This window comes from Acinetobacter sp. F-1, assembly GCF_022869025.1.
Lineage (GTDB): Bacteria > Pseudomonadota > Gammaproteobacteria > Pseudomonadales > Moraxellaceae > Acinetobacter > Acinetobacter pseudolwoffii.
Genome location: NZ_JAJKFX010000011.1, coordinates 57672 through 99074, shown reverse-complemented (window position 1 = coordinate 99074; position 41403 = coordinate 57672). Strand labels below are relative to the sequence as shown.

Sequence of the window (41403 nt, the reverse complement as noted above, 5' to 3'; positions counted from 1 at the left end):
TCTCTAAACCGTTAAACACGCTGTATGTCGATAAGAACTTAAAATACCATGGTCTGATCCAAGCATTCTCTCGCACCAACCGTGTCTACAATGATAAAAAACCATTTGGCAATATCATCTGTTTCCGTAACCTGAAACGTGCCACGGATGAAGCTCTAGCTCTGTTTTCCAATAAAGAAGCTCAAAAAGTGGTATTAGTACCAAGCTATGAGGAAATTAAACAGGATTATGAGTCCGCTGTTCAGAAGTTGCTCAAGATCACGCCTGATTATCAAAGTGTAGATGATCTCATTACGGAAGATCAGCAGCTGGAGTTTATTAAAGCCTTCCGTGAAGTGATGCGTTACAACGCCCAACTACAGACCTTTATTGAATACGACCAGAATCAGACCGTACTGGATAAACAGCACTTTGCCAATTTTGCTTCCAAGTATGCCGACCTGTGCCGTGATGTACGTAAGACCAATAAAAAAGAAAAAGTGTCGGTGCTGGATGATGTCGATTTCCAGCTGGACTTGCTGCACAGTGACCGCATTAATGTCGGCTATATCATCAACTTGCTTCAACTGGCTATTAACAGTGATGATGAAGGTAAACGTAAAAAGTACGAAGCACAGGTGCATGATCTGATCGGTAATGAAGTTACCCTGCATGACAAGCAAGAGCTGATTCAGAAGTTCATTGAAGAAAACATGCCGAAGATGATTAACGGGCAGAGCGTGCAAACGGCCTTTGCCGCATTCTGGGATGCTGAGAAAGAACAGGCCTATCAGCACCTCTGCGCCGAGGAAAACCTGAAACCTGAGGTGATGCAGAAGGTACTGGAACACTATCAGTTCACCCAGCGTTTGCCGCGTAAGGAAGAGCTGAAAGACCTGCCAAACTATAAGGTTAAGCTGTTTGAGCGGGAGAGCATTTTTAGCAATTTGATGATCAAGACACGGAAGCTGATTGAGAAATTTTACGTGGGTTTCTAATCAAAATCAGTAGAAAAACATTCTCATGTAAACGAAAAACTGCATGTGAATAAAGCTAATAAATTTTGAAGACTCTCTTTAGATCCTATTACTTTGAACTACATATATAATTAACAACTGATTCTACAGCTTTAATTTTTGCAATTAATTCTATAATTTGCCTTGATTTTATGCATATTACCTCTTCAATTTTTCTCTTAATTGAAGGATATGAATCTTTTAAAGCTTCTAACGCTTTGACCTCACTCATCAATCCTTCATATTTCACTTCAAGTTCAGCTTTTTTATTTAATAAATCCTGAACCGTTGTATCAATTTCATTAATGCCTGTATTGCGAATATATTTTAATTTTTCTGTTCCAGAAAATGTTCGTGAAGAACCCTGACTTTTATCTGAATCGAATGTTAAATATCCATCTTTAACTAGGCGAAATATTAAACGCCCAAACTTGTGACAATCAATGCTCGCATCTGTTCCATTAATTTCATTAATATGAAACATGAAATCCGATATTGTCCAAGATTGTATTTCATAGTGGTCAAAAACCTTTAAAAGCTCATTAAACAGGGGGTACTTATCAAGCTTCATAAAATTAACTCAAATAATGAGGATTATAATCCGTGGATTAATAATCATCAATTCAAGATAGTTCTCGTATTTATGGTAATTTACTATGAATGTCGAGTTAGCAAAATTTTTAGGATCAAATATAAAAGAAGTACGAAAAGCAAAGACAATAAGTCAGGAACAATTAGCACTTTTAACCTCAATTGATCGAAGTTATATCGGAAGAATAGAAAGAGGCGAAGTCAGTATTACCGTCGAAAAGCTTTATGACATAGCAAAAACACTTGAAGTAAAACCACAAAGCTTATTACCGTAATCTTTTAAAGAATTAATGCTATTTATTTAAAATAGAAGTCCTTTATATTTGACACTTGCAAGGCTTTGTTGCACAAGCCTACCACTGAAGGCTTCTTCAGCAATATAATTATCTAATGAAAAAGCTTACACCCAAAATCTATCGTACAATCAATTGGTCCACCTACAATAAAGCCTTGATCAATCGAGGAAACATATCAATTTGGTTTGATTTAGCTACCTAATGAGCGAATTGATTCTGTTCATACTGATGGAGCGTATGACATGAAATGCTGTAGACAATTGATTTTAGATCGTCAAGCAGATGCAGTCATTCCTCCAAGAAAAAATGCAAACCCCTGGAAAGATCAAAAAACAGGGTCTTTAGAGAGAAATGAATTATTAAAAACAGTAAAACGTCTAGGCAGAGCCGTTTGGAAAAAGTGATCTGGTTATCATCGGCGAAGCTTGGTGGAAACCAAGATGCACTGCATCAAACTATTAGGCGATAAATTAACGGCAAGGTGCTTGCCTTGTTAGGTGAATGAAATTCATGCACGCTTAGCAGTGTTAAATAAATTCACGGAATTAGGACGACATCATACCTAAATTGTCACTTGAGTTTGAGTAACTTAGGGAAGATCTATGTCTGATGCCTTTATGCAACAAAGCACACTAACAAGCGGCACTCTTACTCACGTTCCAAATATTTTTTAAGCAAATGTGGAGCTAAAAGATGATCTACTTTTAGGTTTGTTCTTAACTTAACTTCATCAATAATACTCATAAGAGTATTAGTATTTTGGTCTAGTTGGTCCTCCAATACACCAATTTGCTCTCGTAAATAAGTATTAGTATTAATCAAAGCCTGTCTTGTTTTTCTATTAACAAAATTTTGTTTATCTTTTTCACGAAGATTTAACTCTTCAATTTGTTTTGAAGTATAAATGTTGATTAATCTTTTACGATTAATACTGCTTAATGTACTTAAACCTCCTGAAATATAACCTTTTCTAATGAGGCGGTCATGCAATGCTTTTGGAGAGATTGGAGATTTATCAAAACCCTCTATCAACATTAATTGTAACTCTTTTTCTATTTCATCATCTAATTGCTTGCCACGTAACATACTAGTGTTCCTTTGATTCTAATTTCTTTTGCTCGATTGCAAATAATTCACTTAATGTAGTTGGCAGTTTATTTAAATGATTGCCATAGTCAAAAACCGGAACTGGAATGAGCTTGCTTTTTCTATATAGAGCTTTATCTTTAAGCTTAGTGAAATAGTCAATTTTTTTTCTTAAGTCTATTAACATTTCTTTATAGGTATCATCATCGATAACCAGTTTTTCTATTTTTTGGAATTGATCTAAAAAACGACCTAGCGTTTGCTGAATTGCGTCAAGTTCACCTTGACGGTCAGTTAAAGCAAAATTACCACATTGATCTCCAGATTGGCACGCTAATCGTTTAGGGCAGTCATGAACTGCTATTTCCCGCATACATGCCCCAAAAGGTAAGGGGTGCAAATAGGCATGACGTTGTACTAATTGATTTGCTTGAGTGACATCATCTTTAATAAGCTCATTAAAAGATTGAGCAATATCTTGAAAATATTCATCAAAGAAGGAATTTTTAATGTAATTTGAGACTTCACCCTTATTATCAAAGGTCTGTAAATTCTTTTTTAAATTATGCTCAAGATCTAAGTTTTTAGAAAAAAACATTAATCCATCATTCTTTATTGACTGTAAAGGAATAGGTACTGAAGGAATATCTTTTTCTTTATAAAAAACTAATTCATTCTTTTCAAATAAACTAGCCGCTTTTCTATATTGTTTTAATGCTAAATGTTGGTAATACTGATTTTGATTAATATCTACTCGTCCCATTAATATTGCTTGTAAATGTTCTGATAAACCACTTAAAGCAAGAAAAGTATTTATATTATGACGTGGGATATGTGATGAAATTTTAGAAAGCTCTTTAGTATCCTCATAAAGCATATATTTTTTAAAAACGGACACTTTGGAGGAATTTCCAAAAAAAGCATTAAATAAATTTATGTTAAATAAAATTATAATTGGTTGAATTATAAAAGATCCAAATAGATTTGTAGAGTTAAACTGGTGCAAAAATAAAATTTCTTCATATGGAATATCCTCAACACCTCCCATATAATTAAATTTATGATTTATTTTATAATTTTCAGCTTTATAACTAAGATATTTTTCAATATCTGACTTTAAATAATATCGTTTAATAATACCAGACTCTTTGACTGTTCTTTTTGGCTCAACTATATTGCTTAGTGTAGTGTAGATTTTATCTCTCTGATATCCATGGCCTTTTTTGCTTTCTTTAACAGAAAATATAGTTCCTATCAGATCATCTATTTCAACATAATCACTTTGAATTTCATCGAGTGATCGAGGTAAAATATTTATACACTGCTTTGATCTTATGTAGCGAAGATGTTCTCTATATTCCTTGGTCAAATCTAATACATTTTTAAAAATAAGCTCAACTAAATTCGCAGTTGATGGTTCTACCCAATGTATTCTATAGCCAGATCCTTTAGCCCCATGATATTGAATACCTAATGAGTATTGTTTAACACCATCTAAAGTTATATGTTCTTTGGTGAATGGGTCTAAAATAGGGCGCTTAATCAATGCATCTGTTTTTAATAAAAATGCTTCCGTTGAACGTAAACCTGTTATTATCAATAATAGCATAAGATTTAACATTAACTTTTCACCAGTAGCCTGACATAAGTTAATTAAAGAAACTATATTGATAAATGTTCTAATTGTAATTAGTTTTTCTTTATCTAAATCTTCCTCATTAAGCTCAAATTGATCAATTAAATCTTTTGTTTTTTTTGCATTTGGCGTTCTATTTTGACGATTAATATATAAAAATTTTTGTGAAAATTCTAAGGGCTTAGTTGTAAAGCCATAATGATTTAACATTTCTTGTAATCTTAAATATGTTCCAGCATGATCAGGTAAATTAGCCTTACTAGAGTTTTCTTCTAATATTTTAAAAGAACAATTTAGAATATTAGTATCTAGCATACATGGATGAACATTTTCCTTATCTTGATCTAATAAAGAACTATACCAGCGCTTCAAAACAAGCAACTCCGCATATAATTTTTGCGGAGATGATTTCATATTGGCTTTTCGATAACTTAGGATTAATACTGCTTTCATAAAATATTGAAATTCATTATCAATATTTAAATTTCTTATTCCTTTTACCCGATTAATACTGCTGAATGCGAAGCTAGTATTTGCACTTCTAGAAAGAAGCCATCCAGAACCACGTGTACCACCTTGCCATGTAGGATCATGCCAACTATTCTTAAAAGTAGGAGAAATATATTCATCAAAAAAAGCTTTCTGCTCATTAATAAAAGAAGTATAAAGCTCAATATTCATAGTTATCTTCCTTATACATCTTGCATCGCATGATTACAGACTCGATCTCAAACTTTGTTGATTCATGTACTCTAATTAGTGGATTTCTAGATATACCAATACCATCAGATAATTTAATTAAATCATTAATCTCTTCTTGGATACTGTTTAATACATTTGCATGATCAGCATCAACAAAAGGGTGAAAGTAAATACAACCGTAGCAATTGCGCACTGGCTGAAATAAACATTTTTCTTTATATGAACACCCACCAATATCATAATGAATATTGGCACCAATATTTCCTAAAACTCTCTTATTTCGCCAATTTTTTTTATAAACTAGACGGCCTGTAAGTAACATAGCTATCATTTGCTTATATAATGAATTTCTACCAAGTGCTTGAGCTCTAATCTGTGCCATTTCAGGTGTAGAAAATATGTAATGTCTAGCTGTTACTAGTGAAGAATGGCCTAAAACGTAAGCTATTTCTTCTGCAGTAGATCCAGCTATAGCTAGACTATATCCAACATGATGTCTGAAGTCTGAATAAGAATATTTTTGCTGAATCATTTCACCACAGAGAACAGCAGTTTTGTATGCTGCTGGAGCAAAATCGAATAATTGAGTGTTAATTGCAAATTGACAAAAATTAGCAGCGTTATCACCCATATTAAATAATTTTTCATCAGAACATAGCTTATATCTTCCGATATAAGCTAAAACAATATTAGCTAATTCTTCTGGTAGTTTTACTGCTATTTTTTCATGCACATAACGTGCTTGTTTAGCATAAGGAATTAAAATGCTATAACGATGAAAATTATCAAGATCTCTAGTCGTATCTTGTTTTATATCATTCACGCTCAATTTTGATAACTGAACAGGCCTAAGTCCAGATATATAGACTAAGCCAAGCATAGAAGCATATAGAAGGGTATGGTCTTTAACAGATTGAGGCTTAGTAACCAAATCATAGCCTAATGTAGTAAACCCTTGCTGAATCATCGTTATAAGAGGATAATCTATTCTATCTTCATATTCTTGATAATATAAATTAGAATTAAAGGATTTAGGGCGTTCAATAAATTCAAGTTCATATTCTTGATCAACATCAAATTCATAAAAATTTTCTATAGCTAACAATCTAACTAAAAATTTTAAATCATAATAATAACCACTATTATTTCTCTTGGCTAAGTCAATTAATATTCTTTTAAAGTTATTATGTGAAAACTTTAATTTTTTATCTTTTAGATATTTGATGGAAAATTTAAAAGCATTAAACTTAACATCTAATTTTGATGGTGTATTAATTTGGATATAATTAACTAGAAAAAACTTCAATAATTTAACTTCGTAATGGTCTAATTCATTGAAATCTAGAAATACTCTTCTACCAGAATACTTAAAATCCCATGTAGAACTTTCTATTTTAATAAATTTATCATCGAATTTATCAGCCTGATGAAATCGAGTTATTCTAGGTAAAGATAATGCATCTATCGTAATTAAGTCTTGGCTATAAAAAATATTAAAATCATCAATATATTCATGATTATCTTCCAAATCTAAGCCTAACTGTGGTGTTGTTTTTTTATTCAACATTTATACTCGCATTAATAATTCTACTTAAGTTTGAATGGTTAGCCCGTTCAACAATGAATCTTTTACCATAGTAGCTCGGCATTTCACTTGTTGGAGACCATCCTCCCATGCTACGCAAGTCTTCCTTTGCCTTATCTAAAGCCCCATGTATAACGTCATGTGAAGGATTTCTGAGTCTCACATCAGTTTCATATTTTTTAAAGGAATAACTTAACATCATATATGCCCAAGTATGACGACATACATGAGGAGTTAATTTCTCAATTGAATCATAAGCTCTGTCATCAAAATATTCTGGTACAGCGATTCTTAATGCTTCATTAATTTTATCAAAAAGCTTATTAATACTAGAGTAACTTAAAGCAGAGTAGGGTGCCTTTAAGGAAGTAAATAAAATTTCTGATGGATTATTTTTTCTAATCTGGGTCATATAAATATTCAAAAATTGATAGTCTCTCTCCTGTAATTCAAGGACTCGATAAGAATAATCATTTTTAATATTAGGTTTTCTTTGTCTATTATCAAACTCATCTTCTGTGTTCGCAATAATAAGACTATAAGACTTTCCCTGAATTGATTTTTTAATTGAATTAACTGTTAACAACATTAATTCACCAACTCTCAACCCATAGTTAAGCATTAAATGGACTATTAGGAAATTTCTAAACTGAGCATCATGTAGTTTAAATGGGTTTAAAGGATTAATAAGTCTTGAATTACTTGGAGCTATGATTTTGTATAAATCTTCGAGCATTTCAGTTGTTAAACTCTTAAAAAGATAGTTAATCTCATTTTTAATCGTTTTATTTCTTCTAGAAAAGCGATTAACTGTTTTTTTCTTATAATTTATATATTTATCTAAATTTTCTTTAATTCGATTAATTTCACTTCTTTTAAGATTTGGCTGTGAATGTAATGTTAAATATTCATCAATCAAGAACATATAAAATTTTAATAGGGATCTGACACGAATAGCCAGTGTGTCATAATTAATATCATTGTTACTTCTCAATCGAAGAACATTATAAAATTGATTATTATTCTCCAAATAAATTATAAAGTTATCAATTTCATTTTGAATAATTTCGAAATTATAAGCTGAAGAAAAGAAAGACTCACAGAACGATGTTGAATATTTGCTGAACCAATAACTGTACCAGAGTTTTAATGCGGTCAGATCTGCAGACTGTGTGGATAAACTTTGAAAGCGTAAAACTTTCATTGAGAATAACAATGGGTATAAGCAAGGGCAGTACGAGTCTAGGTCAAACAATAATATTAATTGTTTTTTAGTTGAACTATTTTTTGTCAAACGGATTGTTTTTAGTTCAAACATGATGAAGTTTATGAATTAAAATTTTGTTCAACATATCATATTTTAATAAAAACAAATAGTTCTTTAAGTTATTGAATTAAGATGAGAGTAAGACACTTATGAAGTTATTGTATGGTAAACGGTATTTAACATAATATACATTATACGAAATCAATCTGTAAGCCACAAATAGATATGTTGCTCAAGCAACCTAAGCTTTAAAGCACTTCAAATTCAATCCTGCGATTTTTCTTACGACCTTCAGCTGTTAAATTATCAGCTATAGGTTGAGTTGATCCTAAACCATCAACACTTAAATTTTCAGCTGCTATATTTTTACTGATTAAATAATTCTTTACGGCTTCTGCGCGCTGTTGACTCAGTACTATATTTTTGTTGGCATCACCGGAACTATCAGTATGTCCAATAATCCGTACCTTCTTTCCGCTCACCTTATTTAAAGCTATGACCATTTCATCCAGAATCTTTGCACCGGACGCTGCCAGTACCGCACTACCAGATTCAAACTCAACAATGCGATTCTTTAATACCGCATCAATAATCTGCTGTTCTGCCTGATTTACAGTGAGCTGTGCATTTAAATGATAATTTGCTGGTATTAAACCTTGAAACTTTTTAGTAGTGATATCCATTTCATGAAGATTCAAAACCTTACCAATCAACTGAATATTAGACCCTTTGACCGTTAATTTACCTTGTTTTACCTTTTTAAGATCATCATTAATCACCTTATTTACCGCATTCGACCATCCAATTGGTGCTGTCACTTGACGGATCTGAATGCGATTTATCACATTTTTCTGGCCATAAGTTGCATAGAGTTTATTCAAAATTTCCTGTTGTGTGCTGTCATTCGGTACAACACCTTCAACAATAATGGATTGGGCCTGTACGCCGCCGCCTAAACATATAGATAATAAAATTATGATTTTATTTATATAATTCAATTTTAAGCAGGTTTTTTTTATTTTCATTTCAGGTTTCTACCCCATGTGTTTTTTATAGTTTAATATCGTGAGTTAAGCTCATCTGACATTTATTTATTTATTTATTTATTTTGGATTAAAAAGATCATGGCGTCGTCGCTCCTGTTTTTCCTACCGGAAGCATAGATGTTTGATTTATTTGTTCAGACACCGCAGTACGCTGTGCAGCGACCACACGTACCGATTTATTCGAGACGATCTGATCTACCAGTTGCAAATTGCTATAATTTGGCTGACCTCCGATAGAACTTGAATTATTACCACTCACCAGTCGGAAATGGGTCTTCACAAATAGTTCAGGATAATCTTTGCTGCGCCACACCATTTCAAAAATATTGCCTTTTTGAGTACGTTGTGCATTATCAATCATGCGGTTGATGCCATATTCACCTGGTTCATCAAATATGGTATGGGTCTTCCCTTCCAGATCGATTACTGTGATTCGCGCGCCCGGAATGGTGCCAGGATTTGGCCAGATAAAATTCACCCATTGTTGAACACCATTTTCAAATAGCATTCTTTGTCCATCAATATCAATGGTATACGCTAGTAAGTGAGACTGTTCTAAGGGATAAAACTGAAAATTAGATTGATTGAGGTTCACGGTTTTTGAATTGGTATGGTTTAACTCTCCAGTCGCCAGACCATGTACCGGTGCGACATAATTCTGAAAACTTGCAATAAAGGCAGGATTTAGACTAATGCCTAAATCTTGCCAGGTTTTTGAAGTCAGACTATAGCCGCGACGGATCACCAGAGGATCCAGATGCTCTTTGACAAAACGTGCAATACTGCCATTTTCACCAAAAATCTGATTAATTTCCTGAGAGCTTGCCTGTAAACTGGCCTGACTGCTAAACGGATATTTTTGTGCCAAATTTCCACTAAATGGTTGATAGGCCTGTATCTGCCATAATTTATTCATTTCAGCCTGGGCCGGAATCATCAGGCTTTCAAAGGAACGTGTCAGCGGCACACTCAATAATTTTTTAATCAGCTGTTGATCCAGCTCATTGCTTCCCACCGACATTTTTTCATCGACAAATTTCTGTGTGATATTAAAGATAGAGTTCTGCTCATCAATGGTTTGTTTGACTAAGATCATGCTGGCAGGACCAATATCGCCAGAACTTTTTAAATCATTGAAACGGCTTCGAACTTTGGCCATGGACTGCATATACTCATCTAGCAGCGACCGGTTCTGCAGATCGTCTCGCGAGCGTACAATCTGATAAAACAACTGAAAATCTTTAGAAATCACGCCATGAGATAAATGTGATGCAGAATTCTGTGCCAGTTTCACATCATCACGTTGCAATACTTTACGTTTAAACCAGGCAATAAAACCTTTTTGTGGAACTGCCAATTCAGCTTGCACCACAGGATTATCCCAGCTGGTTTCTTGTGCTACACGTTGAATGACCTTGCGGATGGGTGAGTTTTCTGGCTCACCCAGAATATCAATCTGACGGGTATGCTGATTAAAATCGGTTGTCTTGGCATAATGAATTGCATTTAAAAATTTACGCCATTCACTGATATATTCTTTTTTATACATTTCAGTCAGCTGGCGTCGAATTTGTTCCGGACTCCCACTGAAACTCAGGTCATCTGATTGGATGGTATTCAATACCCAGTCTTTGCTTTCGGTTGAGCTTTGAGCTGCCGTATCTATGGCATGTTGTACATAATCATTCCAGGCTTGATAGCTATAAAAACCGGGTAAGGCATAACTTCCCAACATTATTGTTTGAGCACTTTCCCCTACCATCTGCTTGATGGTTAAGGCTGGAAAACGTACCGAAGCCCGCATTTTAATTTCGTTATACACACGGTCACGTGCGGATACGCCTGTCGTCAGTGCTGACAAAACCTGACGGGTCTGTTCCACCAGAACAGTATCAGGATTAAGCAGAGGAAATGAACTTGAACCTGTCAAAGTCATGGCATAGCTGAGTAATTGTTCGGCCTTTTGCAACATTTCGGTACGTGGCTGTTGCCCCTGATGCTGATCAAGCCAGTTTCGCCAGAACCGTGTCAGCTGGTCACTCAAATGACTTGAATCTATATATTGGCGGTTGCTCAACATCAAATAAGTCTTAAGCGCATTATAGGCATCTTGTGGATTTTGGTCTGATGGCGCTAAGGCCAGTTGTTGAACTTGTGCAACCGGCTGAACTTGTACATTGATATGATTTTCTTTTAAAGTCGCCGAATGCTGTTTTACCCGTTGTAGATATTCCGCAATACTCTGCTGGGTAGGCTGCAAGATTAATTGCTCAATTCCTTTCAAATATTCAGCTTGCAGTTTTTCCCGGATCTGATGCCCTTGATACAGACCAAAACGATACTTGAATGGAAGCCTTTGATCAAATTGATCCAACTGTTGTAAATGCGCTTGCAGGATTAATAATGCATCCGTTTGTGTGGCCAGTTCAGTTCCTGACTGTTGCTGCATCAGCACCACCTTATTCAGGTCAGCCTGAACCTCAGCCATTAACTGCTGGTTATTCCGATAAGACCATATCCACATACTCAGTACAATTGATACTGTGAGTAAAGCCCCGGTAAAAGCCATAAAGCGCTGACGTTTTCGTGCCGGATTAATATGCTGCTTTACCAGATGCTTATCTTTAAGGATGACCTCAGAAAATAGGCTTTTCAGGAAATAACCTTGATTCTGGGATGTTGATGGAGTGGATAGCGCAATTTCATCATCACTGCGAATCAGATGAAAATCCTTAGCAATCTGTTTTGTCATTGGACTTTCAATCTGGCCTTCCTGTAAGGCACTGGTAAAATAAAAGCCACGAAAAACCGGTTTAAATTGGTAAGGATTTTCCTGAAACAAGGTTGCAATAAAGGTCTTGAATACTGGTTTAAGACTCTTAAATTCCAAAGGAAAGGTCATCACGCTGGGTGATATCTGCTGCGAATGACGACGGGTTAAGTGGGTCGTACTTACATTTTTGAGTCCGTCATATAAAATACTGAAATGCTTTTCAAACAACTGAACAGCATTTTCACTGGAAGCTGGTTCATAGGCCAAGGTGGCACCCCAAACCTGATCAAATTCCTGCTCATGATAACAATCAAAAAACTCCGTGAATCCGGCAATCAGATCCATCTTGGAAAATACCAGATAAACCGGAGCAAATACCTCTAGACGTTCAGTCAGATCCTGTATACGCGCCCGCAGACTTTTGGCCAGTTGCATAGACTTCTCCGGACTTTGGTTGACCAGTTCGGCCACACTGACCATCACAATCAATCCATTCACTGGGGCTTTAGCACGATTTTTCTTGAGAATATTCAAAAATCCCAGCCATTCCGGATGGTCTTCAGGATAGACCGAATACCGCCCAGCGGTATCCAGCAACACACCCTGTGTTGAAAAAAACCAGTTACAGTTTCGAGTTCCATTGAGCCCGGCAGATCGCATTTTCTGATGGGTTGCTTCAAATGGAAAGCGTAGACCTGAATGATAAATGGCAGAACTTTTCCCTGCTTCAGGATGACCAATCACCATATACCAAGGCAGTTCATAGAGTGCAGCATTAGCCTTGCAATCGCCCAGTTTAGATTTACGAATCAGCTGGATGGACTCTTTGACCTGTTGACTGATTAACTGAAGTTCTGCTTTATTATTCTTGCTTTCAGCCTCGGTATTTTGAGCTAAGGCCGTTGCAATTTTTTCGTCCTGTTTAGCAGACCGATAACGCTGGATAAATGCATAAATCCCCCAACCTATTAAAATAGCAGCATAGACCAACAGTAAAATCCAGAAGACTCGATCAGCGACCGTATTCTTCATGGAAATAATGACCACTAAAAAAGATAAGGCCATCATCGCTTTAGGATTACCAATGTACTGCCAGACATAGCCCAAGACGGTATAAAATAGTGTATTCACGGTTATCTCTTATTTTAATTTTTATAAATAATTAAGCGACTAATGTGCTTTGATTGAGTTGATCATTTTTTGTATTGGTAAAATATAAATAGGTAGATTCTTGTTGTAGGCCATAGGTTATTGTAATGACATTGTCTACTAGATGTGCTGACAACATCGCGGCAAAAACGGTGGCTAAATGCTGCGTATGCCCTAAATAAATTTTAGGATAAACAACATGATCTGGTTCGAAGTCAATATTTTCGAAACTTTTTTGTATTTTCTTCATCTTTTTGGAATGCGTGGCTTCATCCAATAAAACTAAAAAAGGTTGAGGCCATTCTAGCTGAGTAGAGAGATCAACTTGATGCTGAGCCAGATATTCCTGCAAATGCGTGACATGCTTAGCTACTTGCAGGGCTTGCAACGGGATCATTCCTTCAATTTCTAACTCAGGCGCAGCTAGACACCAGCTGGCAGCATATTCTGACGCAATATAGTGTTCATTTTGCCAAAGTTGATCATTGAGATAGTCCTGATCAATTTCAGAATCTGCCACGATGATAAGACTGGCCTCATGGGATTGCCCTGCGCTCTCTTGTATTAAATTCAACCAGTTGGAATAAGCACGATCAGCTGGCAAGAAATGCAACTGGAGATGAATCTGAGCAGGAATTATTGAATATTGCTGCTCAATCTGGCTTAAGAGTTGTTTCTGATATATTTCATTCCAATCATCAATCAAATGATCGGCTAACAAAATATGAAGATTCAGTCGATTTAAGCGAACGACTGGTACGGTAATAAGAGGTGTAATATGACTCTCATCTTCTTGGTAATTTTCCTGTGTCCATCCCGGATGCATTCGATATTGATAAGCCAGCTCCTGATCATAAAATAATGCAGAATGTTTTAACTGTCTGGATATTAAGCTCAGGCTTTCCTGATGCTGCTCCAGTTGATTTTGAATGAGGTGTTGAATCCGCCGTCCACCTAAGCTTGTCATTATTCCTTGCTCAGTCTGGTCTTTTTCGAGCAATGAATCTATGGCATGAATACGATATGCCAATAGCGGCAGACCAAAATAATTCAGCAATTTGGGGTCTAATTCTGGACTACTAAACTGCATCATTTTCTCTAAAATTTCTGTATTTTTACCAAAACTGTGCCAGGCTACAGCTGAAAAAATATTAAGGGGGTAATCTTCAATCGGCTTTAAGGGTTCTTTTGTATTTTCAGAATCTTGCTGACGTATTTGAGCCAATGAATTTGCTTGATCCTGCTGCTTTTGTTTTCTTTGCTGATACTTTTTTAGCGCTTTATAGATCAAATAAGGTGTAAATAACAGCAGGCAAAGTAGTAAAGGTAAAATACCGAAATACAGGGTCAACTCTATATTGGATGGATCGTACTGAATATCTCTCCAGTAATAAATGACAAGACCACTTGTAAGAACAAATAAGCCTACAAAAGTCTGAATGACAGGCTTGATCATGACAGGCTTCCTATCAGGCTATAACAAGTTTGCGTATTATGTGTGGCCTGATTGGCCAGCAATACCGCCCCTTTTGCCAAACCAATAGGATTCGCTTGTCCGAGCTGGACTGAGCATAATTCATCTTTTTCTAGAATCAGCCGAAGATCTACCAATAAGGTTGGGCTACACCAGATTTGAAGAATCTTTTTTAATTTGACACTATGGATCCCTTCAGATAAAAAATTCAGATAGTCTTCACGTTTTAATGGGCCGATTTCAATTTCAATTTTTTCATCAATTTGCTGAAGGCTTTCGCCACAAAAACTATTGATTCCCAGCCGAACCGGTCGTGATTCTCCCAAACAGCTTCTTTGCTGTTCATTAAGCTGAAAGGTTTCTGGAATGAACTCATTGATCTGAAAGTTAAACTTAAAAATACAGGACAGGATGCTGTTTAAGGCATAATGTGTATTATTTTGACCCTGCATCAAACCTGAAAATTCAGCAAAATAATCATCTATATTCTGCTGTTCATGCTGCTGACTCATATAACCACTCAAAGCATGTAGCAGGTTCAGATAATGATTTTCCTGCTCAATTTCATAGCGTAAGGCTAAGTGATAATTCAGACAGGCATCGACATATTGTGCAGTAAGCTTATGATTGAATAATCCCAGAAAATGCAAGCTTTCTTCTCGTTGTGTCCGTGTGCCCTGTTTAATTTTATCCGTATAGATATAAGGCAACTCTCCCAAGATACCAGTTAGCCCAACAATTAAATTGGTCATCTGCACTTTCTTATCTTGAGTTTGTAGTGATTCAATTTCAGAGACTGGAAAATTAAGATTCAGTGAACTGATAAATTGAAAGGCTTTACTCCATTCCTGCTCGTTTTTCTGTTCAGGCGCATGCCTTAATAATCGCGTGGCTTGAATAAATTCAAAGCTGGTCGGTTGTTGATAAAGCCGGTCAACTACAGAAGCCTTTTGCCACCAATCTGCTGTACGCATTGGTATAACTCCTGTTTTGATTTTGAATCAATAACGTGCATGTCTACATAACTATTCATCTGAACCTTTAAATTAAAGAGATGATTTAAAACCTGCACAAATATATAGAGACTAGCTCCCCGAAATATTTCGGTATCAATCTGAATTTCAACTTTGACACCACGTACAAATAGTGGAAACGGTTTATGCTCACGCAGTTTCTGCGTCAGGGAAAATTGCACAGCCTGAATTGAATTAATGATGAGGCGATTTTCTTTGGATTGTGGCAAATTATAAAGTTCAAGTAATTCTTTAATATAGCTGACCGTATCCCCTTGCATTAAAGATAGATTATTTAATGATAAGTGCGAAATAATCCGCCACTGTTCCTGCTGCTTTTGATCAAAATAATAGGGTAAATTAGGTCTTTTGACTAAGATCGCCTTACGTATCAAGCTACTGTCATTTAAAGATAAGGTGTTTTGATCTTTATGGTAACTTTCATAAGGCAGATCCCGATTACAGCATAGTAACTGGATACTGACAAAGTCAGATGAAATTTGATGCGGTTCTAAAGATTTTGAAATAATGGAATATTTTAGTCCTGTACTATTATTATTCTCGGGGAATAGATGATAATAAAACTGCCCATCTGCCTGATGATAATGACTCATAGCAAAAAAAGGTAAGACTGAAAAAATCATCTGATTTTTTTCATTTTTTTCTCGTAATATATTCATCTCAGTGATTGCATAGACCTGAAAATATTCAGGATGATGGATATCACTTATGAGTGAATATTCAAGGCGTTGATGATCAATTTTCTGTGGTTCAGCCTGTTTAGGGAACAAATTCACTATGGGAGTTGCAAATAATTTGAAATTGGCACTATTTAATTCTGAATAGTTTCGGATCATTGCCTGATCATTCAGATTCATTTTAAAGTGAATCTTTAATTCAAATTCTGTAGTTTCTATATTCAGGTTTTTTAGAAAATTCAGATTCAAATCAAGAAAATTAAATTTCTCTGGAAAGCAAAAATACTCAATTAATAAACGATAAGCATGGTGAGTATGCTGATCGATTGGTAATACACTTTCTGTCTCAGTAAAACCCTGCAACTCAAATGGATTTTCAATATCAATCTTTTGGGTCTGTGTGTTTATAGAAAAACGGGTCTCGGGTTTAAAAATACAATCCAGTACTTGCAAGGGGAGATTGGAAATTGCATCAAGATAAATCGGCAGTTTTTGTTGGTCTAGCAGTCGTTGCTGCTGGTTAAAAATCTCGAAACCAAAGATTAGAGTTGCGTTCTGATTTAAATGAATATGTGCCGAAGCATGTGTTTTAAAACTGAGCGATTTTAATCCGATGGGTAATAGTTCAACCTGTTTTACCGTACGATATTCGCATTGTACTCCACGGGTACTTTTTGATTTTAGTACAGTTTTTTTAGGAATCTGCTGGCTACTTTTAAGCTGTCGGATTTTATTGCAATCCTCAAAACTGACCACTGAACATGCTGGAAAAGGTTTCAGATACTGCGGAAACATCACCTCAAAAATAGAGCGAGTGAATACCTCGTAGCTGTCATGTAACTTTTTATCAATGCGGGCGGAAATGAGTGAAAATGCCTGAATCAATCGTTCAATATGCGGGTCATCAATTTGCTCCTGATTGAGAGCAAGACGTTGAGCAATTTTCGGATATTTTTTGGCAAATTCTCTTGATTGTTGTCCAAATTCCTGTAATTGTTTTTCATAATACGGTAATAATTCTTCAATCACAGCACACCTGCTGATGTTCTAGGCAAAATCACGTATTGTTGTGTTGTGGGGTTGAGAAAAGCATCAAAAATCACCGGCTCATAGAGTGGATAAATATTTAAATAAGCTTGGATACTCAAACACAAGCTCCCCATATTCTGCTCATCGACCAGCATCTCTACATTAACTTGTTTTAAACGTAGTTCATGAACATGAATAGACTGCTCAATAGAACGGCAGATTTTGTCCCGATCCAGTGGATTCGCCGTTGAAAGACCGACAAAATCTATAATGCCAAATTGAAGAATGGAACCTTTGACCTGATCATAGCGATCAACCCTGCCCTCCAGATTAGCCATGCGGCTATTTAATAGATCTTCCAGATCAGTAGCGACTGATTCTCTTAAGGCCTGCAAAGAAAGCCCTTGTACACTCATTAGGTTCTGAGGCAAGAGACGGTCAAATAATGTTGTTCTAAATCCGTAAGGATGGAGCTGATCCAAATTCATATTGTTATTTTCTAATTTTATTTATTATTTTAAATATTCTGAGAGAGGCTGATCAGGATCAGCCTCTAAAGGAGCAAATTATGCTGCATAAGATGCAGTGTTATTTGCCAATGACCATTTCTTGGTCACTGCACCTTTTTGCGTGCCATTAATATCCTGTTGATTATAAGTCCATTCAACTGCTGCATATTTCAGACCAAAAGCTTCTGTTGGAACACCTTCTTGATTCACTACCGGAGTCACTTGTGAAACCAACACATGTTTTAATTTAATTTGTAGATATTTAATGCGTTTATCGCCATTCGCTCGATAAAAATCGATTTGTACTTCATCAAAGGTATAACCTGCTGAACATGCTTCCCAAAGTTTTGGGCTGGTTGCATCCAGATCTTTCATAAAAATCATGTCAGAATGTTCAACCCGTTCTGCAGTATGACCACCTACACTGGAAGAGGTTGCCGATTTTGGCTGGCGAATATTGTGAGACCAAGAGTTCACTTCTAACCAGCTTTTATGTTCTGAATCACGAGATTCACCATCGACTTTATATTTGCCTCGAAATTGGACGTAAATATCTTTCATTTTTAATAATTTTCCTATTGTTATAAACGTTATTATAATTTTGCCAACAGCTTTAATTGCTTGACTGCGGCAGCTCAGTGACCAGTCGCAAAGAGACAGACAACTCGTCTAGCTGAAAGTGTGGTCTCAAAAAGACCACAGACTTGTAGTGTCCAGGTTTTGCCGGATTTTCTACAACTTTGATAGAAGCCTCACGTAGTGGATACTGTGCTTTGGCTTCCTGTGAAGCGCCGTCATCCAAGAGTACATATTGAGACAGCCAATCATTTAGAAATGCTTCGACATTTCCTGCTGATGCAAAGCTTCCCACCTTGTCACGCATCATGGCTTTTAAATAATGGGCGATACGTGAAACTGCCATAATATATTGAATTTGACTTGATAATGCAGAATTGGCATTGGCCAGGTCATTTGCATATTTCTTTGGTTTTTGTGTAGATTGAGCGCCGAAAAAGGCAGCATAATCCGTATTTTTACAATGTACCAACGAAATAAATCCAAGATCACTGAGTTCTTTTTCACGACGATCTGTAATGGCAATTTCCGTCGGACATTTAAAAATGACTTCCCCATCATTGGTTTTAAATGTATGTACTGGTAGACCTTCGACCAGACCGCCACCTTCAACACCACGAATTGCCGCACACCAGCCATGCATGTCAAAGGCATTGGTTAACCGTGTACCCAGGGCATAAGCAGCATTCATCCAGAGGTATTCATTGTGATTTTTACCGGAAACATCTTCCACGTAGTTAAAGCCTGCTGTCGCAGTACCTTCTTTCGGATGATAAGGTAAACGGCCTAATACTCGCGGAATGGTCAATGCCATATAACGGGCATCGTCACTTTCTCTGAATGAACGCCATTGTACATATTCAGCTGTTTCAAAGATTTTGGACACATCGCGTGGACGATCGATGTCGGTAAAAGCTTCCAGTCCAAACATTGAAGGACTTGCCGCAGAGATAAATGGTGCATGTGCGGCGGCTGCCACATGTGAAATCTGCTCTAGCAGATACAGGTCTGACGGTGTGCGATCAAATTCAAAATCGCCAATTAAAGTGGCATAAGGCGCTCCACCAAAAGAACCATATTCTTCTTCATATATTTTTTTAAATAATGTACTTTGATCAAAGTCAGTTGCACTCTGAAAATCTTTAACCAGTTCTTTTTTAGTGGTATTCAGCATGCGAATCTTGATTAAAGAATGTGATGGCGTTTCCTGACAAAAATAGTATAGTCCACGCCAAGTAGATTCGATTTTTTGAAACTGTTCGTGATGCATAACCTTACTGAGCTGAGTCGAAATTAAGGCATCAATTTCTGCAATACGTTTATCTAAAGCCAGTGTCATATTTTCAGAGACTATAATCGTACCGGCCATAACCTCCTTGGCCAATTCACCAATCAGGCTTTTAGCACGTTCATGTTCCTCTTCGGTACGGGCAATTCGACTACGTTCAACGATAGAATCCAGAACCGAGTATTCCTGAATAGATACATCTGGGACAATTGCAGCATTAGAATGATTCACTGTCTGCCTCCACACTCATTTTCTGAATTTGGTCAGTATTTTTTAAAACTTCATCCAGCAAATCTTCCAGGCGTTCATTATTGGAAATCTTATTGCGCAAATCAGTTAAACGTTCTCTTGCTTCAACCAGTTTTCGCAAAGGTTCAACCTGTTGTACTACCTGTTCCGGCAGGAAATCATCCATAGCATGGAACATCAGATCTACCGAAATTTTTCCGCCCTCTTCGGTCAAACTATTGTCCACCTGAAAACTGGCACGGGGTGCTAAGGACTGCATTACCTCATCAATATTTTCGAGGTCTACATTGATAAATTTTTTATCTTTAAGCTTGCTGCTTTTCAGTTCAGAGACTGCTGAAAAGTCTCCCAACACCCCGACCACAAATGGCAACTCTTTGACTTCACGGCCATCCCCGACTTCGACATCGTAGGTCAATTGCACACGCGGCGGCCGAATGCGTTGTAATTTTTTTTGTACACTTTCACGCTTAGCCATCATGATTTTCCTTGTTAATTATTTTTTAATGATCCAAATGGATTGGTAGTGAGGCCATGGGTTTGAGTGCTTATATTTTCTGGTTTCTTATTGTTCATGGCTGCTGTATTCACTTTCGTATTATTACTCGATGTTTTATTTTTCTTTAGATTAACATTTTGTTTTAGCGTAGTATTTGCCTTGGTTTTTATCTGTTTTGATTTCGAATTCAACGCTGTATGGGATGAAGATTCAGAAAATTTCGGTGCGGGTTGTGCCAGATAAATATGTTCAGTCAGTGATTTGGCTTGCGGATAGGTAAATTCGTTTAAAGTACGAACTTCTGTACTACGCATCTGCTCTAAACTTCCGGCAGAGATTCCAATACCAGCCAAAAAACCAAGATCAGTCAAATCCTGATGATGGTAATTCTGCTGATGTAATTTCTCGATTAAATTCAATGCCTTCAGGTTATATCCTAGTTCGACATAGCGCTTGGCGATTTGGGTATTGAGTTGATGCTGTAGCGGAATATTTTTCTTCGCCGATTTGTCGCACAGCTGCTGATATAAACCGATCAGTGCTAAATCAGTAGCATCCTTTGCCTGTGGATAGGCCTTGATACATGATCGATTTAATTCTGCAGCGTGGGTTTGAGCAAAACATAGCTGTGCCATTCCTGAGATGAGCAATACGATAAAACTTAAATTGTTTTTCAAAGTGAGCCTCATTTTTTGTTGTTTTTTATTTTTGAATATTAAAAAATGATTTTTCTATTCTTATAATTTTAAAATCGTGATGTGGATTTAACAAAAAATGATCACAAAAAGTCAATACGAAAATGAGTTTTAGTTAAAAATTTTATGTAATTTGCTAAAATTGCTAAATTCCGATCAATGAATGCAGACTTTTTATTGGATTTGAGTAGAATATGCCAAAAATAGTGCGTCAAAATATTTTGACAGCCTATAGATAAACTTAAACAAATAAAAATTAAACTTAATAATAAGAATCATATAGCTATAAATTCCAAAATATCAGGCTATATATTGAAAAGAGAAAAATATGAGTAATTTAAAAATTTTGATTACAAAATTATCCGGACATGCGCGCCTCTGCCTTGAAAAATCGGCGAACTCCTGCATTAAAAATCAAAATTATGAAATCGAAATTGAGCATTTTTTCTTAGAATTGCTACAACAAAATGAATTAAATGATATAAAGTTCTTGCTGAAAAAATATAAAATTGATGAAGATAATCTGATTAATGAGCTTCGTCTGAGTATTCAACAACTGAATAAAGGGAATTCTCGCACTCCTATCTTTGCTAAATCAATTATTCGTGTATTAGAACAAGCCTGGCTTTTGGCTTCAGCAGAAAAAAATCCGATGATCCGGAGTGGACATTTACTGGTTGCTTTGCTTACTGCACCGCATCTATATCAAGTTGCGATTCGTGCCTCTGCATTATTTGAGCTATTTCCAATTGATAGCATGAAGTACCAATTTTTAGAGCACTGTAAGCAAAGTATTGAAAGCCCAGATCATATTCATTGCAGCAACATACAAGAAAATTCACCCGTTCAACAGCCAGAATTTAATAAAACCCCAGCACTCGATCAATACACAATAAATTTAACTGAAAAAGCGCGCCTAGGCCAGATTGATCCAGTGATTGGTCGTGAATTCGAAATCCGCTTGATGCTAGATATCCTGATGCGCCGTCGTCAAAACAATCCTATTCTTACTGGCGAGCCAGGAGTAGGAAAGACTGCCGTTGTAGAAGGACTGGCACTTAAAATTGCTACCCATCAAGTACCTGATCCACTTAAAAATGTAGAGCTGCATATGTTGGATCTTGGATTATTACAAGCGGGTGCCAGTGTCAAAGGTGAATTTGAAAATCGACTCAAACAAATCATTCAGGAAGTTCAGTCTTGTCGTTATCCTATTATCTTATTTATTGATGAAGCCCATACCCTGATTGGTGCTGGAGGTCAGGCTGGTCAGAATGATGCCGCCAATCTGTTAAAACCGGCTTTGGCACGTGGTGAACTACGCACCATTGCAGCGACGACTTGGGCTGAGTACAAACAATATTTTGAAAAAGATGCTGCGCTTAGTCGGCGTTTCCAGGTCGTGAAAGTAGAAGAACCGACTGAAGAAGTGGCTATCAATATGTTACGGGCCATGATTCCGGTCATGACTCAACATTTTCAGCTGCACATTGATGATGAAGCCATTATTGCTGCGGTACGTAATTCGCATCGTTATATCAGTGGGCGGCAATTACCAGATAAAGCTATTAGTGTTTTGGATACGGCAGCAGCACGGGTGGCTTTGAGCCAAAATTCGCAACCGGTCAAGTTAGACCAGTTACAGGCACAGTTACATAATTCTCAACTGGAATATGGCCTTTTACACAAAGAGCATCAAGATCCCCTGATGCATCAAGAGCGTTTAATTAAATTATCAGAAAAAATTTCCAACTTAGAACAGGAAATTTCACAGCTGAGATGCCAATGGCAGCAAGAACTGGAACTAATTCAGCAAATCAAATCCTTACAGGCTCAATCTGAACAGAGTGAGAAGCAGAATCAAATAAAAACATTACGCCGGCATTTAGCCCAGATTCAGGATCAAGATCCATTGGTCTTTGAAGGTGTGAACACGCTTATCATTAATCAAATCATTTCAGACTGGACTGGAATTCCGGTAGGAAAAATAATGAATAATGAGATCCAGCAAGTATTAATGCTCCAAGATAAATTATCACAACGTGTCATGGGCCAGGATGATGCATTACAACGGCTGGTACAAGGCATTAAAACGTCTAAAGCTCAACTAGATGATCCGAACAAACCGCAAGCTGTGTTTTTGTTAGTTGGCCCAAGTGGTGTAGGAAAAACCGAAACTGCCCTCGCCTTGGCGCAGGAATTATATGGTGGTGAGTCACATCTGATTACGGTGAATATGTCGGAATATCAGGAAGCTCATACTGTATCTTCATTAAAGGGTGCTCCTCCAGGTTATGTCGGCTACGGTCAAGGAGGCGTATTGACGGAAGCTGTGCGCCGTAATCCATATAGCGTAGTTTTACTGGATGAAATCGAAAAAGCGCATACTGATGTGCAGGAGTTATTTTATCAGGTCTTTGACAAAGGAATGCTGGAAGATGGCGAAGGCCGACTAATCGATTTTAAAAACACTACGATTCTGCTGACGTCGAATGCGGGTTCCAATGCCATGATGCAGGCTTGTTTAAATCAACCTAGGGAAAACTGGCCGGATGCCAATACTTTGATAGATCAATTAAAACCAAGCTTATATCAGCAATTTAAACCGGCCTTTCTAGGACGTATGCAGATCGTGCCTTATTATCCTTTGCACGATGAACTGTTAATCCAGATTATTCAGCATAAACTGGCAAAGATTATCCAACGCATCCAGCAGCAATATGCCATGCAAGTTACTTATAATGAAAACGTGCTTGAACTACTACTCAGCCGCTGTACTGAAGTTGATAGCGGTGCACGTAATATTGATCATATTTTAAATGCTTCCATATTGCCTGCTTTGGCTACAGAAATACTCATGGCCATGAGTGAAGAAAAGCTGCCTAAATTAATTCATATTGATGTCCAGCAAGATAAAATCCTTTACAGTGTAGATCCAAAAATTAAAACAGTTAAAAAATTTCGTTTTAAAAGCAATACAGCTGATGTTGTATGATCAGATTAAATAATAAAAACAAATAAATATAAGAATGGGTATAGAAATGACACTGAAATTTGAATATTTATTGCAAGGAATTTCCATTGAACAGCCATGTGGTGTGGATTGTTCATTTTCAAATGATTTTCATGCGATTAAAAAAGCCAAAACTTGGGATGATCCCCTATTGGATCAAGGTGACTGGATCGCTGAACCCAAACAAGCGGATTGGCAATTTGTGAATGACAAAATAATTGAATTATTGTGCGAAAAAACCAAGGATATTCGATTATATACTTGGCTCATTCAGGCATGGAGTCATCTATATGGTTTTGAAGGTATTGCTCGAGGATTAGAACTAAGCCAACAAAGTCTGGGGCGCTACTGGTTAGAGATACATCCTGTTATTGAAGAGGATAATTTTGATCAGCGTTTGGGTTTGTTGCAAGGTTTGATTGCACAATTCCCCATACTAATGAAACAGATTCCTTTGGTCAGCTCCGCACCTTTTTATAGTTTAAGTACATATGAAGCACTTTTACATCAGCGCAATATGCAACTAAAACAACAGGATTATTCTTCTGAAAATGATCCTGTTCAGGACTTGGAATATTTTGAGCAACTATTGCTAAATACTGACAAATCTATACTGAGCCGAAATAATCAATATCTTTTGGAGATTCAGACAGAGTGGCAAAAACTTAAAACCACTTTGGATCAACTGTTGGGTCTGGATGCACCAAGTTTTGCAGCCACAGACTCTCAGCTCGAAGCAATATTCACCAGTATCAAGCGAATCTATAAAATCGAAAATTTTGAGCAACCTTCCGAAATAATATTAGATCAGGTGAACTCACCACAACCTCATACTTCGGAAGCAGTTGTGATGAATATCTCGCATGCAAATTCAAATCTGCAAAAATTTCAGCCCCACGCCCAAAACCATCTGGCCAATCGTCAACAGGCAATGCAGTTATTACAAGAGATTGCTCAGTATTTTCAGATCAATGAACCACATAGCCCAGTGAGCTATATACTACAAAAAACAATTAAATGGAGTCAGCTGCCCTTACATGAATGGCTGGCTCAAGTCATCAAAAATGAGAATCCTGTAGAGCATGTCCATGAATTACTGGGTGTACATACCAATAATGAATCAAAGAATGAATGGTAAATATTAAAATGTTCAGAGCAGAAAAAGTACTTTGGGGCGAAGGTCTATTTTTAAGACCGCAACATTTTCAATTACAAGATGCTTATCATGAGCAACGTTTGAGTCATATGATTCGTGCGACATTTCCTTTTGCTCATGGAATTCAGTCCATCCAATTTGATGAAGCACAGTTCAATATGCACATACTGGCATTAAGTAAAATTGAAATGATTTGGCAGGATGGTGAAATTTATCAGGCACCAGCACAGGATTTATTACCAGAACCCGTGCAACTGGATGCTTTAAACCTGCATGGAGAGATGCAGGTTTATTTGGCTTTACCGATGCTACAACCCAATAAACAAAATGTAAGTCATGCCGAAAGTACTCAGGCTGGCCGTTATCACTCGCAGTTAATCTCAACCCACGACTTATTTACCGATGCAACGACTGCAGAAATCACCCTGTTACGCCGTCGTGCTGAATTTAAGCTATTTGAACTCGGGCAAATACCTCAACAGCATCTGGATGGCTATTTATATATCCCGGTTGCTCAAATCAAGAGACAAAGTTCAGGAAATTTTATTCTCAATCATAAGTTTATTCCTCCCATTCTACATATCCAGGCATGTGAGTATCTGCTAGACAATTTAAAGCGAAGCTTAAATATCATTCGAGCCAAAATTAAGACGATTCAATCTAATAACCGTGAAAATGAACAGAAATTGATTGAATTTCGCTCGGGAGATATTGTCTCTTTCTGGCTGGTAAATACCTTAAATACAGCCCATGCAAGCTTGAACCATATTTTGCAGTATCCGCAAATTCATCCGGAACGACTATATGCGGAACTGCTACGACTTACTGGATCTTTACTCACCTTCTCGACTGCTTATGAGATTGATCAACTGCCACAGTATCAACACCATCAACTTTACGAAAGCTTTAATCAGCTGGATATTATTCTCAGAGATTTACTCGATACGATTATCTCGAATCGCTATATCAGTATCAGTTTAAAAGAAACACGTCCATCCTATTGGATTGGGAGTCTGGAAACAGACAAAATCAGCCGAAATACCAGGTTATATCTGGCTGTATCGAGTAGCGTAATGCCAGCGCATAATCTGATTGCGCATGTTCCGGTCCGTTTTAAGGTCGGCAGTACCATCGATGTTGAACAACGTGTAATTGCAGCTTTGCCTGCTGTGCCAGTGCAGCATCTTATGCAGGTTCCTACGGCAATTCCGGTGCGATCCGGTGTTCATTATTTTGAGATCGAACCAAATAATGAACTGTATCAGCGTATGCTGGATTCAGAAGCAATTTGTGTTTATATCCCGAATGGGTTTCAGGATATTGCGATTGAACTCATTGCGGTTATGAATGGATGAATATTCAAATGAATACAATCACAAATAATCCTTCTTCACTGTTTGAAGAGGATCAGAACGGAATCGGCGATATAGCAAGACAATCTATCGAAACCAATATCTCATACGGGGCAAGTTTGCTAGATTTACTGCATGATGGTTTTTATATCATTTTTCTTATAAAAAATAAATACATACCTGCTGATATAGAATTATTCCGTGAGAAAGTTTTGCAGATGCTCAGCCGATTTGAAAGCCAGGCACGTAAGGTACAATTTTTAGCTGAAGATATTCAAGATGCCAAATATGCCTATTGTGCTTTACTGGACGAAACGATTGTCACACAACAGGATGAGCGCTTTTTTGATTTGCAGAATTCCTGGATGTTGAGCCCGTTGCAATTAAGTCTGTTTGGTTCACAACTGGCTGGCTATCAGTTCTTTGAATATCTGGAAAACATCCGTCATAAAGACAAGGATCGACTGGCAGTATTAGAGGTTTATCATTACTGTCTATTATTAGGCTTTCAGGGAAAATACCGGATTGAATCGATTGAACATTTGAATAGTTTGGTGGCTCGAGTCGGAGATCAGATTGATTATCTCAAAGTCAAGAAAACGACCTTTTCTCCTTTTTCCGCGCTTCCCGATCAAATCAGACATATAATTCATCGAGAATTACCATTTTTCTGGATTCTAATTTTCCTGTTTTTATTTGCAGTATTCAGCTTTGTCGCTTTTAAATATGTTTTATCGACAGAACAAATAACTATTTTTACTCAATATCAGAATCTGATTAGCGCTCCTGCTGAGCAAGCTTATATTACGATTCATTTACCCTAATTAAATTTTTCAGATCAATACCATGAAAGCTCATAAAAATAAAAACTTAAAAGTATTTACTTCAGAAAAATTGAATGCAATCTTTGCAAAGAATTGCGCCGTTGTACAATTTATATCGCTTAAGAAAAGACTGGGTTGGAATCTGAACTAGATCAAGTATTTCACTTATGATTTTTATCATATTGAGTAGCTTCACCCTAATGAGCTTGGTAATGTTCGCCCTGCTGTCCTATGAATTTAGACGAAGGATACAGGGTGTTTTTCTCAGATTTATTCCGCAAAGCAAACAGCAATTGACTCAAGCAATACATTTTTCACGTAAATTTTATCGGGCGGCCTCGCCTGAACATCTGCATTCTCATTGGTATGTGCAGCAGTGGTGGATTTTGATTACCGGATTAATATTATTTGGCAGTATTTTGCTACTCGCTTTTACCCAGCCCTTAACTGCCAGAAAATTTGAATCTGAATATTTAAGGAAAGTTGATCCACAAATTTATGCTCTTTTGGATGGGCAAATGTTGACGGCTCCGCCTGAAGTTGCTGACCACCTCATTATAGAAGCTCTTCAACAAGAGCATTTTCCAGATCATCCGGCTATTTCAGCACAAAGCTTTAATTCAAATCTTAAAGATATTTATAGACCAGCAATGTATACACATTTAGATATCAGTACAGCAGACCGTAAATGGCATAAGATGAATCCACGATTTAAGCAACGTTTACTGATGGTATTTAAAATCATGAAAGAACAGCATGATTATGAGCTGGTTTTACTTGAAGGCTATCGGAGTCCGGAACGGCAAAATTCGTTGGCAACAGATAGTAATATTACTAAGGCCAAAGGCTTTCAGAGTTATCATCAATTTGGATTGGCTGCAGATATTGCCTTTAAACGGCATGGCAAAGTAGTCATTACAGAACGTGATCCCTGGGCCATGCGCGGTTATGAGTTATATGGTCAGGTCGCTGAATCGGTAGGTTTGACCTGGGGCGGCCGCTGGAAATCCATTAAAGATTTCGGACATACTGAATATCGTATGCCCGGTTTAAAGAAAACTGCTGAGATGGCACATCAACTGATCCATGAAGGTCAATTACAGGTACATACATTACAGCCTTAAATATTACTTAATTAACAAAGGCTTGCATGTATTTAATGACTTCATCTGGTTTTTCACCATGTAGCCAATGACCGGTATTTTCAATAACTTCAATTTTTGCCTGAGAAAACTGTTCATTAATTGCTGCAAAATGTTCTGGTTTTGAGATATAAAAAGAATCACTACCACGCAGAAATAAGGCTGGCCGATTAGTTTTTTCGACCTTTTCCCAAGCCATAATATCTGGATAATGATCAAATAAAGCCTGAACATTAAACAGCCACTGCCCTTTATTAAAGGATTTTAATAAAAATTGAATCACCATTTCTTCATGAAGATATTTACGCATAATTTTTGCTGCTTCCAGTCGTGAAGCAACATTTGCTTGCTGTACTGCAAATAAGGCTTTAAAAATTTCAGCATGATGACTTTCATGATATTGGACCGGTGTAATATCAAGCACGATGAGTTTTTCAGTCTGTTCACGAGCTAAATCTGCCAGTTTCATAGCAATTTTCCCACCCATAGAATGTCCAACAACGACAAACTTATGAACATTTAAACTGGATAAAGTTTCCAATACATCTTCTGCCATGAGCTGATAGTTAATATCAGAGCTATGACCAGAAAGACCATGATTACGCACATCAATTTGGATCACGGTTCTCTGTTCAGAAAAATGTCGAGCCAATACTCCTAAATTACTCAAACTACCAAATAAACCATGAATAAAGATCATTGGAGATACTGTTGAAGTTTCATGATGGTGTAATTGATAGTTAAGGATCATTTGAGAATTCCGTGATTTCTTGATTTAAATGTTAATAGTGGGTTGATATTGAAAATTAATCAATTGCCAAATTTTTAAAATAAAAATTTGCTTAGGCTATTTGTAGCAGGTTGATCAATTTTGCTTAGGCTAAATTTATCATCAGATTAAAAGTGTTCAAAGCTTAATTATTAATTTGAATTAAAGAAAAATGCCCCATCAATATAAAGACGATCTAATACATTTTTAAAATAGCCTTGGGATTAAGAGAAATCGCACCCATATTTTATTTTTAATTTCAGAATAAGGATGATACTAGAACAAATAGATTACCATCCCACTACTTTTTCAAAGTTAGCCCATTATTTTGTATAACAGAAATTTGTACATACATTCCTTTTTTCGTTTTAGAGCATGTAATAAATTAACAGGGATATTTGCCGCTAAAATATATAAAATACTTAGGCTATTTTATAAATACAACAGGATTAGTTTTGTAGCATAAATATAAGATATAATTTCACTACCCTGCTTGGAATACCATTCATTTATATAGGAGGACAAAATTCACGCTATTCGTTATGAAGTCATTTCTATAATGCTTATGTGTGACATGATCAAGCAACAATATTATGTAGTATTAAAAGATCTCTCGACAAAGCTTAGAAAAATATTAAAGTTTAATTATTAAATTATAGTTATCAATTTTCTTATTTCCCGGATATATCCCCGGGATAATGAGTAACAATCATGTTTATACTTTAGTTTAACTTTACAAAAAACCCTACAGATAGATGCATCTTATTTAAGATGATATTTTTTGGTCAAAATCCAGCCAAGATTAAAATAATAATATTCTCTTTATTTTCATTAATGCGTGATGAGAAGAAGTACCACTCGCCCTATTCAACATCCCTATTTTTACAGAATAAGGTGGTGGTCGTTCCTGATTTACTCAGGCTCTGATCCTGTCGATCAAGAAAACTTTTGGCGACCATAGCCATCATGGGCGCCATATCCAGATTGTTATTTTCTTCAGAAACTTTTTGAATGTCCTGATAGGCTTTCAGTCGATTACAAAAAGCCTGACGTTGGGTTTTGGCATCGGCCTTTGGATCATCTTCATCTAAAATGTGCTTGGTTTCATTGACGATTTTAGTCTGTTCTGAAATAAACTGGTCATACGCACTTTGTGAAAGTGGTTCTGCAAAGACCATGCTATTCAGTAAGAATAACAATCCTGCACAAATGAAAGATGATTTTTTTAGCATTTAGATTTCTTCTTTCCAGACATCTTCATAATCATCGGCATCAATCATGAAACGAAAACCTGTTTCCAGAGCCAGATATGGTAATACTTCTGGTGCGATGTCCTGTAATTCACGTACGGTCATCGTTTCAAAAGCATCTTCACTTGAAGGTTCTCCGCCATAAATATACCAGCTGATATTTTCCGCTGTCTCAGGCTTTTTACGAATACCAACTATCGGATCCTGCTTTAAGGTATGTACGGCCACAGCAACAACATCATCACCCGTGACTTCAACATAAGCTGAGCCTACTTCTTCACAAAGTAACTTTTGCTCTGCGATTAGTTCTTGTAAAGGTGATAGATTTTGCGTGTTTTTCGACATTCGATATTACTCATTTATTTGCATTAGCACGCTATTTTAACTGAATTTTAGCAATGCTGATGAGGATTTCGTCGAGATATTATAAAATATCTGCGCTTAAAATTATTTAAGCGCAGATATGAATTTCAGGCTTATTTGAAAATTTTAAAACGCTCTTCGTCCGCAAGATAATCTTTGGCATGTGTTTCGCCTTCGATTGAACCAAAGACCAGCTGTGCGCGAAGCTTCCAGTTGGCTGGAATGTTCCACTCAGCATGCACCTGCTCATCTACGATCGGATTATAATGCTGTAAAGATGCACCTAGGCCTTCAGTATGTAATGCTGTCCATGTGGCAAATTGCGCAATCGCAGTAGAATGCTCTGCCCAGATGGGGAAGTTATCCGCATAAGACGGGAATTGCTCCTGCAACGCTTGTACCACTGTTTGATCTTCAAAAAACAGTACCGTACCTACACCAGCAGCGAAGCTGGCCATTTTAGCAGTGGTTTTTGCTGCACTTGCTTCGTCTTTTGCATAACTTTTTAATTTATCTGCAACGATGCCCCAAAACTTTTCATGTTCTGTGTTGAATAAATGACGGCGCGTGAAGACTGAGAATTAAAAGCAGATGGACTTTGTTTAATTGCAGTTTGAATTAAATCAGTTAAACGTTCAGGAGATTGTTCAATATTCTTGCCAATGGCATAAATAGTACGGCGTTTAGTAATTAAATCTAAAAACTGATTCGACATTTTTAAAAATCCTGGGATATATCTTCGGGAAAATTGGAACCTTTAGCTATTTTTGTGAAGCATAGCTAATCAATTAAACTTTTAGCTTATCTAAAAATAAAGCTTATATACCTTAAAAAATAATAGACAGAATTACTAGGCTATTTGCTTGATATTTTTATATATTTTTTAGCTAAAACTGATTCTTTTCACCTATTTTTTAAACAAAGGTTAAAATTACTGCCCAATGAAAATACTTTAGGATAAATAGTGGGCTATCTTGCTCTGTTCTCGGGCGAAATTCTAGGAATCATTATTTTTATAAGGTTTATTTTTTGAAGATCCCTGTTAAAGAGAATCTAATAATATAGCTTAGGCTATTTCCAAGCATCTCCGATCATGAAGGAAAGCTTAGGCTACAGATAAAATTAATCCCCCAAGAATGGAGGACTAATTTTTAGCAATGAAAACTATAAACTTAAATTAAAATTTTGCATTCAAAACTTGAGCTGATACTTTACTTTTCCACAGCTCACGTAGTGTCGGTAAATAGAATTTCTCACCTAGTTCAACCAGTTCTGCATCGATCAGTGCATGCATTTCGTGCATAAACAGATAGTCCAGTTCAACTGTACTTAGTTTTGACTGCTGCTTTTGATAGTCCTTACGCTTTTGCTGGGCTTGTTTAACCAAACGATCCGCAAATGCTTTATCTTTAAACTGGCTAATCGCCTTTAAACGCAGTTCAATAATGCCCCAACCGGTTAACAACATTTGGAAAGTCTCAAAGTCACCGCTGGTCGACTCCCAAGACATTTCTTCCAGATTTTCATCATCTGGAAGCACCGGCAAAAGAAGTTCCATGACACTTGGAAAAATCTTTTTAAAATTCAGAATAAATTTAACAGGATGCTCACCTGGATAATCCTTGAATTGCACCTTTCTTTGAACATCTGTTAAATAAATATCAAGCATAAAACAATCATCAGTGGTTAATCTCATCGAGTTCTATTGTACGCAACTCTGCCTGAGATAAAAACCACTGCTGACGATTCCATGATAAAACAGGCTGAAAGATTGAAAATAAAAGCCTTAAACGCTTTATTTTGTATTCGGTGAGACCATCTGTTCAGGACGCACCACCTCATCAAACTGTTCAGCTGTGACTAAACCAAGTTCAACAGCCACCTGCTTTAAGGTTTTAGCTTCTTTATAGGCAGTTTTGGCAACCTTGGCTGCATTCTCGTAACCAATCACCGGGTTTAATGCAGTGACCAGCATTAATGAGTCATGCAAGAAATGATCAATCTTGTCACGGTTCGGCTCAATACCTACGGCGCAGTGATCATTGAAACTATTACAGGCATCGCCCAAAAGCTGGATGGATTGCAGTAAGTTATAGGCAATCACAGGCATAAACACATTCAGCTCAAAGTTACCCGATGCACCTGCCACATTAATCGTGGTGTCATTTCCAAGCACTTGCGCCACCACCATGGTCATGGCTTCACTTTGCGTCGGATTGACCTTACCCGGCATAATGCTTGAACCTGGCTCATTTTCAGGAATACGCAGTTCACCAAATCCACAACGAGGCCCACTGGCTAACCAACGAATATCGTTGGCAATTTTATTTAGGCTGACTGCAAGGGTTTTTAATGCGCCTGAAGCAAATACCGCAGCATCACGGCCGGCCAAAGCTTCAAATTTATTCGGAGCAGTGACAAATGGTAGACCTGTCAGCTTCTCCAGTGTCTCTGCGGCCTGAACTGCATAATCAGGATGGGCATTTAGACCTGTACCAACAGCCGTCCCGCCCAATGGCAACTCATACAAACCCAGTAAAGCTTGCTGTAAGCGAATCAAGCCATGATCAAGTTGGGATACATAACCACTAAATTCCTGACCTAGGGTTAAAGGTGTCGCATCCTGTAAATGCGTCCGGCCAATTTTGACAATATCGGCAAAGGCTAAAGATTTTGCATGCAAGGTATCGCGTAGACGGGTAAGCGCTGGAATAAGAAGTTGATTAATCTGCAAACTCGCTGCGACATGAATCGCAGTCGGGAAAGAGTCATTGGTCGATTGGGCACGGTTGACATGATCATTTGGATGAACCGGTTTTTGCGCACCTAAATGATTGCCCAATTTTTGATTGGCAATATTAGCTATCACCTCATTACAGTTCATATTACTTTGCGTGCCTGAACCGGTTTGCCAGACCACCAGTGGAAACTGGCTATCCCACTGCCCGCTAATCACCTCATCTGCTGCATCCACAATATAGCCCGACAGCTCTTGAGGAATCTGATCCAGTTTAGCATTGGTCAAGGCTGCAGCTTTTTTTACCAGTCCCATTGCACCAATCATTGCCCGTGGCAAGCGTTCATTGCCGATCTTGAAGTTTTGCAAGCTACGCTGGGTCTGAGCGCCCCATAAAGCCTCACTCGGTACGGCCACTTCGCCCATGGTGTCATGTTCAATACGTGTTTGCATGTTCAACCTCAATTTTTTACATATCGCTGATTTTAAAAGCATCTATCACGATACTTTGCTAGATTGATTAAAAGTAATCGATTATATTAAATATGTAAATGATAATTATTATCAAATATTTTTTACTTATCTCATTTACTGTCCTCTCAGTATATTTTGATAAAATAGCCATTCATCCTCAAGCATCTTTTTCAGTGAACGTTGCGGTTGCCAATGCAAAATCTGCTGTGCCTTTTCAATATTCGCGCCTAGCTGGTCAAGCTCTGCATGAGGATAAGGCAAGGCATCGACTGTTCTAATTACAGACTGGGTCACTTCTGCCAGTTGATCCAACAAATCCTGTATCGAAATGAGCGTTCCAGCAATATTGAAGGCTTCACATTTTAATTCCTGTTGTTGCCATAGCCACTGCAAGGATTTAATCACCGCATCACAACTGTCTGCCACATGCAGAAAACTCCGCTCTACTGTTCCATCCGCAGTATAAGCCTGACGGCGTAATTCCAGATATTCGCGCTGCTGCGCAGCGACCTGCATTGCCAAAGGCACAATATTTTTCGGTAAAGGTGGCACCGCCTCGCCTAGGACACCATGCTCGAAGGCGCCGCTAATATTAGATAGTCTTAAGATAGCAATGCGCCACTCGTTATCTGTTTTGACAGTATCCCGAATAATTTCCTCAACCATCTGTTGCGATTTAATATAGGGATTGGGATAAGTATAGTTAAAAGGTAGATCTTCATTGAGATCCGTACCGGATTGTCCATAGACTGCCAGACTGGATAAATGCACCAGATGCCGTACGCCGGTACGTTGCATGGCGCGCATTAAGCTCATAATACAGCTGACATTATCATTATAATATTCAAGGGGTTTTAATACTGATTCTTCTAGCGACTTAAAATTGGCAGCATGTACTACAGCCTGAATCGAATGCTGTTCAAATACTTTGTTTAATGCAGGCGTATTGCGAATATCAATTTTGATAAAAGGCACATACATCCCGGAAATATATTCAAGTCGCTCCAGCGTCTGCAAGTTGGCATTGGCCAAATTATCGACCACAATGACCTCTAATCCTTGTGCTAACAGACTTAAAGCAATATGTGAGCCTAAAAAGCCTAATCCACCCGTCACTAAAATCATTGTATACTACCTACTTTCTGATGAAGCCCAGATCAAGCTGTTGCTATTGATCAAGCCTGTAGTGAATTTCGATGAGCACCTTAATTCTTGTTACCTCCGCACCAACTTCTATTTATGCCTGGCATGCCCTTGGTTTGGCGCAGGCATTACACAACAAAAACCAAGAATTCCGCGTATTCTTTTATCAGGACGGCGTGTCGGTCGCAAATGCACTGCAATGGGTGCCCGACGATCAACGTCATCTTACACATGCCTGGCAAGCACTCAATATTCGCCTACCGGTCTGTGTAAGTGCAGCACTGGCGCGAGGGATTACAGATCAGGACAATGCTCAACGTCACAATATTCAGCAGCATAATCTGGCGGATGCCTTTGAATTGGTCGGTTTAGGTGAACTTGCCGATGCTGTTCAATCCTCACAACGTCTGATTCAATTCTAGATGTTCCATTTTTTAGAATGTGTTGCTTTTCCAAGGAATCTTGTGTGAAATCTGTACTTGTTATATTAACCCAAGCCAATCTGACCAGCCTGCAAGTGCATGAAAGCCTGTCTGCGACCATGGTTTTGGCGACATTTGGTGCGGAAGTGAAAGTTCTGCTACAAGGTGCAGGCCTTAGTCTTCTACGCTCAGAACTGCAATTTGATCAGTTACAACATGCCTTTAAACTGGCATCGAATATGGTCGACAGTTTTGAGTTTTATGACCTGACTCCAATTCTGATTGAACAGAAAAACCAGAACTCGCCCTTTGTGGCTCAGAGCGAACAAGAGATTGAATTTATTGAGCTAAGCCCAGCGTTTATTCAAGGCTTTGATCATGTGCTGTATTGGTAAGGAATAAAGGATATATAAAATGTCAAATCACACACTTTATCTGATCCAATCGAACTATGCGGCAACGGCGCAGACTCTGGAACAACTCGCTCAAATTTATACCCCAGTTGATCAGATCGTACTGATGGGTGAAGCCGTATTACAGCTGGAGCATTCATTTCTACAAAATTTGCCGCAAATTTACATGCTGGAAAATGATGCAGAGCTTTTGACACAGCCTTTGTCGGTTCAGGTCAAGCTTCTCGATTTTGCCGATTTTGCAGATCTTTGCCTCGGGTTTAATCGCTGTATTTCAATGAAATAATCAATGAGTTAAATATGAATTTAGAACTGGATCAAGATGGTCATCTGATCGATTACACCATTTGGAATGAAGACGTCGCGCAAGTCCTGGCCAATAACCTGGAACTAAACTTAACCCCGTGGCATTTTGAAATTCTGCAAGCAGTGCGTCAGTTCTATCAGCAGTTTGGCCATTCACCGGCCACACGTCCCTTAATTAAATTCCTAATGAAAACGGTTAGTGCTGACATTAACAATGCCATGCTTCAGGAAAAGTTTAATACGGGTCTGGTCGCGCGGCATTTAAGCCGTTTGGCCGGCGTACCTAAGCCTGCGAATTGTTTATAAAAGTACGCTGTCTTCACTACTTATATCTAAACGCCTGAATTCTCATTTGGGCTTTTTTATGAAAGCAATTTTCACATCTAAAATAATAAAAGATATTCGTGGCTTGAATTCCTCAACTTCGGATTTGTTCTAAGGTTCGCAAAGCCCGATGCAATTCATGATCCATTTCTGGCAGAACTTTCAGCAGAAACTCAATTTGTGCTTTCGCCTCGTCTCGAGTCACCAGTTTAGCTTCTACCAGCGTCTGCTGTAGACTAACCAGCAAACTGACCTGTCTAGGATCTGGTTGTTGCCCCTGACCTAAAGCACTGATGATTTGAGCAAAGTCTAGATATAACTGTTGTTGTTGCTTTAACAATAGGCTTTGCTTTGTAGCTACATTATTTGGTTCAGCCTGTGTATTTTGGCTATTGCTCTTAAAACTCAGAGACATATAGCTGGATGATTTTTCAAGTCGGGCAACCTGATCACGATGGGCTTGGACTTGATTGGCAAAATCAGTCCGATAGATGTCTTGTCGTATCTGGTAAGCAATAGCCACCAAAATGCCGAACAAGAGTAATCCGATGATGAGATATAAAAGAACGGTCTTATCTTTCATCTTGATCTCCTCAACCCAATAAAGACAGCTCTTATCAAAACGCTGCCTATATCGTTGCTCGACTACGGCGTTGACCAGTCTATTGGTGCATAGCCGATCCGGACACGTTGTGGATGATTCCCAACTGGTACACTGAGCACTTTATCCCCTGTGGCAAAATCAATCACGGTCACCACATCGGTTTCACTTTCGGAAATCACACAGCTTTTACCATCTGGACTACGCGTTGCCCAATAGGGTTTGCCGGCAGGAATCAGTTTGCCGGCAGTCAGCGTCTTACGATTTACAATCGTGGCATAATCATCCATGGTTCCTGCAACACAGAGCTTTTCACCATCAGCACTGATTGACAAACCATGATGACGCGAATCATTGACCCATTTTGTCCGGTCTTTCGGGATACTATCACTGCCAGGGAGCTGTCCGATCCGGCTAATCTTGTTCTGATTCAGATCGTACTCAATCAGACCATTAAAAAATGAAACCTGGGCATAAAGTTTCGTTTCATCCTTGCTAAATACCATTGGGCGAACTGAATTGGATAAATCCTTGCGACCAAATGCATCGAGTGCAGGTCTGAAATCAATTTTTCTCAGCACTTGATGGGTATTGGCATCCGCGATGCTAATGTAGCGTTTTCCTTTGGTGAAATCCTGCCACTGTGCATCCATTGACGTTTCAACATTGCCAATCGCGGAGTTCAGGATCTTGTTACCATCATCGAAGTAGATATTTTCATGTGGTTTATCACCCGTAGCAAAACGCCCTAACTCTTTGCCAGTGTTAATATCCAGGACATGTACCACATTGCCTGAAGATGCTGACACCGCCACGCGTTGACCATCTGGCGAAACCGCCATGTGATCGGCACGAAAACCTTCAACCGGTGTACGCCAGTTCATCTTGCCTGTTTTGATATTAATAGAGACCACATCGGCGAAACTTGGACGCGATGCCACGATGGACTGACCATCTGGCGTCGAGTACATATCATCTACCAACTGATCATTACCTTCACCCGCTGTGGCCTGAATATAGGTATAGGCAATCAGCTTGATTGGATTGAGATGAATTTCTTTGAGACGCTCTTTACGGTCAGGAATCATGTTAATGACGCCAATTTTGCCAAAATCACCCGATGGACGAATCACAGTCACTGTGCCATCCCAGTTGTTTCCGACAAAGAAAACCTGCTGTGAATTGGCAGGTGCAGCTGAAGGCGCAGAAGCGGCCTGTACACTCGGAAACGCAGACAGCATCGCCATTGCAGATAAGGTCAGACAGAATCGTGGCCATTTTTTATTTTGAACTTTCATCCTTTATGCTCCGCATAATCATTTTTATTATTTTTAATTCTTTATTGCGCACATTTCCGCTGTGCTTATTCGTGACCTAATATACAAAGGTATAAAATGATTTGCTGATTTTTCCGACCAAAAAAAGATCACTTCAAACGCTATTCATATAAATCTTCAGGGGAATTTGACCTTATACATCCAGCACATCGACAAACTGTGCATTCAGCACTTTGGCAAGATCAGCCGGTTTCAGTCCGATATCCAAACCTCTTTTACCGCCACTCACATATATTTTATTGAGCTTTTCTGCCGATACATCAATGACTGTTTTTAAACGCTTCTTTTGTCCGATTGGACTGATTCCACCGACCAGATAACCGGTTAAACGTTCGGCATGTTTCGGATCTGCCATTTGCAGTTTCTTGCAACCACAAGCTGCCGCTACTTTTTTTAGATTAAGCTGATGATTGACTGGTAACACGGCAACGAAATACTGTTTTTCATCCGTTACCAATAGCGTTTTAAAGACTTCTTCGACTTGTAATCCTAATTTTTCTGCAGCCTCTAAACCAAAGCTTTTCGCATTGGCATCATGTTCATATTCATGAATACTATATTCAATTTTTTGAGTTTTTAAGAGTTTACATGCAGGTGTCATAATACTTCTGGCTCAAGTCTGATCGCCTTAGTATATAAATATTCGCTCAAGAAGTTAATGTTTTTGCCCCATACCTCTGCTCCATATGCATGACTACAAGCTGTTTCTGAGATTTTTTGCAAAGAAAGTGGCGTGCAAAATACCAACAAAGATATGTGTTTTTGCCACTATCTAGATATCAGATGCGCCTGTGCCTAGCGATTTAGAATGCTTTGAAATGAACATATTCGTCATTTCATCAAGATAGCGACAATCTAAATTTTTCCAAACCCTTCGCTATAAATCTCTTTAAATTCGATGTCTGTTTCTTAGTCAGCTTTATAAATTTAGAAACAGAACATAAAACTGATCTCTAAATTGAAGTAACTCATTTTTATCTGGTATTTTGTAATAAAATGCATATAAAAACACAGACTAAAATATTAAAATAAGCTTATTAACATATTGTCTTATCTTGCCTTTTTAAGTATTTCTCCATCTTTTCAAGATGAGATTTTGACATTAAGGGAAGCACGGTTAAAGGCAAAGTTAGGCTAGTCATCCTCTCACGCAAGTCAAGGATCTCTCGATTGAATGTCCTAATCGTTTTGGCCAGACATGAATTTTTGCAAGATTAAAATATGATCAAACAGAAGAGCTGATCCTTAACATGAAGATACAGTTACATAAAGGATATTAACTGTTTTTGCCAATTGGGTTTACAATGAAAACAATCTGAATACCCTGCGAATTGTAATTTTTTAACATTGCCAAATCTCTGCAAAGTTTTCATTATAGCGCCACTGTTTAGGATATGCTTTCTACGTCAATTCAAAGAAATTATAAATAGTCATGTAGAAAATCATGCAATAATAAGCAGAGTTTGCAGCTATCTTGCAAACAAACCTCGATACTTTTTAATTGGAGCATGCTGGATGAGTTCGACCATTTTGGTTATTCATGGACCGAATTTAAATTTGCTTGGAAAGCGCGAACCAGAAGTTTATGGTCATCTTACGCTTGGCGATATTAATCAGCAACTGACTGCTCAGGCTCAACAGGCCACATTACAACTCGATACCTTCCAAAGCAACTGGGAAGGCGCAATCGTTGACCGAATTCATCAAGCCCAACTCGACGGCGTACAATATATCATTATCAATCCGGCAGCATTGACACATAGTTCTGTTGCGGTTCGCGATGCCCTGCTTGGTGTCGCCATTCCTTTTATTGAAGTCCATTTGTCAAACGTCCATGCACGCGAGGCATTTCGACATCATTCGTACTTGTCCGATAAAGCCATCGGCGTGATCTGTGGTCTGGGTGCAAAAGGCTATGCTGCTGCGCTCGACTATGTCATTGAAAAAATACAATCTTCTACAAAATCTTAATTAGGAATACTGTCTCATGGATATCCGTAAAATCAAGAAACTCATCGACTTGATGATTGAATCTGACTTACAGGCGATCGAAGTTAAAGAAGGCGATCAATCGATTGCATTAACTCGTCGTAATCCAGTGGTTGCAGCGGCTGTTCCTGCAATGCCTGCACCTGCAGCTGAAGTACCTGCGGCGAAGTCTCCGCGCGGTGCTGTTGAAACATCTCCAATGGTTGGGGTGTTTTACTCTGCACCAAGCCCAGGCGAAGCGACATTTGTCAAAGTGGGTCAAACCGTTTCTGCTGGTGATACCTTAGGTATTATCGAAGCAATGAAAATCATGAACCCGATTGAAGCAACTCAAAGTGGTGTGATCGAAGAAATTCTAGTGAAAAATGGTGAAGTGATTCAATTCGGCCAACCACTTTTCCGCTACCGCGCTTAATCACCCCGGGGATTTATAATGTTGCAAAAAGTTTTAATTGCAAACCGTGGTGAAATTGCTTTACGCATCACCCGGGCTTGCAGAACTTTAGGGATCAAAACCGTAGGTGTCTATTCTGACGCAGACAAAGACCTGATGCATTTGCGTTTCTGTGATGAAGCGGTTTGTATCGGTCCGGGTGCGAGCAGTGACAGCTACCTGAATATTCCTGCGATTA

At 37.9% G+C, this 41403-nt stretch carries 37 protein-coding genes and 3 pseudogenes (1 of these 40 cut by a window edge); 15 read left to right on the top strand and 25 right to left on the bottom strand.

Features of this window, described 5'->3' with window-relative positions:
• Positions 1-977: pseudogene (locus tag LOZ91_RS11240) on the top strand (type I restriction endonuclease subunit R); the annotation flags it as partial.
• A gap of 88 nt (positions 978-1065) precedes the next feature.
• Here the strand turns inward: LOZ91_RS11240 and LOZ91_RS11235 are convergent.
• A complete protein-coding gene (locus tag LOZ91_RS11235; protein ID WP_244783214.1) occupies positions 1066-1566 on the bottom strand; it encodes a hypothetical protein in 501 nt (166 codons plus the stop codon).
• A gap of 85 nt (positions 1567-1651) precedes the next feature.
• Between LOZ91_RS11235 and LOZ91_RS11230 the strand changes: the two genes are divergently transcribed.
• Entirely contained in the window at positions 1652-1861 is a 210-nt protein-coding gene (locus LOZ91_RS11230) for a helix-turn-helix transcriptional regulator (protein ID WP_244783213.1), read from the top strand.
• A 115-nt stretch (positions 1862-1976) separates the two neighbouring features.
• Positions 1977-2448, top strand: a pseudogene (locus LOZ91_RS11225) (transposase).
• An 82-nt stretch (positions 2449-2530) separates the two neighbouring features.
• Here the strand turns inward: LOZ91_RS11225 and LOZ91_RS11220 are convergent.
• The 14 genes from LOZ91_RS11220 to LOZ91_RS11155 form a co-directional block, all read right to left on the bottom strand.
• A complete protein-coding gene (locus LOZ91_RS11220; protein ID WP_244783212.1) occupies positions 2531-2968 on the bottom strand; it encodes a hypothetical protein in 438 nt (145 codons plus the stop codon).
• A 1-nt stretch (position 2969) separates the two neighbouring features.
• Positions 2970-5285 carry a hypothetical protein gene (locus LOZ91_RS11215; protein ID WP_244783211.1) on the bottom strand — a complete coding sequence of 772 codons (2316 nt, stop codon included), beginning with the start codon at positions 5283-5285 and terminating at the stop codon, positions 2970-2972.
• Positions 5275-6873 carry a site-specific integrase gene (locus tag LOZ91_RS11210; protein ID WP_244783210.1) on the bottom strand — a complete coding sequence of 533 codons (1599 nt, stop codon included), beginning with the start codon at positions 6871-6873 and terminating at the stop codon, positions 5275-5277. Before LOZ91_RS11210 ends, LOZ91_RS11215 begins: the two co-directional genes overlap by 11 nt.
• A complete protein-coding gene (locus LOZ91_RS11205; RefSeq protein ID WP_244783209.1) occupies positions 6863-8209 on the bottom strand; it encodes a site-specific integrase in 1347 nt (448 codons plus the stop codon). The genes LOZ91_RS11210 and LOZ91_RS11205 overlap by 11 nt, the downstream gene beginning before the upstream one ends.
• A gap of 197 nt (positions 8210-8406) precedes the next feature.
• Positions 8407-9183 (bottom strand): OmpA family protein, encoded by a 777-nt coding sequence (locus LOZ91_RS11200; protein ID WP_074382802.1) that lies wholly within the window; start codon positions 9181-9183, stop codon positions 8407-8409.
• A 97-nt stretch (positions 9184-9280) separates the two neighbouring features.
• The gene (gene tssM, locus LOZ91_RS11195; protein ID WP_244783208.1) at positions 9281-13108 is read right to left on the bottom strand and encodes a type VI secretion system membrane subunit TssM; all 3828 of its coding nucleotides are present in this window, start codon (positions 13106-13108) and stop codon (positions 9281-9283) included.
• 31 nt (positions 13109-13139) lie between these two features.
• Positions 13140-14582, bottom strand: a complete 1443-nt coding sequence (locus tag LOZ91_RS11190; protein WP_244783207.1) for a hypothetical protein — start codon at positions 14580-14582, stop codon at positions 13140-13142.
• On the bottom strand, positions 14579-15574 hold the full coding sequence (gene tssG, locus LOZ91_RS11185) for a type VI secretion system baseplate subunit TssG (protein ID WP_244783206.1): 996 nt from the start codon (positions 15572-15574) through the stop codon (positions 14579-14581). The genes LOZ91_RS11190 and tssG overlap by 4 nt, the downstream gene beginning before the upstream one ends.
• On the bottom strand, positions 15538-17340 hold the full coding sequence (gene tssF, locus LOZ91_RS11180) for a type VI secretion system baseplate subunit TssF (protein WP_244783205.1): 1803 nt from the start codon (positions 17338-17340) through the stop codon (positions 15538-15540). The genes tssG and tssF overlap by 37 nt, the downstream gene beginning before the upstream one ends.
• Positions 17337-17828, bottom strand: coding sequence for a type VI secretion system baseplate subunit TssE (gene tssE, locus LOZ91_RS11175; RefSeq protein ID WP_005096862.1), 492 nt, complete (start codon positions 17826-17828; stop codon positions 17337-17339). The genes tssF and tssE overlap by 4 nt, the downstream gene beginning before the upstream one ends.
• 78 nt (positions 17829-17906) lie before the next feature.
• Positions 17907-18410 (bottom strand): type VI secretion system tube protein Hcp, encoded by a 504-nt coding sequence (locus LOZ91_RS11170; protein WP_005096861.1) that lies wholly within the window; start codon positions 18408-18410, stop codon positions 17907-17909.
• A gap of 52 nt (positions 18411-18462) precedes the next feature.
• On the bottom strand, positions 18463-19944 hold the full coding sequence (gene tssC, locus LOZ91_RS11165; protein WP_100328651.1) for a type VI secretion system contractile sheath large subunit: 1482 nt from the start codon (positions 19942-19944) through the stop codon (positions 18463-18465).
• Positions 19931-20440: a type VI secretion system contractile sheath small subunit gene (tssB, locus tag LOZ91_RS11160; RefSeq protein WP_244783204.1), complete on the bottom strand. Its 510-nt coding sequence runs from the start codon at positions 20438-20440 to the stop codon at positions 19931-19933. Before tssB ends, tssC begins: the two co-directional genes overlap by 14 nt.
• Before the next feature lie 14 nt (positions 20441-20454).
• The gene (locus LOZ91_RS11155) at positions 20455-21138 is read right to left on the bottom strand and encodes a hypothetical protein (protein ID WP_244783203.1); all 684 of its coding nucleotides are present in this window, start codon (positions 21136-21138) and stop codon (positions 20455-20457) included.
• Positions 21139-21484: 346 nt separating this feature from the next.
• On the opposite strand from LOZ91_RS11155, the gene tssH reads away from it, so the two are divergent.
• The 5 genes from tssH (at position 21485) to LOZ91_RS11130 (ending at position 28625) form a co-directional block, all read left to right on the top strand.
• A complete protein-coding gene (tssH, locus tag LOZ91_RS11150; protein WP_244783202.1) occupies positions 21485-24151 on the top strand; it encodes a type VI secretion system ATPase TssH in 2667 nt (888 codons plus the stop codon).
• Positions 24152-24197: 46 nt separating this feature from the next.
• Entirely contained in the window at positions 24198-25307 is a 1110-nt protein-coding gene (tssA, locus tag LOZ91_RS11145) for a type VI secretion system protein TssA (RefSeq protein ID WP_244783201.1), read from the top strand.
• An 8-nt stretch (positions 25308-25315) separates the two neighbouring features.
• On the top strand, positions 25316-26680 hold the full coding sequence (gene tssK / locus LOZ91_RS11140) for a type VI secretion system baseplate subunit TssK (protein WP_244783200.1): 1365 nt from the start codon (positions 25316-25318) through the stop codon (positions 26678-26680).
• 8 nt (positions 26681-26688) lie between these two features.
• Complete coding sequence (gene icmH, locus LOZ91_RS11135) at positions 26689-27501, top strand: type IVB secretion system protein IcmH/DotU (RefSeq protein ID WP_074383165.1); 813 nt, start codon at positions 26689-26691, stop codon at positions 27499-27501.
• A 167-nt stretch (positions 27502-27668) separates the two neighbouring features.
• Positions 27669-28625, top strand: a complete 957-nt coding sequence (locus LOZ91_RS11130; protein WP_171304334.1) for a M15 family metallopeptidase — start codon at positions 27669-27671, stop codon at positions 28623-28625.
• Between the two features lie 7 nt (positions 28626-28632).
• Here LOZ91_RS11130 and LOZ91_RS11125 read toward each other — a convergent pair whose 3' ends face one another.
• The 7 genes and pseudogenes from LOZ91_RS11125 to LOZ91_RS11095 form a co-directional block, all read right to left on the bottom strand.
• Positions 28633-29394, bottom strand: coding sequence for an alpha/beta fold hydrolase (locus tag LOZ91_RS11125; protein WP_244783199.1), 762 nt, complete (start codon positions 29392-29394; stop codon positions 28633-28635).
• Positions 29395-30275: 881 nt separating this feature from the next.
• On the bottom strand, positions 30276-30644 hold the full coding sequence (locus LOZ91_RS11120; RefSeq protein WP_244783198.1) for a hypothetical protein: 369 nt from the start codon (positions 30642-30644) through the stop codon (positions 30276-30278).
• A complete protein-coding gene (locus LOZ91_RS11115) occupies positions 30645-31007 on the bottom strand; it encodes a hypothetical protein (protein ID WP_005171032.1) in 363 nt (120 codons plus the stop codon).
• A 131-nt stretch (positions 31008-31138) separates the two neighbouring features.
• A pseudogene (locus LOZ91_RS11110) lies at positions 31139-31740 on the bottom strand (nitroreductase family protein).
• Between the two features lie 462 nt (positions 31741-32202).
• Positions 32203-32694, bottom strand: coding sequence for a hypothetical protein (locus tag LOZ91_RS11105; RefSeq protein WP_100355114.1), 492 nt, complete (start codon positions 32692-32694; stop codon positions 32203-32205).
• A 126-nt stretch (positions 32695-32820) separates the two neighbouring features.
• Positions 32821-34215, bottom strand: a complete 1395-nt coding sequence (gene fumC, locus LOZ91_RS11100) for a class II fumarate hydratase (RefSeq protein WP_100357163.1) — start codon at positions 34213-34215, stop codon at positions 32821-32823.
• Between the two features lie 135 nt (positions 34216-34350).
• Positions 34351-35361 (bottom strand): NAD-dependent epimerase/dehydratase family protein, encoded by a 1011-nt coding sequence (locus LOZ91_RS11095; RefSeq protein WP_005096840.1) that lies wholly within the window; start codon positions 35359-35361, stop codon positions 34351-34353.
• Positions 35362-35432: 71 nt separating this feature from the next.
• On the opposite strand from LOZ91_RS11095, the gene tusD reads away from it, so the two are divergent.
• From tusD to LOZ91_RS11075, 4 genes are read left to right on the top strand one after another with little or no spacing between them, the layout of a single operon-like run.
• Complete coding sequence (gene tusD, locus LOZ91_RS11090) at positions 35433-35801, top strand: sulfurtransferase complex subunit TusD (RefSeq protein ID WP_005096839.1); 369 nt, start codon at positions 35433-35435, stop codon at positions 35799-35801.
• A gap of 44 nt (positions 35802-35845) precedes the next feature.
• Positions 35846-36196, top strand: a complete 351-nt coding sequence (locus tag LOZ91_RS11085; RefSeq protein ID WP_005096837.1) for a hypothetical protein — start codon at positions 35846-35848, stop codon at positions 36194-36196.
• Between the two features lie 19 nt (positions 36197-36215).
• Positions 36216-36500: a hypothetical protein gene (locus tag LOZ91_RS11080; RefSeq protein WP_100328661.1), complete on the top strand. Its 285-nt coding sequence runs from the start codon at positions 36216-36218 to the stop codon at positions 36498-36500.
• Between the two features lie 14 nt (positions 36501-36514).
• Positions 36515-36826, top strand: coding sequence for a TusE/DsrC/DsvC family sulfur relay protein (locus tag LOZ91_RS11075; protein WP_074382817.1), 312 nt, complete (start codon positions 36515-36517; stop codon positions 36824-36826).
• A 112-nt stretch (positions 36827-36938) separates the two neighbouring features.
• Here the strand turns inward: LOZ91_RS11075 and LOZ91_RS11070 are convergent, their stop codons facing one another.
• The 3 genes from LOZ91_RS11070 to ybaK all read right to left on the bottom strand — a co-directional run bounded on the left by LOZ91_RS11070 (position 36939) and on the right by ybaK (position 39383).
• Complete coding sequence (locus tag LOZ91_RS11070; protein ID WP_005171046.1) at positions 36939-37427, bottom strand: hypothetical protein; 489 nt, start codon at positions 37425-37427, stop codon at positions 36939-36941.
• 62 nt (positions 37428-37489) lie between these two features.
• Complete coding sequence (locus tag LOZ91_RS11065) at positions 37490-38743, bottom strand: YncE family protein (protein ID WP_244783197.1); 1254 nt, start codon at positions 38741-38743, stop codon at positions 37490-37492.
• A 172-nt stretch (positions 38744-38915) separates the two neighbouring features.
• Positions 38916-39383 (bottom strand): Cys-tRNA(Pro) deacylase, encoded by a 468-nt coding sequence (ybaK, locus tag LOZ91_RS11060; protein WP_074382819.1) that lies wholly within the window; start codon positions 39381-39383, stop codon positions 38916-38918.
• A gap of 914 nt (positions 39384-40297) precedes the next feature.
• Between ybaK and aroQ the strand changes: the two genes are divergently transcribed.
• The 3 genes in view from aroQ to accC are tightly spaced (at most 18 nt apart) and all read left to right on the top strand, a layout consistent with a single transcriptional unit that may run on beyond the window.
• Positions 40298-40753 carry a type II 3-dehydroquinate dehydratase gene (aroQ, locus tag LOZ91_RS11055; protein ID WP_005096831.1) on the top strand — a complete coding sequence of 152 codons (456 nt, stop codon included), beginning with the start codon at positions 40298-40300 and terminating at the stop codon, positions 40751-40753.
• A 16-nt stretch (positions 40754-40769) separates the two neighbouring features.
• Complete coding sequence (accB, locus tag LOZ91_RS11050; protein WP_005096830.1) at positions 40770-41186, top strand: acetyl-CoA carboxylase biotin carboxyl carrier protein; 417 nt, start codon at positions 40770-40772, stop codon at positions 41184-41186.
• Between the two features lie 18 nt (positions 41187-41204).
• Positions 41205-41403, top strand: partial view of an acetyl-CoA carboxylase biotin carboxylase subunit gene (gene accC, locus LOZ91_RS11045; protein ID WP_005096829.1) — the beginning only. Its footprint extends 1169 nt past the window's final position; only the first 199 of its 1368 coding nucleotides appear in the window; the start codon lies at positions 41205-41207; its stop codon lies beyond the right edge, outside the window.

Excerpts from the sequence above, each read along its gene's own strand:
- LOZ91_RS11235 (WP_244783214.1), bottom strand. The coding sequence starts at position 1,566 with ATGAAGCTTGATAAGTACCCCCTGTTTAATGAGCTTTTAAAGGTTTTT.
- LOZ91_RS11230 (WP_244783213.1), top strand. The coding sequence starts at position 1,652 with ATGAATGTCGAGTTAGCAAAATTTTTAGGATCAAATATAAAAGAAGTA.
- LOZ91_RS11220 (WP_244783212.1), bottom strand. The coding sequence starts at position 2,968 with ATGTTACGTGGCAAGCAATTAGATGATGAAATAGAAAAAGAGTTACAA.
- LOZ91_RS11215 (WP_244783211.1), bottom strand. The coding sequence starts at position 5,285 with ATGAATATTGAGCTTTATACTTCTTTTATTAATGAGCAGAAAGCTTTT.
- LOZ91_RS11210 (WP_244783210.1), bottom strand. The coding sequence starts at position 6,873 with ATGTTGAATAAAAAAACAACACCACAGTTAGGCTTAGATTTGGAAGAT.
- LOZ91_RS11205 (WP_244783209.1), bottom strand. The coding sequence starts at position 8,209 with ATGTTTGAACTAAAAACAATCCGTTTGACAAAAAATAGTTCAACTAAA.
- LOZ91_RS11200 (WP_074382802.1), bottom strand. The coding sequence starts at position 9,183 with ATGAAAATAAAAAAAACCTGCTTAAAATTGAATTATATAAATAAAATC.
- LOZ91_RS11190 (WP_244783207.1), bottom strand. The coding sequence starts at position 14,582 with ATGATCAAGCCTGTCATTCAGACTTTTGTAGGCTTATTTGTTCTTACA.
- tssG (WP_244783206.1), bottom strand. The coding sequence starts at position 15,574 with ATGCGTACAGCAGATTGGTGGCAAAAGGCTTCTGTAGTTGACCGGCTT.
- tssE (WP_005096862.1), bottom strand. The coding sequence starts at position 17,828 with ATGAATTTGGATCAGCTCCATCCTTACGGATTTAGAACAACATTATTT.
- LOZ91_RS11170 (WP_005096861.1), bottom strand. The coding sequence starts at position 18,410 with ATGAAAGATATTTACGTCCAATTTCGAGGCAAATATAAAGTCGATGGT.
- tssB (WP_244783204.1), bottom strand. The coding sequence starts at position 20,440 with ATGGCTAAGCGTGAAAGTGTACAAAAAAAATTACAACGCATTCGGCCG.
- tssH (WP_244783202.1), top strand. The coding sequence starts at position 21,485 with ATGAGTAATTTAAAAATTTTGATTACAAAATTATCCGGACATGCGCGC.
- tssA (WP_244783201.1), top strand. The coding sequence starts at position 24,198 with ATGACACTGAAATTTGAATATTTATTGCAAGGAATTTCCATTGAACAG.
- tssK (WP_244783200.1), top strand. The coding sequence starts at position 25,316 with ATGTTCAGAGCAGAAAAAGTACTTTGGGGCGAAGGTCTATTTTTAAGA.
- icmH (WP_074383165.1), top strand. The coding sequence starts at position 26,689 with ATGAATACAATCACAAATAATCCTTCTTCACTGTTTGAAGAGGATCAG.
- LOZ91_RS11130 (WP_171304334.1), top strand. The coding sequence starts at position 27,669 with ATGATTTTTATCATATTGAGTAGCTTCACCCTAATGAGCTTGGTAATG.
- LOZ91_RS11125 (WP_244783199.1), bottom strand. The coding sequence starts at position 29,394 with ATGATCCTTAACTATCAATTACACCATCATGAAACTTCAACAGTATCT.
- LOZ91_RS11120 (WP_244783198.1), bottom strand. The coding sequence starts at position 30,644 with ATGCTAAAAAAATCATCTTTCATTTGTGCAGGATTGTTATTCTTACTG.
- LOZ91_RS11115 (WP_005171032.1), bottom strand. The coding sequence starts at position 31,007 with ATGTCGAAAAACACGCAAAATCTATCACCTTTACAAGAACTAATCGCA.
- LOZ91_RS11105 (WP_100355114.1), bottom strand. The coding sequence starts at position 32,694 with ATGCTTGATATTTATTTAACAGATGTTCAAAGAAAGGTGCAATTCAAG.
- fumC (WP_100357163.1), bottom strand. The coding sequence starts at position 34,215 with ATGCAAACACGTATTGAACATGACACCATGGGCGAAGTGGCCGTACCG.
- LOZ91_RS11095 (WP_005096840.1), bottom strand. The coding sequence starts at position 35,361 with ATGATTTTAGTGACGGGTGGATTAGGCTTTTTAGGCTCACATATTGCT.
- tusD (WP_005096839.1), top strand. The coding sequence starts at position 35,433 with ATGAGCACCTTAATTCTTGTTACCTCCGCACCAACTTCTATTTATGCC.
- LOZ91_RS11080 (WP_100328661.1), top strand. The coding sequence starts at position 36,216 with ATGTCAAATCACACACTTTATCTGATCCAATCGAACTATGCGGCAACG.
- LOZ91_RS11075 (WP_074382817.1), top strand. The coding sequence starts at position 36,515 with ATGAATTTAGAACTGGATCAAGATGGTCATCTGATCGATTACACCATT.
- LOZ91_RS11070 (WP_005171046.1), bottom strand. The coding sequence starts at position 37,427 with ATGAAAGATAAGACCGTTCTTTTATATCTCATCATCGGATTACTCTTG.
- LOZ91_RS11065 (WP_244783197.1), bottom strand. The coding sequence starts at position 38,743 with ATGAAAGTTCAAAATAAAAAATGGCCACGATTCTGTCTGACCTTATCT.
- ybaK (WP_074382819.1), bottom strand. The coding sequence starts at position 39,383 with ATGACACCTGCATGTAAACTCTTAAAAACTCAAAAAATTGAATATAGT.
- aroQ (WP_005096831.1), top strand. The coding sequence starts at position 40,298 with ATGAGTTCGACCATTTTGGTTATTCATGGACCGAATTTAAATTTGCTT.
- accB (WP_005096830.1), top strand. The coding sequence starts at position 40,770 with ATGGATATCCGTAAAATCAAGAAACTCATCGACTTGATGATTGAATCT.